Here is a 54,891-nt window from a genome sequence, read left to right as displayed (position 1 = left end):
CGGCGCGGAAATAGTCCCAGCCGGTGTAAAGGGTGACCAGAGCTGCCACCCACAACAGGGCAATGCCGAATTGCGTGGTGTAGGGCAGGATCTTATCACCGGCCGGCCCTGCCAGAAGAATGGCGACGGCAAACATCTGGATGGTCGTCTTCCATTTCGCCAGCTGGCTGACCGGTACGCTGACCTTCAGTTCGGCCAGATATTCGCGCAAGCCCGAGACGAGAATTTCGCGGCAAAGAATGATGATGGCGGCCCAGAGTGTCCAGCCGGCAATGGTTCCATCGGCGGCCAGAAGCAGCAGGCAGGCCGATACAAGCAGCTTGTCGGCAATCGGGTCCAGCATACGGCCGATGGTCGATGTCTGTTTCCAGATTCGCGCGAGATAGCCGTCAAAGAAATCGGTGATACTGGCAATGGCGAAAATCACCAACGCACCCCAGCGCGCCGCATCGCTGGATTGCAGGCTGCCTTCCAGAAAGAAACAGAGGACGACCAGCGGCACCGCGAGAATGCGTCCGTAGGTCAACAGGTTCGGCAAGGAGTAGGCGTTGTTCTTGGGCATATTTCCAACCAATCAAATCAGTGCCGATCAAACGGGCTTGTCCGTCAAACGTCAAGCTCATCGTCGTGGACTCGGGCGCAATTATGTCCCGTTTTCAAGATGTAAACAAAACTAAGAACGAAAATGATCGCGAATGGTAATGGCCATTGCTTCCGATATCCCGTCTACCTTCATCAAATCTTCGACAGCAGCCTGTGATATCGCCTTTGCCGTACCAAATTGATGAAGCAGTGCACGTTTGCGTGATGGGCCTATGCCGGCAATTTCATCCAGCGGATTCTTGATCATTTCCTTCTTGCGCTTGGCCCGGTGCGTGCCGATGGCAAAGCGGTGCGCCTCGTCGCGCAGGCGCTGCAGGAAGTAGAGAACCGGATCGCGTGGTGGCAAAGTGAAGGACTGCTTGCCCTCCATGAAAAAACGCTCGCGCCCGGCATCGCGGTCCACGCCCTTGGCAACGCCGATGGCGGTTACCTTGTCGGAAATGCCCATTTCCTGGAGAATGCCGCGTACGGCGCTCATCTGGCCCTGACCACCGTCGATCAGGATAATGTCCGGCCATGCGGGAAACGCATCGGAATCGTCGTCGAACTCGTCGATTTCCACATCTGCCGATGTGTCGGGCATATCCTTGTTCTCGGGCGTGCCATGTTCCTTGACGAGACGGCTGAACCGACGCTCGATTACTTCCCGCATCATGCCGAAATCGTCGCCCGGCGTGATATCGGTCGAACGGATATTGAACTTGCGGTACTGGTTTTTGACGAAGCCCTCCGGTCCCGCAACGATCATGCCGCCAATGGCGTTCGTGCCCATGATGTGGGAGTTGTCGTATACCTCGATGCGGCGCGGCGTCTTTTCCAGACCAAACGTTTCGGCCACACCTTTGAGCAGGCGCGATTGCGACGAGGTTTCGGCAAGCTGGCGGCCAAGCGCTTCGCGCGCATTGCTGAGCGCGTGTTCGACAAGTTCTTTCTTTTCGCCGCGTTGGGGTACCGTGATCGTCACCTTGCGGTCTGATTTCGCCGTCAGGGCAACGCCGAGCAGTTCCTGATCCTCCACCGTTTCCGATAGCATGATCAGCGAGGGGCAGGGCTTGTCATCATAGAACTGCGCCAGAAAGGCACCCAGAACTTCGGCGCTTGAAAGCGATGAATCGGCCTTGGGATAATAGGCGCGGTTGCCCCAGTTCTGGCCTGTGCGGAAGAAAAACACCTGAATGCAGGTCGTGCCGCCGTCCTGATAGATGGCAAAGACGTCTGCTTCTTCCACCGATTGCGGGTTGATTCCTGAATGGGACTGAACGTGGGACAGAGCAGACAAGCGGTCGCGATAGATCGCGGCGCGTTCGAAATCGAGCGCGGCCGAGGCTTCGCGCATGGCATCGGACAGATGGGTCTTGACCGCTTGGCTCTTGCCGGACAAAAACGCCTTGGTCTCGGTGACCAGCTCGTTATAATCCGCTTCGCTGACTTCATTGGTGCACGGGCCGGAGCAGCGCTTGATCTGGTAGAGCAGGCAGGGACGCGTGCGGTTTTCGTAGAAGGAATCCGTGCAGGTCCGCAGCAGGAAGGCCCGCTGCAGCGCATTGATCGTGCGCCCCACGGCACCCGCCGAGGCAAAGGGGCCGAAATAATCGCCTTTCGACGATCGGGCGCCGCGATGCTTGAAAATACCCGGCGCGAGCCGCCGGTCTGTCTGCTTGGGGGCTGTCAGCAGGATATAGGGAAATGACTTGTCGTCCCGCATCAGAACATTAAAGCGCGGGCGCAAGCGTTTGATGAGATTCGCTTCCAGAAGCAGCGCTTCAGTCTCGGTGCGCGTAACGACGAATTCCATTTTCATGGTTTCGCGGATCATGCGCGCAATGCGGTTGTTGTGACCCTGACCCCGGGCATAGTTTGAAACGCGCTTCTTCAGGTTGCGCGCCTTGCCCACATAGAGCACATCGCCGCCCTGATTGAACATGCGGTAAACACCGGGTTTGTTAGGCAGCCGCTTGACCAGTTCGCCAATGACATCGGCGCCGCTGCTTCCATCGCTTTCGATGCTGGAATCCCATTCGATCGCATTGATCAGCGCCGCAACATCGCGAATCGGTTCACTGTTCTCTTCGGCAAGCGGGCCTTCATCATCCAGCATCACGCCGATATCCTCCTCGTTCTCCTCAGGGGAAAGAGGTGGTGCCGGATCGATTGCTGGGTGATTTCGTGCGTTGGTCATTCTGCCATTCCTGTAACATCCGGCGTTTCCCACGCCAGATGCTGCCCGCCATCAAGAGCTATCATTTGCCCGGTGATGGAGCGCGTCTGCCAGAGATAGCGGATCGTGTTACCGAATTCTGCCAGATCGGGCCCGCGTTTCAACAGCAGGCCATCAACTTGTTGTTCAAAATCGATTCTCTCCTGACGTTCTCCCTGCATGGTCGGTCCCGGACCAATGGCATTGACCCGGATATGCGGGGCAAGTGCCTGCGCCATGGTCTGCGTTGCTGTCCACAGGGCAGCCTTCGACAGCGTATAGGAGATGAATTTCGGGTTGAGCTTCCACACGCGCTGATCGATAATATTGACAATAAGACCATTCTCTCCGTCGGGAAGAGCGGATTTCATGGCATCGGCCAGCAATACCGGGGCCCTCACGTGCACGGCAAAGTGTCTGTCCCAGCGTTCATCATCGAAATTGCCAAAGCCGTCCTCCTGAAAGACCGAGGCATTGTTGACAAGGATTTCCACGGGACCAAGCGCATCTTCAACGCTGCCAATCAGTCCCCGCACCGCATCACTGTCTGTCAGGTCTGCCTGAACCACGGCCGCAGTTCCACCCGCTGCCTGGACGGATTCCAGCAGCACGTGACCTTCTTCGCGTGAATGATTGCAATGGATAGCCACTGCAAAGCCGTTGGCGGCCAGATTCTCGACAATTGCCTTGCCAACACGCTTTGCCCCACCTGTAACAAGGACAACGGTCTTATCTGTCTGCAAGTGGCTCTCCCGATGCTGCGATTCATGCCTGAATATAGGGAGGATATAGCGAAAGCGCGAGTGTTTGCCTGCCTTGGCGGATACGAATGAAATATTGAAGTCATTCGCAGAGGTCACTGCGTTTGTGATCCGCTGAAGTACGTATAACGGCATAAACGCAATGGCAGGATGAAGAGTAGCGATGAGATTAAGTATCCATTAAGTATACTATATTGAAGAAGCGCATTTTCAGACTTTACAATAAATTTTAATCAAATATTTCACGCATTCTATTTTGTCGGTGTATTTTTATCCGCTTGAAATCATTCGGTAATTCCAGCTGTTGCATAATAAACACATCGCATTTCTGCCATTTTCTCGACAGTTTCTTTTCACAGTCCGGCGCAAGTGCCGCCACAATGCGGAGCGAATGTCCATCTCGTTCAGCGGACGCAAGTTTTGGTTTATCCCCCCGACCAAGTGCCCGCTCCGTGTAAAAGAGTTCAAATAAGGAGATTGCCATGCGCACTCTTAAGACAATGATCCTCGCTTCGGCGGCTGTGCTGACGCTCTCCGCCCCAGTTCTCGCTGCTGACATCATCACTGAACAGGCTCCTGCACCTGAAGCTGCATACCAGGCACCACAGGCCGATTGGTCTGGCGCTTACCTCGGTGTTTATGGCGGCTACGGCTGGAACAAGAACAAGACCAGCGAAGGCAAACTTGATGCCGACGGCCTCAAGGGTGGCGCTTACGGCGGCTACAACCTGCAGAACGGTCAGTTCGTATACGGTGCTGAAGGTGACATCGGTTATTCCGGTGCCAAGGAAAACAACTTCGGCTACAAGGCCAAGCAGGGCGTAGAAGGTTCTATCCGTGCCCGTGCCGGTATCGCTCTTGATCCGGTCCTGCTCTACGGTACAGGCGGTGTTGCCATCACTGAAGGCAAGCTGTCCAACGATATCGGCAGCGACAGCAAGACTCACATCGGCTGGACAGCCGGTGCCGGTGCAGAAGCCAAGATCACCCAGAACATCGTTGGTCGCGTTGAGTATCGCTACACCGACTTTGGCAAGAAGGACTATGATCTCGGCGGTCTCGACAGCGTATCGAACAAGATCACCACGAACGAAGTTCGTGTTGGTGTCGGTTACAAGTTCTAATCACAGTACTTGACCTCCAGAAGAGCCGGACAGGAAACTGTCCGGCTTTTTTTTGGCTCGCGTTTATTTCGGCAGAAGTGCAGCAAGCTCCGGATGCAGTTCTTCGAACCGCTTCTGCCAGCGCTTGAGTTTTGAACGGCCCTTTTCCCACTTGCCTTCGAAGCGCAGCGACGCATAGGCAAGGGCTGCCGCCAGCGCGATGTGGCCGCCATGAAGCTTTTTGCCCAGACGTGGTGGTGCTGCATTGAGGTAATCAAGAACACGGATCGCTTTGGCCCATTGCCAGTCGAGCCATGGCTGGTGGATTTTCTCTTCCGGATGGAAGCGCCGCTCATAGACATGGGTGAGCAGAACGTCACAAAGACCATCCGCAACGGATTCAAGCTGTTCCGCCTCCAGCCGTTTTTCGGCATTGCGCGGGAAAATCTTGTTGCCGGACACGCGGTTTAAATACTGGGTGATGACGCGACTGTCGTAGAGGGCCTTGCCATCATCGAGAATCAGCGTCGGAATTTTGCCCAATGGATTGGCATTGATCAGTTCAGCTGGGGCTGCATTGGTGTCTACAAGGACACTTTCCATCGGTATGCCGGCATAATGGGCAGCCATGCGCACCTTGGTGCTGTAGGGCGAGGCAGGAGAATAAAGCACTTTCGTCACGATGACGCTCCACGGTTGGCGATTCGATGGTGAACGGTAAACGCGCGGTGGTTTTTAGCAAGGCGCTCAGGGGATTTGATGAATTTGCTTGGGGGATGACAAGACACCCCCCTCTGGGCTGTCGCCCATCTCCCCCACAAGGGGGGAGATCAGCCTTCATTACCGTTTCAGCCAACCGTACAGTGCCGAAAATTGAGTGAGATGGCTGATGTCAATGTGATCTCCCCCCTTGTGGGGGAGATGCCCGACAGGGCAGAGGGGGTGTCGGCTTTACCGTGCGCCCGGCATGTCGACCGACCGTTTGCGGCAGGATGAGCGGTCGACCTCAGGGCAGCTGCGGAACTGGAGATCCTTTGTCAGGCAGACACGCACTTCGCGCAGGAAATCGCGGTCGCATGTGACCGAAACGGCATCTCCATTCATCCCGGGATTGGCCGCAACAAACGCCTGTTCGACCACCTGTGGATTGACCGGGCCGCGCTGGGTAGGCTGGCTGTAGGCGGACGGGATCGACACGCGCGATACTGCCTGCCGCATCACCGAAAAGTAGTCCTTCTGCGTCAGGCCGGTGCAACTGCCGTGCTTGCGCCACTCATAGGTGACGAGCCCTGTGGATGGCATGATGTCGGAGAGTTGCTTCGCCTGGCTGAACGGCACATCACGCTGCGATGTGTCGCAATCCTGCGGATAGCCCTGTTCATACTGCGGCCACAGCCCATGGACGACAAAACCATAGGGGCGGCTGGTCGAGCATTGCTGCCGGTTGGCATTTGATCCTTCAGCCGCGCAATAGCTCGGCGACCAGGACAGGGCGAGAACATAGAAATCAAAACCGGTGCCTGCAGGCACGCCGGATGATTGGCGTTCGCCTGATGCAATCGCCCCGGGTGATACAATCACCCCGGGTGTCTGTTGGGGAACAATACTTTCCCGAGGCTGCTGTTCACGCAGATAAGTCAGTACGGAGACAGCAATCAGCGCCGCAAACAGGACGAAGCGGGCCAGTCTGCCGATCTGCATCAGCGGTCACGGATCATTTCAGGCTGCGGCAGCTGCCATTGTAAACGTTCCAGCGGTCGAAACCGGCAACGCAGAACTCGACATTGTTGCCAATCGAGGCGTAACCCATGCCTTCTTCAACCACGTACCAGACCGGACGCTGGTTGCCATCGGAGAGATGAGCGGTTGCCTGACAATAATAGCGTGAGACGGCGGACATTTCCGGATCACGGCTTGGCTCGTAGCGCTGCTGGTGAACGTCGCTGAAATCCTGGATTGCCACCTGCTGCAGGCCCGGAACGTGATGCACCTGATAGGAGAATCGATGAACGATGCGGTTCAGAACGCCTGACTTGCCGCAGGTGTCGTCATAGGTCTGGCTGGGCGCGCGTTCGAGATAGTCGGCGGAAAAAGCCGGAACAGCGGAGGAAATTGCCAGAACAGCGCCAAGAGTTGTGGCGATAAGGGTGGAAACGCGTGCCATAGGGTCACTCTCCATGAGGTATCAATTTAAGACCAATGTCGAACAGCCGATGCGCGCGGTCAAGCACCAACTTGCTCACCCCGGATCCAATCGAGGGTGAAACCTGCATTCTGTCCGTCACTGAGGACTTTCGACAACGCTGGTAAAACACTTCGCAGCTCGTCATCAAGTGTGAAAGGCGGATTGACGATGATCATGCCCGTGCCATCCAGCCGCGGTTCGGGCGATGGCGCTCGAATCATCAGTTCCGTCCGCAGAATTTTCGGAATGCCGGTATCGTGCAGAAGAGAGGTAAAACGCTTGATCTCCTGCCTGTCCTTCACAGGATACCAGAAAGCATAGGTTCCGCCGGCAAAGCGCCGATGTGCCTTGACCAGCCCCGCGACCAGACGGTCGAATTCGCCGCCCACTTCGAAAGGCGGGTCAACGAGAATGAGCCCACGCTTTTCCTTGGGCGGCAGGTGGGCACCCAGCGCCAGCCAGCCGTCAAGCGGTGTCACGCGCACCTGCACATCACCCTCGAACAGATCGGCAAGGGTCTGTGCATCGTCCGGATGCAGTTCCAGGGCCGAAAGGCGATCCTGCTTGCGTAGCAAGTGCCGCACAATCAGCGGCGATCCAGGATAGTGGCGGATGGTGCCATCGGTATTTTCCGCGCGGACAATATCGAGATAGGGCTTGATGAGATCGGCGACCGATGCATCGAGCTTGGCATCGAGCAGGCGGCCGATACCGCTTTGCCATTCGCCTGTCTTGCCCGCTTCGGTTCCCTTGAGATCGTAGCGGCCGATGCCCGCATGGGTGTCAATGACACGAAATGCATGGTCCTTGCGCTGCATGTAGAGCACAATCCGCGTCAGGATAATATGTTTGACGACATCGGCAAAATTGCCGGCGTGATAGGCGTGGCGGTAGTTCATGGCTCAGCTTGTTTCATGATGTTGGTGCTATCGCAAGCATCTCGGCTATGCTCATGGTTCAAATTGATTCCCACTGCAAGGCCTTCCCATGACAAAGCTTCTCGCTCTTTCCGGTAGCCTGCGCGCCGTTTCCATGAACAAGACCGTTCTGGAGGCCTGCATAAAACTGGCTCCGGCTGAAGTAGATATTACGCTGTACAATGGGCTGGCGGGCCTGCCGCCCTTCAATCCCGATCTCGATGGCGATAATCCGCCCAAAAAGATCGTCACCCTGCGAAAGCAGATCGGCGCAGCGGACGGGCTGGTCATTTCCTGCCCGGAATATGCCCATGGCATTCCCGGCAGTTTCAAGAATATGCTGGACTGGCTGGTTTCCTGTGTGGAATTTCCGGAAAAGCCGGTGCTCTTGATCAATACGTCACCGCAGTCGGAACGTATCATTCCGCTTCTGATGGAAGTTTTGATGACGATGTCTGCCCGGGTGGTCAGCAATGCGTCGCTCACCCTTCCGCTCAAAGGCAGAAAACTGGATGCAGATGGCATTGCCAGGAATGCTGAATTCGGCGGGCAGTTGCGCGATAGCCTCGCCAGCTTTGTCGACGCTATCAACGCAGTTTAGAACTTCTGATGTTAAACATGAGATTATCGAATTTGCCTTATGATCCGGATGTGTCATTGAGCGCATGGAACACGCACACATCAGGCGTGTCAGGGTCTTATCATGTCCGGAACAGTTGTGCTCGTCGTCCTCTTTGCTGCATTGCTGCACGCAAGCTGGAATGCTGTCGTCAAATCCGAGGGTGACAAGTTTCTCAACACTGTCGTTGTCGTAACGTCCGCAGGGGTAATTGCTCTTGCCTGCCTGCCTTTTCTGCCGGCACCGGCACGTGAAAGCTGGCCGTTTCTTGCGGCATCCGCCGTGGTCCAGCTGGTTTATCTCGCGCTTGTTGCGGCTGCCTATCGCAGCGGTGACATGAGCCAGGCCTATCCGATCATGCGCGGGACGGCGCCCCTGTTTGTCGCCATTGCCAGTGGTCCGCTGGTCGGGGAATTTCTGTCAGCACAAAAGTGGTCCGGTATTGCCCTGATCTGCTGCGGCGTGCTTGTTCTGGCGCTGGAAGCAAGGCGGCGGGCCGGTGCCAGTCGCGCCACGACAATCTTTGCCCTGATCAATGCCTTGGTCATTGCCACCTACACGCTCATTGATGGAATCGGCGTTCGGCACTCAGGCGCACCGGCGGCCTACACAATGTGGGTTTTTACTCTGAATGCCATTCCCTTGTTTCTCTGGACCATCGTCACCCGGAAGGGTCAACTCTGGCCGCATTTTGTCAGGCGGACGCGGCTGGCAACGGTCGGCGGTGTGGGGACACTCGGTTCCTATGGTCTTGCATTGTGGGCAATGACCATGGCCCCGGTTGCCGCCGTCGCCGCATTGCGCGAAACGTCAATCCTGTTTGCGGTGGCCATATCTGCACTGGTTCTGAAGGAAAATGTTGGGGTAAAGCGGCTGATCGCTGTCGCTTTGATCGCTGCCGGGGCCGCAGTCATGCGGCTTGCCTGATACCGCGGGTCTCTCCACTCGCGACATTTTGCGCCTGCGGACTGCATGGATGCCATTTCAGCGGCGCTGAAACTGCGCTATGGATAGGCACATGAACAAAGCTGTCATCCTCCGCACAGGCCATTCGGCCTGTCCCCATGATTGTCCTTCCACCTGTGCATTGGATGTCGAGGTGCTCGATTCCGGCCAGATCGGCCGCGTGCGCGGTGCCAAGGACAACACCTATACGGCGGGTGTCATCTGCGCCAAGGTTGCCCGCTATGCCGAGCGTATCCACCATCCTGACCGGTTGCTGAAGCCTCTTGTTCGCGGCGGCTCGAAGGGTGAGGGTGTCTGGAAAGAAGCAAGCTGGGATGCGGCGCTTGATCTCGTTGCCGAGCGCTTTCTCAAGGCCGAAGCGGAATATGGTTCGCAAAGCATCTGGCCCTATATCTATGCCGGTACAATGGGGCTGGTGCAGCGCGATTCCATGCACCGTCTGCGCCACGCCAAGAAATATTCCAACCAGTTCGACAGTTTTTGCACCAACATGGCCTGGACCGGGTTTTTCGCCGGAACCGGCAAGCTGGGCGGTGTCGATCCGCGCGAAATGGCCAAGTCCGATTGCGTGGTGATCTGGGGCACCAATGCTGCGGCAACGCAGGTCAATGTAATGACCCATGCCGTGCGCGCCCGCAAGGATCGCGGCGCCAAGATCGTTGCTATCGATATCTACGAAAACGCGACCGTGCGGCAGGCGGATCTTGGCCTCGTGCTGAAGCCGGGGACTGACGGGGCGCTGGCTTGCGCCGTCATGCATGTGCTGTTCCGCGATGGCCTTGCCGATTGGGATTATCTCAACGCTTACACGGATGATCCGAAAGGGCTGGAAGCGCACCTTAGCGATCGCACGCCGGAATGGGCAGCGGCGCTGACCGGCCTGACCGTTGCAGAGATCGAAGAATTCGCCCGTCTGGTCGGTACGACGAAGAAGACGTTCTTCCGGCTTGGCTACGGCTTCACGCGCCAGCGAAACGGCGCGGTGAACATGCATGCCGCGCTGTCCATTGCGGCCGTCACCGGCGCCTGGAAACATGAAGGCGGCGGGGCATTTCACTCCAACTCCGGCATTTTCCGTATGGATAAGCGGGAAATCGAAGGGCAGGCCTTCAAGGATTCGTCCGTTCGCCATATCGATCAATCGAAAATCGGTCTGGCACTGAATGGCGACAAGGAAACGCTGTATGGCGGTCCGCCTGTCATGGCGATGCTGATCCAGAACACCAATCCGGCCAATGTCGCGCCGCAGCAGCGCCTGATCAAGCAAGGCATGCTGCGTGAAGACCTGTTCATGGTCGTGCACGAACAATTCATGACCGATACGGCAAAGTTGGCCGATGTGGTGCTGCCGGCCACCATGTTTATGGAACATGACGACATCTATCGCGGCGGTGGCCAGCAGCACATTGTACTCGGTCCCAAGCTGATCGACGGTCCGGGCGAAACACGGCCCAACCTCTATGTCATCAACGAATTGGCAAAACGCCTCGGTGTCGGCGATCTGCCGGGTTTTGATCTCGACGCCCGGACGCTGATTGACCATATGATGGCGGCGAGCAATCTGCCGGGCTATGACGTGCTGAAGGAAGTCCGCTGGCTCGATGTGCAACCGGATTACGAGACCGCGCATTACGAACAGGGCTTCAACTGGCCCGACGGCAAATTCCGCTTCAAGCCGGATTGGACCGGTAGCCCGTCGCCGAACCGCCCGCCGCAGTCCATGGGCACGCAGGGCCCGTTCGAAACCCTGCCGCAATGGCCCGACTATTGGGAAGCGATCGAGGTGGCGGATGAAAAGCATCCATTCCGGCTCGGCACGTCACCGGCGCACAACTTCCTCAACTCGACCTTTGCCGAAACCCCGACATCGGTGCTGAAGGAAGGACGCCCTGAACTCCTGATCCACCCGGATGATGCAACTGGTCTCGGCATCGAGGAAGGCGCCCGCGTCGAAGTGGGTAATGAGCGCGGCGAGGTCGTGGTGCATGCCCGCCTGCACGCCGGTATCAGGCGCGGCGTAGTGATTTCCGAAGGTCTGTTCCGCAATTCGGCATTTGAACGCGGTGAGGGCATCAACGTCCTTACAGGTTCGGATTCATCCGCGCCCTATGGCGGCGCAGCCTTCCATGACAGCAAGGTTTGGGTTCGCCCGGCAATTAATTGATTTTATTGATATTTTTTACTGTCTTTTGAATCTTCAATTTTGAGCATCTGTACATTTTGACAACTATGGTTTACATTTATGAAGTGGTTGATTGAAAAGACCGACACGTTTTTAGACTGGTTTGATGGCCTGCGAGATCAGCGAGCCAGAGCGAGAATTGCCAAACGGCTTGATCGATTGATTGAAGGCAATCCGGGTGATGTCAAAGCTGTCGGCGACGGCGTCAGTGAACTTCGTATTGATTATGGTCCGGGCTATCGCATCTATTACATTGAGCGAAAGAGCATCTTGATTATCCTGTTGTGCGGCGGTGACAAGAGTACGCAGGACCGCGATATCAAGAGAGCACAGACAATGGCCATTATCTTGAGGAAAGCCAAATCATGATAAAGTTAAGTCCATATGACACCGCGCATCATCTCGATTCCGAAGAAATGATCAAAGAATATCTGCTCGCCACTTGCGAAGACGGTACTCCATCAGAGATAGCACGTGCGTTGGGGACAATCGCGCGGGCACGCAGCATTACGGAGCTTGCTCGCAAAACCGGGCTCACCCGCCAGGCGCTGTACAAAGCTTTGAGCGGCGAGGGTAATCCGGAACTCGCAACGATTACCAAAGTCGCCGACGCGCTTGGTCTTCAACTGACCATTGTGCCTGCGACGAAAAACAAGAAAGACGCTGCCTAAGAAGGGCGATCAATCGCAGAAAACAGTCCGCCCGTCTTTCATGACAGCCTTGCCGGATGCCACCTGTGCGAGCGCGCGGGCATAGGTCTCGTGCTCCACAGAAAGCACGCGCAATGCGAGGCTGTCTGCCGTATCGCCATTGAGAACCGGCACGGCGGTCTGCGCGATGATCGGACCTTCATCCATGCCAGCGGTGACAAAATGCACGGTGCAGCCATGGACGCGAACACCGGCTTCCAGCGCCTGTTCATGCGTGTGCAGCCCTTTGAACAGCGGCAAGAGCGACGGGTGGATATTGATCATCCGGCCTTCCCAGGCCTGAACGAATTCCGCCGACATCAGCCGCATGTAACCGGCAAGGCAGACGATTTCAGCTCCCGCTGCATGGAGCGCATCCGATACAGCAGCCTCATGGGTCTGCTTCGTCGGATAATCGCGGTGCGCGATGGCATGGGCCGCAATACCATGCGCCTTCGCCGTTTCCAGTCCGCCGGCATCAGGCTTGTTGGCGATAACGGCCACGATCTCGGCCGGATAGTCAGCCGCCTTGGCTGCTTCAATGAGAGCGGTCATGTTGGAGCCGCGGCCTGAAATGAGGACCGCGACGCGCTTCTTTTGGGCTGGGCTGCTCACAGCGCCAGATTGCCCTGATAGACAACGCCGCTGTCGGCGCGGGCAACCATGGTGCCAAGACGCACCGCATCCTCGCCCTGTGCCTTCAGCGCGGCAAGCACTGCATCGGCATTCTCGGGTGCAACCACGGCAATCATGCCGATACCGCAATTGAACGTGCGCAGCATTTCATCGCGCTCGACGCCGCCGACCTTTGCCAGCCATGAAAATACCGGTGGTACTGTTATCGCGGAAAGATCGATGCTGGCCGTCAGGTCCTTTGGCAGCACACGGGGAATATTGTCGGGGAAGCCGCCGCCGGTGATGTGCGCAAGGGCCTTGATCGCATTGGTTTCGCGGATCGCTGCCAGCAGTGGCTTCACATAGATGCGGGTCGGCGTCAGCAGCGCCTGTCCGAGTGTTGTACCCGGCTTGAAGGGCGCATCGGCATCCCAGCCGAGACCGGACAGTTCGACAATGCGCCGGACCAGCGAAAAGCCATTGGAATGAACACCTGATGAGGAAAGGCCAAGAATGACATCGCCTTCGGCAATATCACCCGATGGCAGCAACTGGTTGCGCTCGGCGGCGCCAACGGCAAAACCGGCCAGATCGTAATCGCCATCACGGTACATGCCCGGCATTTCAGCGGTTTCACCACCGATCAGCGCGCATCCGGCCTGCAGGCAGCCCTCGGCAATACCGCTGACAATGGCTGCTCCCTGATCCGGGTCGAGCTTGCCCGTGGCAAAGTAGTCGAGAAAGAAGAGCGGTTCGGCGCCTTGAACCACCAAATCGTTGACGCACATGGCAACCAGATCGATACCGACCGTGTCATGCACGCCCGCATCAATGGCGATCTTCAGCTTTGTGCCCACGCCATCATTGGCCGCAACGAGGACCGGGTCGGTAAAACCGGCCGCTTTCAGGTCAAACAAACCGCCAAAGCCGCCAATCTCGCCATCGGCACCGGGACGGCGCGTCGAGCGCACGATCGGCTTGATCTTTTCGACAAGCAGATTGCCGGCATCGATATCGACGCCTGCCTGCGCATAGGTGAGGCCATTTTTGATCGTCATTGTCAGCTCCGGATTGTTGCTGGCGAAATGGCACGACTCCGCCGTCGCTGCAAGCTCTGAGTGCCTCAAGTCAGGCGAAAACACCAGATATCGACAGTTTGGCCGCCCGAAAGGGGTTGAGCAATGCCGCTATTCTGTCCATGTATGCCATGAACCGACTACGGGGTGGCGCATTATTTCGAGACGCAAAAGGGTTTTGATAATGCGTTCGGCGAATATTGTGCAAGCGGACGATAATATGAGGAAGCGGAGGAAGCCGACAGAGTGACAATTCCCAACTATATCACCATCTTTCGCTTCATCCTCGTGCCGTTCATCGTCATGGCCCTGCTGTCCGATTCTGTTGGTACGGCGCTTATCGGCTTTGTCATCGCCGGCGTTTCCGATGGCGTTGATGGCTATATTGCCCGTCGCTACAACCAGCGGTCGGAGCTGGGCGCCTATCTCGACCCGATTGCCGACAAGCTGTTGCTGGTCACCCTGTTCGTCGTTCTCGGATTTTTGAACGAACTGCCTGTCTGGCTGGTTGTCATCGTTGTTTCGCGCGATATCCTCATTATAGGGGCCGTCTTGCTGTCGACGGTGATGGCCAATCCGGTGGAGATGCGCCCGCTCTTCGTCTCCAAGGCGAATACAGCCCTGCAGATCATACTGGTGGCCTTCACGCTGGCGGATATGACATTTGAATTTTCATTCGGTGCAGGACGGATGATTCTGGTATGGGTGGTTGCACTCTTGACCGCAGCGTCCTCGACTGCCTATCTCGTGGCGTGGACAAAACATATGGCAGGCTATGAGCAAATCCGTAAGTAAGACGAAGACGATCACACCGGCCGAGCACGACATCCATGTTGATGTGCAGGTGAATACGCTCGCCACCAGTGTGCGCCGTCAGGCGGTGTTCTGGACCGGTGCCGTGGTTTTCCTGGCGCTGTTCCTCTATATTTTCTCGTCGATCCTGCTGCCATTCGTAGCCGGGCTTGTCCTTGCCTACTTCCTGGATCCCGTTGCAGACCGACTGGAGCGTCTTGGGCTGTCGCGCCTGCTGGCAACCATCGTTATTCTCATCCTGTTTGTGGTGACCTTTGCCCTGCTGCTGATGATCCTCGTGCCTATCCTTGCCTCGCAGATGACCGATTTCATCGCCCGCTTGCCGAGCTACGTGGCGCGTCTGCAGGAACTGATTGCCAATCGCGATTCCCAGTGGCTGAAGGATTTCATCGGCGTCGACGCCTCTGTCATCCGCAACAGCCTCGATTCACTCCTGCAGCAGGGCGCTGGCTTCCTTTCCACCTTGCTGCAGTCGATCTGGAGTTCGGGCAAGACGCTGATTGATGTTGCCGCGCTCTTCGTGGTGACCCCCGTCGTGGCATTCTACATGCTGCTCGACTGGGACCGCATGGTGCAAAGCATCGACAATCTGACGCCGCGCGACCACGTTCAGACCGTGCGTGACATCGCCAATGATATGAACAAGGCGATTGCCGGGTTCGTGCGCGGGCAGGGCACGGTGTGTCTGCTTCTCGGCATGATCTACGCTGTGGGCCTGACCATCGTCGGTCTGAATTTCGGATTGCTGATCGGGCTGTTCGCCGGTCTCATCAGCTTCATTCCCTATGTCGGCTCGCTGGTCGGGCTGGTCCTGGCAATCGGCGTCGCACTGGTGCAGTTCTGGCCGGATTATTTTTATGTGGGCGCGGTCGCTGTGGTGTTCTTCATTGGCCAGTTCTTTGAAGGCAATATCCTTCAACCGAAACTGGTGGGATCTTCGGTCGGCCTGCATCCGGTCTGGCTGATGTTTGCGCTGTTTGCTTTCGGTTCGCTTCTCGGCTTCACCGGCATGCTGATTGCCGTGCCGACGGCCGCCGCCATGGGTGTTCTCGTGCGGTTTGTCATCAGCCGTTACCGGCAATCCCCGCTCTACACAGGCGACCCGCGCAAAATTGAGCAATCAAAAGAAATCCGATGACATCCGGGCGGCATTGACTGTATTTCACTCGACATGACCGATGCACCGCGACAACTGCCGCTCGATCTTGGCCATGAGCCGGGTTATTCGCGCGACGACCTGATCGTCACCGCCTCCAATATGGCGGCGGTGGATATCGTTGATCGCTGGCCGGGCTGGATTTCGCCTGTCGTCATTCTGGCCGGGCCGATTGGGTCGGGCAAGACGCATCTGGCAGCTGTCTGGAAAGCCGAATCAGACGCAATCGTTATCGATGCGGCCAGTATCGGCACCGCGTCAGGTGCCAGTGGGCCATTTCTCATCGATGACATAGGCGATGGTCCGATTGACGAGGCAGGCCTGTTTCATCTGATCAACAATGTGCGCCAGAGCGGTTCAAGCCTGTTGATGACCTCGCGCCGCTGGCCTGCCAGCTGGCCTGTAACACTGCCGGACCTCGCCTCGCGCCTGAAGGCAGCGACGACGGTCGAGATCGGCGAACCAGATGATATCCTGCTGTCAGGTGTGCTTTACAAACTCTTTTCCGATCGGCAAATCGCCGTTGACCCCAACGTTATCAGCTTTCTGGTCAGCCATATCGAGCGCTCACTCTCCACGGCCAACCGCATTGTCGAGCGTCTCGACCGTGCGGCTCTGGAGAAGAAGTCGAAGATCACGCGCGCTTTGGCAGCCAGTGTTGTCACGGCAATCGATGAAGGACAGGCGACTTTCGACCTGTAGAATGGCTGCTTCTGATTGGAGCCGTGACCGGACGGTCTGGATCCGCATCTTAACTTGCAATGGCTGATGTGCGAATAACCTGCATGAACGCAACGGCCCCGGGCGATAGAGTTCGGCCAGCTCGTGTCAGGAAACCGATGGATCTGGACGCAACGGGCTGATCGAGCGTGCACGTCGCCAAAGCCGATTGATCCATGGTCGAAAGTGCAAGTTGGGGAAGGGCAGTTACGCCGAGCCCTGCCGCCACAAGCGCGCCTGCTGTTGCCAAATGAGACACCTCATATGCAGGTGACACAATTTGGTCTGCCTGGAGAAATGCCGCGTCGGTGAGCCGTCGCACGCTTGTGGTGCTCGACATTGCAATGAACGGATATTCCGCCAATGTCGCCCAGTTCGAATGAACGGGCGGACCGGCAGCGCTGTTCCTTGAAAAGACACCTACCAGGGGTTCTCTGAGAAGCTCATTGAAAGCAATCATCTCGTTATCTGATGTTGGGGCGACTGCGATGCCAAAGTCGACTTCGCCGCGCCCTACGATCGAGGTGACCTCTTCGAGGAGGGTATCGACCACGCGTACCACGATGCCGGGATTTGTTTTTCTAAAGAGAGCAAGCGCCGCGGGCAGGATGGAAACTGCCACTGACGGCAGTGCCGCTACGGCAATCTTCCCTCTTTCAGCCCCCAAAAATGCGCCCAGTTCATCCAGTGAAGTTTCGAGATCATTAATCAGGCGTGTGGCGAGCGGAACAAACACACGGCCTTGAGGAGTGAGCTGGACATTGCGGCTGTCCCGGTCAAGCAGCCGGGTACCCACTCTCTCCTCAATGCGGGAGATAGCGCGGCTTATTGCCGGTTGCGACAGGCCGAAAGTATCAGCGGCTGCACGAAAGCTGCCGGATTCCTGGACCTTTAAGAATATTTGAAGTTCAAAGGGTGATAGATCGATGCGTTTCATGCATTGAACGATAGCTATTAGTCATTTTTTGTAAATGCCATTTTATGCTCTCTGAGTAGCCAGTCGCACAAATGCGAATTGCTTTGGGAGGAGCAGCAATGTTGGCGTTACTCGGTTTTCTCACGATATTTGTGTTTTTGGTTTGCACGTTCTCAGGCCGCGTATCCGTTCTTGTAGCTTTGGTCATTGTTCCCCTGATTGCGGGCCTGGCAGGAGGTTTTGGCGCGGATCTTGGTAAGATGATGCTCGACGGTATTCTGAAAGTTACCCCAACCGGGGTCATGATCATGTTTGCCGTTCTCTACTTTGGCCTGATGCTTGGCGTTGGCATATTCGATCCGCTCATTCGGGGCCTGGTTTCTTTGGTAAGAGGTGATCCGGTCAGGCTCTGTCTGGTTACAGCCGCCCTCTCGATGCTGGTGGCCCTTGACGGTGACGGAGCGACGACATTTCTCATTACGATAACCGCGCTTTTGCCCGTTCATCGTCGCATGGGCATGAATCCCCTGGTATTGCCCGGGGTTGTCGCACTGGGCGCTGGTGTCATGAATATCCTGCCGTGGGGCGGGCCGACTGCCAGGACCATGGCGGTATTGCACGCCGATGCATCACAGATTTTCACACCCATCGTTCCCGCCCTATGCGTCGGAATTCTATGGGTATTTCTTGCGTCCGCCATCATTGGCCTCAGGGAACGCAGGCGCATTGGGGTAAGCAATGTCGACATATCCGTCGAAATAACATTGACGAAGGAAGAACAGGAGATCCGGCGGCCAAAACTATTCTGGTTCAACGTCGCACTGACGCTTGCCGTCCTCGCCGCATTGTTCACCCACATTGCACCGCTGGCCATAATATTTGTGGTTGGATTTGCCATCGCGCTGATCGTGAACTATCCGGCTTGGGAGGACCAAAGAGAGCGGCTGATCGACCATGCTGGCAGTGTGGTTACGGTAACGTCCATGATCTTTGCGGCCGGTATTTTTACCGGAATTCTCGGCGGCACAAAAATGATCGAGGCGATGTCTCAGCAGATTGTCGATCTGATGCCAGATTTTTTGACGCCGTATCTTTCCAAGATTGTTGCTGTTGTCAGTATGCCGTTCAGTCTGATTTTTACGCCCGACGCATTCTACTTCGGCGTGCTTCCGGTGTTCGCGGGGGCCGCGGGAGCATTGGGTCAGGATCCCCTGACGATAGGGCGGGCAGCCATCCTTGGACAGATGACCACAGGATTTCCGTTGAGTCCGTTAACCGCCTCCACCTTCATCTTGATTGGACTTTCCGGCGTCTCTCTTGGAGCCCACCAGCGGTTTATTTTCGTCTGGGCTTTTGCCACGACCATCATCATGGCCGCAGTGGCATGGATCGGCGGTGTCATTTGAGCGTTGACTGTCGTTTTGGTCCGGAAAACTTGGAGTCTGTGTATTGAAGACCATCAGAATTGGCTCCGGAGCGGGATATTCGGGCGATCGCATTGAACCGGCGATCGAACTTGTGGAAAAGGGGGACATTCAATACCTTGGATTTGAGTGTCTTGCCGAGCGCACGATCGCCCTTGCCCAACATCAAAAGATGATGGACCCGTCAGCCGGATATGATCCCTTTTTGGAACAACGCATGCATGCCGTCCTCGCAATCTGCAAGGCTCGCGGCATCAAGATCATTACCAATATGGGCGCAGCGAATCCCGTTGCTGCAGCGGAGAAGACGGCAGATGTAGCCAAACAACTGGGGATCAAGGGTTTGCGGATAGCAGCCGTTACCGGTGATGACGTGCTGGACGTCTGCAGACGCGGGGATTTCCCGTTTCTGGAAATCGATGGCCGTGTCCAGGATCTTGGTGCACGCGTAATATCGGCAAATGCCTATCTTGGTGCAGGACCCATTGTGCAAGCATTGGCCGGGGGTGCCGATGTCGTCATCACGGGTCGTGTAGGCGACCCCGCACTTTTCATGGCGCCACTCATCCATGAGTTCGGCTGGGCAATGGATGACTGGGAGCGGCTGGGGAAAGCTGCGCTTGTTGGACACTTACTCGAGTGCGCTGGTCAGATTACGGGAGGCTACTTTGCTGATCCTGGTTACAAGAATATCAAAAATCTGGCTCGCTTGGGATTTCCGATTGGCGAGGTAAGCGAGGATGGCAATGTCGTTATCACCAAGGTAGCTGGTTCGGGAGGCGCTGTTACTGAAGCGACATGCAAAGAGCAGTTGCTCTATGAAGTTCACGATCCGGCCGAATACATTCAACCCGATGTGGTTGCGGATTTTTCGCAAGTAACGGTCACGCAGGCTGGTCCTGATCGTGTTCGTATGCAGGGCGGTGGTGGAAAGCCAAAGACCGGGAAGTTGAAGGTCTCGATCGGATATTTGGACAGCTATATCGGTGAAGGTCAGATTTCCTACGCTGGGCCCGGTGCTTTGGAACGTGCAAGTCTCGCCCTGGAGATCGTCCGGGAGCGTTTGGAAATAACGGGGGCCAAGACAAGCGAAGTTCGGTTTGACTTGATCGGAGTAAATTCATTGCATGGGGCGGCATCGCCGATTGGCGGCGGTCCGTACGAAGTTCGCGCCCGTGTGGCCGGGCGCACCGAAAGCCTTGATGAAGCAGTGCGGATCAGCAACGAAGTTGAGAGTCTCTATACAAACGGACCGGCTGGCGGCGGCGGCGCATTTAAGTCGGCAAGAGAAGTGATTGCCGTGGCCTCCGTACTGCTCCCTCAGGAGCTGGCTAATTCTGCAATTCAATTCCTTGAAGTGTGAGAGCAACAATGAGATTGCGCGAGATCGCACATTCGCGGACCGGAGATAAGGGCAACACATCCAACATCTCGGTCATCGCTTACGATCCGAAACATTATGGCCTGTTGTTGCAACATGTGACGTCCGATGCGGTGCGGAAACATTTCGCAGGAATAGTGGAGGGAAAGGTCACTCGCTTTGAACTGCCCAAGATAAGCGCGCTTAATTTCGTCTTGGAGCAGGCGTTGGGAGGAGGCGTTACCCGGTCGCTCGCACTTGACGCACACGGTAAAAGCCTGAGTTCAGCGCTGCTTGATCTCGAGATTCTGATCCCCCTGTCCGACGGGTCGGCGCAACACTCCGAACAGTGAGGGTGTTTACTCCACTGCGCGTTTTGGCCATCCGCCAGATAGGACAAACAACACGGCGATAGTAATGGCTTCGTTGTATTGCGGGCGCAGACTTGTCGCACCAGTATCGTGTGGAAATATCGCGGCTCACTGTACGGCAAAGGCCGTGAATCCTGAGAGCCGTAAATATGGGGACAGTGCGATTGACCGCTTCCTCATGTTGTGGCGCCAGCACCTGACATTGTTTCACTCCAAGAAAATCCTTGAAATAAACCATTGACAAGAAAGGCGATAAAAATGCTAATGCGTATAACTGCTAATGCGTATTAGCAGAATCCTTGGGGAATGATGATTTGCCGAAGCGTTTGACACAAAAACACATTGCCCAGCTTGCAGGCGTCAGTCAGGCCACGGTTTCGCTCGTGCTTAATGATGCGCATGCGGCGCTCAATCGTATTCCTGATGATACGCGCGCGCGTATCTTGAAAATTATCCATGATACCGGGTATGTCGCCGACCCCATCGCCCGGAGTATGGCAAAGGGCCTGAACCGCATTCTTGGCGTCTTCACTTACGAGCCGGCTTTCCCGAGCGCTCAAGCGGACTTTTTTGCTCCGTTCCTTCTGGGTATCGAGGAGGAGGCGCAGCGGCAAAACTATGACCTGCTGCTCCTTACGAGTGCCGGCATTGGTGAGAAGCGCAAGATCTTCAATGATGGCAATCGGCTGCGGCTTGCCGACGGCTGCCTTGTTCTCGGCCGTCAGTTCAATCGTGCCGAACTGAAACGGCTCGTCGGCGGCGATTATCCGTTTGTCGCCATTGGCCGGCGTGAAAATGCCGGAGGAAAGGTACCTTATGTCGGCGGTGACTACGCCGGTGGGACGAAGGCTCTGGTGGAAAAAGCTCTGTCGCTGGGTCACAGTCGTTTGGCCTACGTGGGCCCTGAAGGTCCGGCAGAGTCAGTTTCCGACCGCTGGAAAGGCTTTTCGCAATCGCTTGGCGGTGATGCGCAGCTCGCGCTGCATATTTCTGCGGTTGGCCAGCCGCCTGCCGATACATTGGACGCGTTGCTCGCCAGTGGCAGCACGGCCGTATTCTTCAACGAGCTTGCCGATGCCATCAAGGTTGAAGCAGTAGCGCGCCAGCGTGGTTTGGCGATCCCGGCGGATTTGTCTTTTGTTGTTCTCGGTCGGCACATTCGCCCGCAAGAGACCGCGATCCAGTTCGCCTCTTTCAATATTCCTCGGGAAGAAATGGGCCGGCAGGCAACTGCAATGCTCATTCGCCGGATCGAGGCTTCCGAACCCGTGCAGCAGATATTGCTGCCGTGCGAACCTGTCGAGGGTGAAACCCTTGGCCCTGTAAAATGAGACGGAATTGATGAGCATGAGAGAATTGCAAGCGGATATATTGGTTGTCGGTGGCGGGGTGGGCGGCGTTGCTGCGGCACTTGGTGCTTTGAGGGCCGGGCGTACCGTGGTCATGAGCGAGGAGTTTGACTGGATCGGCGGGCAGCTTACCAGTCAGGCGGTACCTCCGGATGAGCACAGTTGGGTGGAGCAGTTCGGAACCACGCGATCCTACAGACAGTTGCGCAACGGCATCCGCCAGTATTATCGTCATCACTATCCCCTTACCGACGCCAGCCGAGCATGGCACGATCTCAATCCGGGGGCCGGCTGGGTCAGTCGTTTGTGCGCCGAGCCCCGTGTTGGGCTCGCGGTTCTCGAAGCCATGCTTCTGCCCTATCGGGGCGGCGGAAAGCTGACGGTTTTGCAGCCCTATCGGCCAGTCCTTGCCAGCATGGATGGGGACATTGTTCGCTCGGTTACGCTACGGCATCGCGACAGCGGCGTGGATCTGACTGTATCCGCTGATTATATCATCGATGCCACCGAGCTAGGCGATGTCTTGCCATTGGCAGGAACCGAATATGTCACCGGTTTTGAAAGCCAGGACGATACGGGTGAACCCAGTGCGTCCAGCCAGGTTCAGCCCGACAATGTTCAGGCGGTGTCGATTTGCTTTGCCATCGATCACGTCGATGGTGATCACACGATAGACAAGCCGGAGAATTATGAATTCTGGCGAGCCTATCAGCCGGACTTCTGGGGTGCGCCTTTGCTCGGGTTCAAGGCACCGCATCCGCGTACACTGGAAATCACCGAACGCAGTTTCACGCCCAATCCTGACGACGATCCTCTCCTTGTCGACGCGGACCAGCGCAAAGGCGGGGGGGATGAAAATCTCTGGACTTTCCGTCGGATTGCCGCCCGCCGTAATTTTCTACCGGGCAGCTATCAGTCGGACATATGTCTCGTGAACTGGCCGATGATCGATTATCTGGAAGGCTCGATCATTGATGTGTCAGAAGAGGAAAAGGCGCGTCACCTGAAGGCCGCCGTCGAGCTGTCCTATTCGGTTTTCTATTGGCTTCAGACGGAAGCGCCGCGCGCTGACGGCGGCACGGGTTTCCCCGGCCTTCGCCTGCGCGGCGACGTCACGGGCACCGACCATGGGCTTGCCATGGCTCCCTACATCAGGGAAAGCCGCCGGATCAAACCTGTGACGCGGATCGTCGAGCAGGATCTCTCTTTTTCCGTGCGCGGTGATAAGGGAGCTGTCCATTATCGCGACAGCATCGGCATTGGAATGTACCGCATTGACCTTCACCCTTCGACCGGTGGCGACAATTACATTGATGTGCCGTCCTGCCCATTTGAAATTCCGCTGGGGGCGCTCCTCCCGCAACGCATGAAAAACATTCTGCCCGCGGGAAAGAACATCGGAACAACCCATATCACCAATGGCTGCTACCGCTTGCATCCGGTCGAATGGAATATCGGCGAAGTGGCCGGAATGCTTGCGGCTCACTGCCTGAATCGCAACCTGACACCACATCAGGTGCAGGGAGACGACGGACATCTTGCCGACTTTCAGTCACTGCTATCCCGGGAGGGGGTCGAAATACGCTGGCCGGACATACGCGCATACTAACAAAAAACGGAGGAGGGAAACATGTCGAACCGTATCAATCTCAAGGCATTCGCAGCCGCGCTCGCGGTTGGTCTTTCGCTTGCCGCTATCGGAACCGCGTCGGCGCAGGAGGCCGTCAATCTGCGCATGACAATCTGGAGCGCCAATGAAGCGCATCTGAAGCTTTTCAACGATATGGCTGCAGGTTTCAAACAGAGCCATCCAAACGTAACAGTCACCTATGAATCGCTGCCGTTCGACACCTATACCACGGCCTTAACGACGCAGATTGCCGGTGGCAACGCACCTGATATGGCGTGGATTTTCGAAACGACGGCCTATGATTTCGTCAATTCAGGTGCGCTTTACCCTCTGGGAGATAAGCTCAACGCCATTCAGGGTTACAATCTTGCAGAGGTTAGTCCTGGGGCTACTGAACGTTGGTCTAAAGGCGGAACCCTCTATGCCTATCCGTTTTCGACATCGCCCTTTGCAGTGTTCGCCAACAACGATCTGATCCGCAAGGCCGGGGCAAAAACGCCTGACGAATTGATCAAGGCGGGCGAGTGGACGTGGGATAAGGCTATTGAGACAGCTTCGACTGTTGGTCGGACCGGGAAGGGCGGCCTGATAATCCGGGATTTCAACTACCAGAATTGGCAAAACCTGGCGGCGATATGGAATGGCTTTGGCGCTTCGCCGTGGAGCGAGGACGGAAAAAACTGTACCATTGGCGATAAGCCGATGACGGATGCATTGTCTTTCATTCATGACGCCATCTTCAAGAACAAAGCCATGCCGGGGCCCGGTGAAAATGTTGACTTCTTTGCCGGAAATGCGGCGATGACGATCACGCAGATCAGCCGGGCATCGCTGCTGCCGAAACAAAATGGTTTCGAATGGGATCTGGTGCCTTTGCCCAAAGGGCCCGCCGGGGAATATGCCTTGATCGGGCAGGCGGGTATCGGCGTCATGCAGTCAAGCCCTCATGCCGATGTAGCGGCGGAATTCGTCGGCTACATGACGAATCCCGAAAACTCCGCGAAGCTGGCGCAATTCTTTCCCTCCGCACGCAAATCCTTGCTCAATGCCGAGACGCTGAAGAAAACCAACCCGCTTCTCTCACAGGAGCAATTGGAAAAGGTGGTCATCGCAGGAATATCCAATGGAAAGGTAATTCCTGGGCACACTGGTTTCGCACAGATCCAGCAAATGGTTCGGGCCGGGCTGGATGCCGTTTGGACGCCGAACGCTGACATCGCAAATGCAACACAGAAAATTTGCGGGCAGATAAGTCCGCTTCTCAAGCGTTAGGCCACTGCCATGAGCGCCGGGCATAAAACTCAGTTTTGGACGATAGCCCGCCGGGACAGCGCGGCCGGATATCTGTTCATCGCACCTCAACTCGCCGGCATCGTCACATTTGTACTTTTGCCGCTTTGCCTCGTGTTTTGGTACTCGCTGCATGAATGGAATGTGCTTGCCAATACATTTAATTATACCGGTGCGCAGAACTACAGGATGCTTTTGGAAGATCCTTCGCTGCCAGCTGTTCTGGGTTCCACAGCACTCTTCTCGCTTGGGCTGGTCGTCCTCAACATGAGCCTTGCGCTTCTGCTTGCCGTACTTCTCAACCAGAAGCTAAGAGGGATTGCGGTTTTCCGCACGCTGTTCTTCTCACCGGTTGTCGTCTCTCTGGTGGCCTGGACGATCGTCTGGGGATTCCTGCTGCAGAAAAATGGAGGCATCAACGGAATGCTTCTGTTCCTTGGAATAGAGGGCCCAAACTGGCTGCGGGAACCCGTTACAGCAATGATCTCGGTCATTGTTGTTCAGGTCTTCAAGAATGTCGGGCTCAACATGATCCTTTTTCTTGCGGCATTGCAGAGCGTACCCAACGAACTCTACGAAGCTGCGCGCATTGATGGCGCGCCGCCTTTCAAGCAGTTTCGCCGCATCACGCTGCCGATGATCAGCCCGACCATACTGCTGACCTCAATCATTACAATCGTAGGTTCCTTACAGGTGTTCGCGCAAATCGCGGTTCTTACCCAAGGCGGGCCCGGCGTCTCGACGACAGTATTGGTCTATTATCTCTATCAACAGGCATTCCAGTTTCACTTTTTCGGTTACGGCTCGACATTGTCGATTTTGCTTTTCGTTATCGTGGCATGTCTCACTTTCGCCCAATGGCAATTGCGCAAGAGGATCGTTTTCTATGAAAACTGAGTTGTCTCCCCGCGCGAAGGTTCTGGTTTATGGGACGATGTGCGTCCTGCTGATCCCCTTTGTATTTCCCACTTGGTGGATGGTGACCTCATCATTCAAACCCGTGAGTGATATCTTTGCTTTTCCACCGCAGCTGATACCGCGTTCATTTGATTTCACCACCTATGGCCAGGTCTTCACACTTCAGCCATTTGCAAAGCAATATTGGAATTCAGCCTACATTGCTGCGGTCGTCACCGCCGGGACGATGGGCATATCATCCATGGCTGGTTACGCCTTCGCCCGGATCCGCTTTCCCTTTGCCAATGCCATTTTCATGGTTGTGCTGCTGGGTCTTTTGATTCCGTCGGAAGTGACGATTGTGCCGTTGTTTCAGCTGTTCCTGAAGCTGGGTATGGTCAATACGCATTGGCCACTGATCCTGGTGCCCATTTTCGGCGCGCCGAGCGTATTCGCCACCTTCGTAATGCGTCAGTTCTTTATCTCGCTTCCGGTGGAATTGGAGGAGGCGGCCCGCGTTGATGGCCTGAGCCGTTTCAAGATATTCACCCGCATTGCATTGCCGCTCGCCCGTCCTGCACTCGCGTCGGTTGCGATATTTACGTTCCTGCACAGTTGGAACCTCTATCTGGAGCCCATTGTGTTTTTGTCCAGCGCCGACAAGTTCACGCTGCCTCAGGCACTCACGCAATTTACCGATGCCTATGGCGGGCCAATGTGGAACATCCAGCTGGCAGCGGCAACATTGACTGCACTTCCCGTCCTCATTGTTTTCATCATCGCGCAGAAGCACTTTGTTGAAGGCCTCGCGCATACCGGCCTCAAGGGCTGAAAACGGATCAAATTCTTATGGCTGAAGTTACTCTCACAAACACCCGCAAGGCGTATGGCAACGTCAATGTGATCCATGGAGTCGACCTTGACATAGAGGATGGTCAATTCGTCGTTCTTGTGGGCCCATCCGGCTGCGGGAAATCGACCCTCTTGCGCATGGTGGCTGGGCTGGAAACCATCACGGGCGGTGAAATCTCCATAGGCGGGAAGGTGGTCAACAACCTCGACCCGAAGGACAGGGACATCGCCATGGTTTTCCAGAACTACGCGCTTTATCCGCATATGACCGTTGCGACCAACATGGGTTTTTCGTTGGAGCATCGGGGCGGCAGTAAATCCGAAATAGCGGAACGCGTTCATTGGGCGGCAGGTATACTCGGTCTCACACCGTTGCTTGACCGGTATCCGCGCCAGCTTTCCGGCGGCCAACGCCAGCGTGTTGCCATGGGACGGGCGATTGTTCGCAGCCCGCAGGTCTTCCTTTTTGACGAACCACTCTCGAACCTCGATGCGAAATTGAGAGTTGTCATGCGGGGGGAGATCAAGGCACTGCACGAGAAGCTCAAGACGACGATGATCTATGTCACGCATGACCAGATTGAGGCCATGACAATGGCAGACAAGATCGTCGTGCTGAACGGCGGGCGCATCGAGCAGGCGGGTACGCCGCTTGAACTATACGATCGGCCGGCCAACCAGTTCGTCGCGGGCTTCATCGGATCACCGGCAATGAATTTCATTCCGGGTAAAATACGTGCGGAAGGTCTGGTAACGTCGGACGTGGTAATACCTCTTCCCCGCTCTGCGCAGGAACACGTCGGGCAGGATGTGGTTCTTGGAGTCAGGCCGGAACATCTTGTGGCGGAAGAAAGCGGCATTGCAACACTGGTCACCCTTGTGGAGCCAATGGGACATGAAACCCAGATTTCCATGATGCTTGGCCAGACGTTGATTCATGGTCTTTTTAGAGAGCGGTTGCCTCTACGACCCGGGTCAATTTTTCACGTCCGGCTAACAACAGATAAACTCCATATCTTTTCAGCAGCTGACGGCCACCGCCTCATGTGAATGAAGTAAACAGTTCACATGTAGCGTTCGGGTCCAGCGCTTACTGCGCCAGATTCCCGCGCACGCTTGTAACGTCACCTGAACTGACGGCCGCTGCGTTATTACCCCAGGCACTGCGTACATATGTCAGCACATCAGCGATCTGCTCATCATTGAGACGCCATGCCAACGATGGCATGGCAGGTGTTGTAGGCGCTCCTTTGGTATGAACTGCCTGGCTGCCTTCAAGGACGAGTCGCACGAGTGTTTCTACGCTGTCCTGCGCGACAAGGGAGTTTCCGGCGAGGGCAGGGAACAGAGGACCAGCTCCGCCACCGCTCCCGCCATGGCAAGCCGAACAATTGTCGCGATAAACTGCTTCTCCAGCCGCCATCCGCTTCTCGTCGGGTTTGACCGATTGCACGGCAGCAGTATCAGACGCAAAGCTCTTGAGATAAACCGCCACGGCCTTCAGATCGGGGTCTGTCATTTGCGATGTCGAGTTTTCGATTGCCTCTGCCATTGGACCTGAGGCAATGGAATGCTTGTTCACACCGGTCTTCAGATAGGCAATCAGTTCATCCTCTGTCCATCGCCCGATACCACTCGTCATACTGCCGGTGATGTCGGGGGCAAACCAGCCCTGCAGTGATGCGCCTTTCAGAAACGCACTGTTCTTGTCCGCGCCAAGAAACGACTTGGGCGTGTGGCAGGTGCCGCAATGGCCTGCGCCCTGAACAATATAAGCCCCGCGATTCCATTCGGTTGATTTGGAGCTGTCTTGTTCGAATGGTGTCGCGTCGAAATTGAGGAGATTCCAGCCGGACATGGCAAGGCGGATGTTCAGCGGAAACGGCAGCTGATTGGCTTCGACTTTATTTGAGACCGGTTCGACGGTTGTGAGATACGCCCACAGGTCGGAAATATCCTGATCGTTCATTTTGGTATAGGCGGGATAAGGCATGGCCGGGTAAAGCCGGACGCCGTCGTGGCCAATGCCCGTCTTCATCATATTGTGAAAATCGGTCGCGTTCCACTTGCCGACGCCTGTTTCAGCGTCGGGGGTAATGTTCGGCGGAATAAGGACACCAAAGGGTGTCTGCAATGGCAAGCCCCCCGCAAGAGGCTTGCCGCCCGGCCGGGTATGGCAACCGCTGCAATCGCCGAGCACGGACTGATATTGACCGCGAATGATGGTGTCCGCCTGATCGGCTGCAATTGCCGGTGCGGCAATACCTGCTGAAACAACAGCAATTGTCAGAAGCAGCGCTCTCATGCCGACACCAAGGGAGCGCCGGGGTTGCGAAGATACTGGTCGCGAATGGCATCGGCGGCAAGAAAGGCGAGTGCACCAACCGTCCCGGTGGGGTTCTTGCCGGCATTTTGAGGAAAGGCCGAGGCACCGATGACAAAGACGTTGGGAACATCCCAACTCTGGAGGTAGCGATTGACCGCGCTTTTTGCAGGATTGGTGCCCATGATGGCGCCGCCAGTATTATGGGTGCTCTGGTAGGGGACGCTGTCCCATCCTTTCTTGCGCCTGCTGATGACATGCTGCTTGCCGCCGAGAGTTTTGGCGATTTCCTCCATGCGATCGCAGACATAATTGGACATTCGGATATCATTATCGGGAAAGTCGAACGTCATGCGCATGAGTGGCCGTCCGAAACGATCTTTGTAGGTCGGATCAAGATCGAGATAGTTGTTCCGGCTGGCGTAACTGCTGCCCTGCGATGAAAAGGCCAGGGTGCTTTTGTAGCTCTCGACCGTCGCCTTTTTCCATGCGCTGCCCCATTTCGGCGTGCCCGGCAGGGTAGGTCGCGTCGCAATCGGGCGCCCATTGGTCGGGATGCAGTTGATACCGGCACCCCCGACAAAATCGAGGCCGCCATGGTCAAAGGCGTCCCCATTGAAATCATCGATGGTCTGGCCAAGTGCCCCCGCCGCGATAAACGGATTGAAGTTCTTGTCGTCGAAGAACACCTGCGCCCCGGAGTTCGTCTGATAGCAATAGTTGCGTCCGACCACGCCTTCACCGCTGACGGGATCATAAATCTTGCCGATGCCGGACAGCATCATCAGCCTGACATTGTGCAATCCATAGGCGCACAGGATGACCAGATCGGCGGGCTGGAAAAATTCCTGCCCCGATGTGTCGATATAGGTCACGCCGCGTGCCGATTTGCCGGATGCATCAAGATTGACGTGGAGAACTTCGCTGTCTGTCCGAACCTCGAAATTGGCCTTCTTCATGAGAACGGGCAGAACGGTCGTTTGGGCGCTTGCCTTGGAATAGTTGGCACAACCAAAGCGCTCGCAAAACCCGCAATAGGTGCATTGTCCCATAGCGATGCCCAATGGGTTCACGTAGTTCTGGGACAGATTGGCCGATGGTGTAGGGAATGGATGGAATCCGAGCGACCGTCCCGCCTCAGCAAACAGGGTTGGAGCGTAGGTCATCTGCATGGGAGGAAGCGGATAATCACGGGAGCGCGCATCCTCAAAGGGGTTGCCACCGTCCTGTAATTCGCCTTTGATGTTGCCGGCCTTGCCTGAAATGCCCGCCAGATATTCGAACCGGTCATAGTACGGCTCCAGTTCGGCACCGGTGATGCCCCAATCGGCGACTTCAAGGTCTGCGATCTTCGCCGCGCCGTATCGTTCGGTCAAATGGGTTCGAATGTTCAAATCTGAATCCCAAAAACGCCATGTATGCCCATTCCAGTGAACGCCGGCACCACCCACGCCATTGCCGGGTAAGAACGATCCGAAATCACGCAACGGTAACGCAGTTTCAGAGGGGGAATTGCGTATGGTGAACGTTTCAACGGTAGGCTGCAGGAACAAGTCGCGTCTGATGCCGTATCGCAACTCGTCCTGTGCGTAGCCGATATTGAAATCGGTTGCCGTATCGCGCCAGGGGCCGCGCTCAATCGCAAGCACATCCAGACCCTGATCCGTGAGTTCGTTGGCAAGGATTGCGCCGCTCCAGCCCAGGCCAACAATCACGACATCTTTGCGAGGAAGAATATTCGTCATTGTCAGATTCCTTTCCCGAGCCATTCCGGCCGGCCGCTGATGGATACCGGTGACTGGGGGTATGGTTCATTGTGTTTGGTCACGTGATCCCGGTAGTCGTATCGCGCCCCGGGAAACCCGATCATCCGCCAGGACACCATGTCCTTGTTGCCGCCGTAGATCGGATCGGCAAAAAAGCCTTCCATGGTGTTCTGCAGGACCAGACCGAAAAATCCGGCGCTCTTGATACCATTGGGAAGCGCGATTTTCCCCGCCTCCATCTCGGTAAGGAAAGCGTCTTGCTCTGCAGGTTGAAGCTCGACAAAGCTTTTACCGTCACGCTGCTTCAGAAAGGCATCCATTGCTGCAAGTCCAGCGCGGTAGCGCTGGGCCGGGTTTGCCTCACCCTGATAGCCCTGGGTGGGTAATCCGGGCAGGAACGGTCCTTTCGTATAAAGCCGGCTCGAAGACCCGAAGGGCCCGGTGAGTTGCCGGTCGATATAAACGGCGCAGCCAGCTTCCTTGCCGCCGATGCTCAGCTCATCGGCAGGAATGATGCGATCAACGATTGCTTCAACGGTGGCCGCCTCCTGCGGTGTAAAGAAATACCAGCCTCCAGGAACGACCTGAATTGGCGGATCCGAGGCGAGGGCCTGCCATGGCAATGAACCGGATATAGATCGCGCGAAACTTGCCGATGTGCCTGCTGCCAGGAATATTGCAACCGAAGAGAGGAAATGACGCCGATTCAATCGAACCGAACTGCGATAGCTCATCGTAGCCTCCGTGATGCGAGGTAAGATGCGCGGAAAATGCGCAGAGAAAAGATGACAAAAACGGTAAAGTTTAAGTCATTACAGATACTTAGTATCTACGCGTTTGAGTTGTCTGACAAGTGATTACAGAAATTTCTCCGGGGGAATGAACTGTTGCCAAGTGCTTCAAGATTCTTTGTGTTTGAAGTCGTTTTCGATGTCACTGCGGTTTCAGTTCTGCGATTTCCAGATTCTGATCTCGGGCTGATCCGCTGTTTCAGAACCGGCAGGGGCCGGTGATCGATCTGGTGATTCTCGGTCGCGATTGATTTGATTCCTGTCCGCGCGGCATCCTGTTCAAACGATTTTTCTCTACAAGGGGATTTCCCGCAAAACGGCTGTGGTCATTTCCGTAGGACTTTGTGTGCCGCAGGCTGTCATTGTGCGGCTATTATTCCGTTTGTCCATTTTTCTTTGTTTTCGCTATTGCGTTCCGGAATCAAAAACTCTAGGGAAACCAACGTTGAACATGATACGGAGCGTAGCGCAGCCTGGTAGCGCATCTGGTTTGGGACCAGAGGGTCGGGAGTTCGAATCTCTCCGCTCCGACCATTTCAACGGATGATGCTGCTGGTACTGAACCGAAGCCTGTACTATATCGGGATTTCAGACAAAGGGATTTCTTCTAATGGCAGCACGTATTTACAGCCCCGCAAAAACAGCTATGCAGTCCGGCAAGGCCAAGACCGAAAGCTGGACGCTTGAATTCGAGCCGGAACAGCCACGCAAGGTTGAACCGCTGATGGGCTATACGTCATCGGGCGATATGAAAAGCCAGATCCGCCTGTCCTTCGAAACGAAGGAGGAGGCAATCGCCTATGCACAGAAGAACGGCATTGCCTATTCGGTGCAGGAGCCAAAGGAAACGAGACGGCGTGTTGTTTCCTATTCGGAAAACTTCCGCTTTGATCGTAAACAGCCCTGGACGCACTGACTGTTTGCAATTTGTTCGGATTTCCCGGTGATACTAGGATCACCGGTTTAAAAGCTGGTCCCGTAGCTCAGCTGGATAGAGCACCGGCCTTCTAAGCCGACGGTCGCTGGTTCGAATCCAGCCGGGATCGCCATTTACCCACATATCTTATTGCATCGCTTTACAGTATCGCGCGGATCGGCTGGAAGCATCGCATGGGCAACTGCCCATAAAAATGCTGCCGATTGGAAAACGATCAAAGCGGTTCCCATTGTAAAATGAAACCATCGGATATTCCTTCGGTCAGCACAGGCGGCTACCAGAAAATCACCGCTGGGGAATGGCCGTATTTTCCATATCCAGATTGACGATGACATTGAATCTCTATTGTTTCTGGAATTATTGGGGAAGATAGGATGGCTACCGATTTGGATATTGGAACGGCTGCACAGGGCGATCTTTCAGAGTTGTTGGAGTTATATCGCCAACTGCATCCACGTGATCCCCACCTCTCGATTGAATCAGCCTCAGAGATTCTGCAGCGGTTCGCAGGATATCGAGGGAGCGCCATTTTTATTGGCCGGGTCGGTGGCAAGTTGATCACGACATGCGCGATAATCGTTGTACCAAACCTGACAAGGGGAGGTTTGCCTTACGCCGTGATTGAGAATGTCGTAACAGATGAACATCACCGGCAGCAGGGATTTGGCCATCTGTTGCTACAAGCCGCGGTGACGCATGCATGGACGTTCGATTGCTACAAGGTCATGTTGATGAGTGGTTCAAAGAACCCCGGCACTCTCAGATTTTATAATCAAGCAGGCTTCGAGCAGAGCAAAACAGGTTTTCAGATTCGACGGCCTGAGACATGAGAATCTTTCAAGATCGGGCTCATTATTTCCCTGCCACTTGAGACGTGCGGCGATTCTGGCTAAATCGCCAGCAATTGCCCAGCGCGAAATCGTCAACCAATTCTCTGTCAATGTCTGTTGAGGTGTACTCGATGAGTCAGTCATCTGCTGTAACGATAGCGCCGGTAAGGCCTGAGAACATCATCAGTTTTCACGAGGCGCTTGATACGGTGTCCCGGGAGCGCAAATACCTGACATTCCTCGAGGCTCCGCCTCTGGACGGGTTTCGCGACTTCGTGACAGCCATGATCGCCGACGGCAATTCCCAGTTCGTTGCACTGGCCGGGCAAAGAGTGGTGGGCTGGTGTGATATCCGCCGGCACATGCGTGCGGCGCACGCGCACCGGGGCACGCTCGGCATGGGGATCATTCCGTCGTACCGCGGTCAGGGTCTTGGCTTGAAGCTCATCAATACAACCATGGAACACGCGCGAAAGGCCAGGCTTGTGCGCATCGAGCTCGACGTGCATGCGGATAACGAACGCGCGATTGCACTTTATGAAAAGGTTGGCTTTGTCAGGGAAGGCGTGGCGCGCGACGCTGTCTGTATTGACGGACGGTATGTAGACACCGTCAATATGGCAGTTGTCTATCGGTAGTCGGGCCGCTCTACCGATGCTTCGAACTGCTCATTCGGCGTGAAACGTCAGCTCGACATTGCTCCAGAGATCATATTTTTCCGGTGGCAGTTTGAACGGCTGGGAACGGAGCACAGCTTGCAATGCCCGTTCCTTGGCTTTCGCCACGATGTCGGCATTACGGCCCTGTCCTGATACAGCAGGGGTCCCCTCGATGGTACCTTCGCGGGTCAACTTGAATCTGACGATGACGATCACATCGCGATTGTCGCTGAGTTCCTCATCGGTGACGATGCGGACTTTGGTTCGTTCCATCGGGGACGCATCCGTGGCGCTTGATGCGTCTTCGGCAAAGGAGGGCAGTGATGACAGACCAAGGAATAGTGCAACGGTGAATACGATACCCGGATGCTTCAACGATCTGATGTGCATGGATGTCCCCCAATTTGCCCGATATCAGATAAGCAAAACGGCAAGCAGGAGTCGATGGCTTCCTTGCGGTACCCATGGGTCTATTCTCCTGCGCTCAGAGACCGACAAGGTCTTTGATCACCGCACGCATATCCACTGTTCCCTGCAGGATTTCACTTTCTGAGTTTTCAAACCTGATCCATCCTTCGTTGAAACCATCCAGCATCTGGATGCGCGGCATCGGATCGCGCATGCCCTGTGAGCGGAACATGGCTCCCCACGTCTCACGCGGCACGATCTCGACCCGCACGGGATGCGACAATATCCCGGAAAAGGCATCAGCAATGTCGTTCGGCGAGACGCGGGCCGGTCCTTCGATTTCAATGATGCGTCGTCCCGTCCAGGTGTCCTGCATGCATTGGGCGGCGAAGCGCCCGACATCGGCCGTCGCTATCATCGGTATCCTGCGATCGGCCGGCTGGAGGAATGAGTGGATGATGCCGTCTTCGCTTGCCGAAGCGACGTCCCAGGCGAGATTGTCGAGAAACCACGCTGGCCGCAGGATCGTCAGCGGGATCGTGAGAGTGCCGAGCGTCTGTTCGAGAATGGTGCGCTGGCTCAAAAGGTTGGTCTGCGTCGCCTGACCCCCGATAGTCGACAGGCAGACGATTTTGCCGGGCTGGGCGGCTTGTAGAGCATCGCGAATAATGGTTGCTTCAGCACGGGCTTCGGGAAACCCGGGCAAGGGATCGAAATTCGACGGCGGAAGGATGAACACACCCTCGGCCCCTCTGAAAGCCCTTGTCAGGGCTGCCTCATCGCCCATATCCGCGATGGCGATCTCGCAGCCGAGAGCCTGCCATTCCCCGGCTTTCCCAAGGTTTCTGACGATGGCCCGCACGGATTTTCCAGATGCAAGGAGTTCGCGGGCCATTGCCCCGCCAACTTTGCCGGTGATTCCAGTGATTGCGTACATGATATCGGTCCTTTGCATTGAAATCGTATGCCGCGAAGATAAAGGGCGACATCAGTTGACTGAAGTGCAAATAGATCACATCATTAATGACTAAAAATCATTGGTGACGCAGATGGCATTTGACGGAAGACTGATTTCGAATGTGGGGGTTCTCGCGGCTATCATCGAGGGCGGCAGCTTTGCGCGCGCGGCCGATGCGCTGGGACTGTCACCCTCCGGCGTCAGCCGGGCACTATCACGTCTGGAAGGGCGGATCGGTGTTCGTCTGCTCGATAGAAACACCCGCACCGTAGCACTGACGGACGAGGGGCGCAGGCTCTACGCCAATATTGGGCCGCTGCTTTCAGGCATCGAGGATGCGCTACGGGTAACGTCCGGAGCAGCCGAAACGGTGCGTGGACGGTTGCGCGTCAACGTCGATGCCTTTTTTGCGCGTTTCATGTTTTCGTCCCACGTCGGACGCTTTCTCGATCTGCATCCGGAGGTGTCGCTGGAACTTGTCACCAAAGACCAACTCGGCGACCTGCTGGGCGACGGTTTCGATATCGCGGTCCGTTTTGGCGAGCCGCCGGAATCCGGCATGATCGCCCGAAAGCTTCTCGACACACGAACCATCACGGTTGCATCTCCCGATTATATCGAGAAGCACGGCGCGCCTGATGTTCCCGGCGATCTGGCAAAGCACCGCTGCATCCATGTGCGCAATTCCCAGACGGGACAGATCATCGAGGATTGGCAGTTTTGGGAAGACGGCGCGATGGTCAGCGTTCCGACCCAGGCACGGCTGATCGTCAACGAAGTGGGTACGCTTCTGGGAGCCTGCCTGAGCGGCGTTGGAGTTGCGCGCATCAAGTCGATTGGCGTGCAGGACCTGCTCGACAGGGGAGAACTGGTGGAAGTGCTCGCCGATTGGCCAACGGATTCCTATCCGCTTTATGCAATCTTTCCCTCAAGGCACCTGCCAGCGGCAAAGGTACGGGCATTCATCGATTTCGTGCAGGAGACAGTCAATCGACCTGAGGTCCGATGAGAAAGCTGTATCTGACGAAGTATTGGAGATCCGATCTAAACGATCCGCTTCACCTCAACCCAATCGTTCATGTCGTTGATCTTCAACTTGCCGATGCCATCGGCCGTCTCAAGCAGTACCTCGGGCATAAACTGGTGGACATATTCGTCGTCCACGCTGGTCTGCTCCCACACCTGACCATTGGTCAGCTCGAATTTTGTCCCGAGCGAGTAGCCATCGGTCGAGCCCTTGATCGTCTCCTTGTCGTACTCCATCGGCCATCCCTTTCGCAGTGAAAGATCTACTCTCAGCCAAGCCGAAGAGTTCGTCAATCAATGGGCCCATCTATTCAGCCCGTTCCATTTCGCGCGCCGATTGATCGGATAGCTTGCGTTCATGGTGAGCCATGACAATGGCGATGACCAGCATGCTCAGGGAAACCGGCAGCAGGAGGACGATCATCAACGCCCTCCTTTGGAACTGAGGGTCTCTTTTTGAGATTCCCCGCTCATCGTGACAAGAAAATTGACGGCAGATATGATGTCCAGCAAGGACCAGCCGGAAGCAATGGCCTCCATGTAGAGACGATGGATGTCCTGCGAATAGGCCAGTTCGTTGAAGCGTTCTTTCAACGCGTTCAGGCAATCCTGTTCGCGGCCGTCATAGGCGCGGCGTGTCCAGGGCGGCGGGATCTTGTTCTTGTAGGTTCGACTGATGCGCACGATAGTTTCCAATAGAGCGCCCGCGGACGCCGCCTGATCATTTCCTGCGGACTATGTGCGCTCACACCGGCAAACTGAATACCCATTTTTGTTACGAATTGTTGCTGGGCGTGCCGCGTTTTGAGCTGCAATTCGGCATGCGCCTTCCCCCTCCCGTTTTGTTGATGCGCGTGGTGGAACCACTTTCTCCGTCACGCATTTCAATTTCATGGACATAAATTCCTTTACCCATGTGACCATCAAGTCACCCCGCACCGGACGGATGCTCATGGTTCGGAATGTTCGGGATGCTTTGACCGTGCTGACTCAATTCTGGTCGAGGCGCCAGGGTGAAAAACATGCTCACGCCTGTCAGGCGTGCCGCGATGCGCTGGATAAAACCGGCTCGGTAGAGGAGGCACGGGCATCGTTCGTCGAAGCATCGCGCGAAGCTGGCATTTACGTAACCGAGCGCACCGGATCACTGATGGGGACCGCTCCGAGCGTGCCCGCAGACGTTCCCGAAAAGCCCGCTGACGCTCCATAGCATCAAATGTCGCGATAGTTTTCACTCGTCGGATGCCCGTCAAGTTCCGTAACCTTCGAATTCAATTTTAATCGTTTGTGATCGAACCATTGAGGCTGTTCAAACGTAATTGTTCACGCAAGGGGCCTGGACAATATGAACATCACGTTTTTCCGACTGGAACCATCCGCCGATTTTACCGGACACGCGATCTGGGAGAGATCGAAAATACGGGAGACGTGTTGGGTACGCGCGTCGAATGAACAAGACGCCCGGTTGATCGCATCCATCAAACTCAGGACCGCTGCCCCATCGGGTGACGATGGTTCAAACAGCCCTTGGTTGAATGGCCTGCTGGTACAATGCAATCAGGACGTACCACCGCTGGATTTTGGCAATCGTAGCCTGATAACAGTGAGTGGCAAGATCTATTTGTGAATTCCGGCGATACACCGCGTTCTCAAAAGAACGGTCAAGTGATTGAAACGTGGAAGCGGCGGGGACGAGATGTACAAAAGAAAGCGTGGTAACCGATCAAGCCATAGATGAACACAGCTGGCTGATCAGCACTGCGAGGGCGAGCGCAAAGCCAAACACAAGCAAATGACACCACGCGGGTGTGGTGTAGTGCAGGTGCTGTTCTTCCTCATCATCTTCATACATTCGAATGTTCCCTAATTCGTCTGCAGGTGCCTATTCCATCAACATGAAAGTAAAATGTCAAAGCATGTGCACGAAAATAATTCAGAAAATGCACTGAAAAGGCACGGGAAGGGCCAATAAGGCCAGAAAACAAGGTATTCGAAGCTCAGGATAACATTTCAAGAGCAGTGTTTGCCGCAAGAATCGCGGCGCAGACAGGCAAATAGTCTCTCTTACGGCCAGCGCGATGCGCGCGCTGGATCGAAGATCATGGGTTGAAATGAAATTTACTCAACCTGAGGTTGTTATGCGAATGCGCGCCCAAGCATCCATATGGCAGCCAGAACAATGAGCATGATAATGGCGAGCCGCCACGAACCTGCGAAGACGCCGGGTTGTTTATTATCGTCAGACATTGAAAATTCCAGAGCGGATATTTGTTTTGCAAAATAATTACAACTATTGCGCGAATAAGCAACGAGAACTTCTGTAATAATGGAAGGTTAAATGTTGCATGGCGCATTGGATAACAAGCGGTCAAACCCGGCCATCATGCTGAATTTGTTGAAAAAATAGGAAAATAAGGGCGCCAGATCGTGCGTCGAACTGCGTGCGTATCCATCATCTGAAATTAGTTGACGGGTAGCTTGCGGACCACTCCTTGCCCCGGAGGGAGTGGCTCATGAATGCGTGCAAACGAAATACCTCTATCTGGCCAGCATTTTAACCTTGAGCTTTCGGGCGATGTGACGGGACTTCAGTTTTTTTATGAGTCTGTCTTCGAGCTTGACGCTGCGGGTGATGAGTTCATCCCAATTCGTCGTCGCAACAGTTTTAACCGGTTTGGCGTTCTTGGTCTTCTTGTTTGCTTTTGGATTTTCTGGGCGATGTGTCGCCATTTCGATCTCGTGATTTGAATGGCCCGGATTACGATAGTCTTCCAAAAAGTACAGAGTGAGCACTCAGGTGACCCCTTTCCAAATATCACCTGCCAACGCGTTCGCAGGTTCATTGTCAGCAAATTGGAGGAGGGGGGCAAACACAAGACGATAACCGCCAGAAAAAGCCGAACAGCGACATCTCATGGAACTTTTGTCATAATTCCACTGGGCGGTAACCCGTTGCAGAACGATGACCGGCGTGGAATGCCACAAAACCACATAAAATCTGATAGATAAGCCGTTTCATGACAGCGCGAGAGTGAAGCTTTTGCTGATCGCATTCCCTGTGGTTCGTGGTTCGACAAGCTCGCCATGAGGAAGAGTGGAGCTGCAAGGCTAATCGCCGCCATTGCGGAACACGATAATCATCCGCGCTTCAGAACTTGACTCCCTGCGATCCACCACTCTTCCTCATGGTGAGCTTGTCGAACCACGCACAAAGGTTCCTGCGACAGCCCCATAAACCGATGCAATGGCTGCGCTGTTGCAATTGTCGGGTAAATAATTTCTACTTATCAGGGAAATATTGGGAGTTTGTTCTACGAACTTGCTGCCGCCGGTTGCTAGCATGCGAAATGAATAACGAAACCAGTAGGATGCTCAAAATCCTACGTCAGCTCGCAGGGTAAATCATGATTTTCAGAAATGTAGCCTCCATGGGGCTGGGGGTAATATTGGCATTGGCTGCTGCAACGCCGGGCTTTGCCCAGGTTGTCAAGATTGGCAGCAAGAACTTTACCGAACAATTCGTGGTGGCAGAGATTTATGCGCAGGCTCTGGAAAAGGCTGGCGTGCAGGTTGAGCGGCGAACCAATCTTGGCGCGACATTGATCGCCCATTCGGCGCTGGTGAATGGCGAAATCGATCTTTATCCCGAGTATACGGGTACTGCCTTGGCAGCGGTGGTGAAGGGCGACCTCTCCGGATCGGCCGAAAAAATCTATGCGGAAGTCAAGGATTACTACGAGAAGAACCTGCAGCTGACCCTGCTCCAGCCAACCAACATCAACAATGGCTATGCTATCATCACGCTTCCGGAAACCGCGGAAAAATACAAGCTCAAGACGCTGACGGATCTTGGCCCTGTCTCCAAGGATCTGAGCTTCGGTGCTGAGGGCGGGTTTGGCGAGCGCAAGGACGGCTTGCCGGGTCTCAAGCAGACCTACGGAATCGTTTTCAAGGATTTCCGTATTTTTGCCAAGCTCGGCATCCGTTACAGTGCGTTGACCAGCAAGAACATCGATGTTTCCTATGGTTTTGCCACCGATTGGCAGATCGCGGACAACAAGCTTGTTGTTCTCGCCGACGACAAGAACCTGTTTCCGCCCTATTACCTCGTGCCCGTCGTGCGGCAGGACACCTTGGCCAAAAACCCCAAGATAGCTGAAGTCCTGAACAAGATCAGCCCACTCCTGAACAATGAGAACATGCGGGAACTGAATGCCGCGGTCGAGCGTGACAAGAAGGAACCCAAGGAAGTAGCGGAAGCCTTCCTGAAGGAAAAAGGCATCTGAGATTTTTCTGACGGGGTTAACTGCCCCGTGGCGGATTATCTGCCACGTACATACCCGGGAAACAGCGGAGATAAAATTGTCTCCGCTGTTTCAATTCTGACCGATATGGAATGATGCAATTGAACTGGGCTCCCAAAAACATACCGGAAATTCTGGCCGCAACCTGGCAGCACCTCGTGTTGTCGGTTTCATCCGTTCTGATCGGGCTGGTCATCGCGCTGGTGCTCGGAATTATTTGTGCTCGGCGTCCCCGGTTCTATGCGGTTGTCCTGACGATCACCGGCATCATCTTCGTCATTCCCAGCCTTGCGCTGTTCGCGCTGCTGATCCCATGGCTTGGCCTTGGCACCAAACCGGCGCTGGTCGGCCTGTCCTCCTATTGCCTGCTTATTCTTCTGCGCAATGTGGTGACCGGGCTGCGCGGCGTTCCTGCCGATGTGCTCGATGCGGCCGATGGTATGGGGTACAGTGGCTGGCAGCGGCTGGTGCGTATCGAACTGCCTTTGGCCCTGCCGCTCATCGTTTCCGGTATCCGCATCGCGCTGGTAACGGTCATCGGCATTGCCACCGTTGCGGCCTTCATCGACGGCGGCGGGCTGGGAACCATCATCCTCATGGGCATCGACCAGAGCTATACGGAGAAAATCCTCGTCGGCGGTATATTGACGGCGCTGATGGCGACGTTCTTTGACCTTGTTCTGAGCCAGGCTGAAAAAGCCCTGGTTCGCTGGCGTTGAGGGGCGACCATGCTGATCACCGCCTTCAACTGGATCGTCAACAACCAGCCTGAATTCCTGCGGGCGCTCGGCCAGCATCTGGTCATGTCCGGCGTCTCGCTGGCGTTTGCACTGGCCATTGGCTTGCCGCTTGCCGTTCTCATCATCAATCGCGGCGGGCTGGCCTTTACGGTCATCAATTCCATCAATGCGCTGCGCACGATCCCCAGCCTTGCCATTCTCGCCATCATGATGCCGCTGCTCGGTATCGGCCTGTGGCCGTCCATTGTCGCGCTGACGGTGCTCGCGTTGCCGCCCATCCTGCTCAATGCGTTTATCGGCCTGCGCGATGTGGACCCCGACGCGGTGGAAGCCGCGATCGGCATGGGCATGAGCCGGGGACAGGTGCTGCGCAAGATTCGTATTCCGCTGGCTGCACCGGCCATGTTCGCCGGTGCACGCACTGCCGCCGTGCAGGTGCTCGCCGGTGCAACGCTTGCTCCCTTCATCGGTGGCGGCGGCCTTGGCGATTTCATCGCTGTCGGCATCAGCATGATGGATATGTCGCGCCTTCTGGTTGGTGCAGTTCCCATCGCCATTCTGGCGCTTGCCACGGAGTTCACGCTCGGGCTCGTTGAAAAAGTATTCTTCGCAGAAAGAACATCCGCATGATCAATATGGAACACGTCACCAAGCGCTATGGGGAAGGCAGCGTTGCTTCGGTGGACGATCTCAGCCTGATCGTTCCCGAGGGTTCGACAGTTGCGCTGATCGGGCCATCGGGCTGCGGCAAGACCACGACGATGCGGATGATCAATCGGCTGATCGATCCGACCGAAGGCAAGATTATTGTCAATGGCGAAGACGTTACCAAGGTTGATCCGGTGATCCTGCGTCGCCATATCGGTTATGTGATCCAGCAGGTAGGCCTGTTTCCCCACATGACCATCGCCCAGAATATCGCCGCCGTTCCCAAGCTGCTTGGCTGGGATGAGGCGCGCATCAGGAGCCGGACCGACGAGCTTCTGCATCTCGTTGGTCTTGATCCGGCCGAAATGCTCAAGCGCTATCCCCGGCAGCTGTCCGGTGGCCAGCGGCAGCGTATCGGCGTGGCGCGGGCACTTGCGGCCGACCCGCCCGTGCTGCTGATGGATGAGCCGTTCGGCGCCATTGATCCGATTGCCCGAACCCGGTTGCAGGACGAGTTCCGCCAGATATTGCAGCGTGTGCGCAAGACGGTCGTGCTCGTGACCCATGATCTCGACGAAGCCATCCGTCTGGGTGACCGTATCGCCATCATGAAGAGCGGCAGGATTGTCCAGTATGACACGCCCGACGCGATTCTTTCTCACCCCGCTGACGCATTTGTCGAAAACTTCGTCGGCATAGACCGGGCGATCAAGCGCCTGAGCCTGTTTACTGTCAGCAATGCCATGACGACGGACAAGCCGCGGGACGGGGCACATCCCGTCGCTGCCACCAGCAACCTGCGCGATGCGCTGGCGCTGATGGTCGCTGCGAACAGCGATGTCCTTGCTGTGGTGGATACGGCCGGAGCTGTTACCGGCCGGTTGACCCGCGACGCGATTTTTTCGGTTTGATCGCACCATATTTGATCAGGCCAGCCGATAGAAACTCACCTTTGGAGAGTGATTATGTCCATCGCCTATCGTTCCCGGGAAGTGCCCGCCGTCCTGATTGAACCGACCTATCGCCGTATCCGCCTGAAGCTTGGCGAAGAGGTGATCGCCGACAGTACGCAGGCCATCGTCATCTACGAAAATGGCGGTCACCCCGTCTATTACCTGCCAAAATCTGACTTCTCCGATGGTGTACTTGAACCATCGGAAAAGACTGGGGCGTCCCCGGTGCTCGGGTCGCGGCGCTACTGGTCGCTCAAAGGCGCTGAAGACAGTGCCTGGAGTTACGAACATGTACCGCAGGGCGTGCCTGAACTCACGGATTACGTGACTGTCGCGTGGAGCGCCGTGCGCTGGTTCGAGGAAGACGAGGAAATCTTTGGCCACCCGCGCAATGTTCACTGGCGGGTCGACACGATCGACAGCAAGCGCCGTGTCGAGGTCTTTGTCGATGGCAAGCTGGTGGCGCGCACAAACCGCGCGGTTTTCCTGTTCGAGACCAGCCTGATCCCGCGCTATTACTTTCCCGTGGAGGATCTGATCGCCGGAACGCTGGTGGACAGTCCGCTTCACACATACTGCCCCTACAAGGGCAGGGCGTCCTACTACCATTTCGATCTTGATGGAAAACGCCACGAGAACATCGTCTGGTATTATCCGGAGCCCCTCTATGAAAGCGGGCGGATCAAGGGATTGATCTCGTTCTACAACGAGAAGATTGACGAGATTCGTGTCAGCGCCGGAGATGCGGAATAATGCATATCGGCCTGTCGTTGACGCCGTTCGGACATCATCCCTCCGCGTGGCGCAGAAAGAGCGGCGAACGGGCCGCTCTCGATTTCGGCCGCATGGCCGCGCAGGTGAAGAAGGCCGAAGCGGGGGCGCTGGATTTTGTCCTGCTGCCGGACCAGTTTGGTCAACGGCCGCATGATGATCTTTCGCCGCTCGCCGTTCCCTTCGAACCAACCATGCTGGTATCGGCGCTTGCAACGGCAACCAGCAGGATCGGATTGATTGCCGCCGCTGCAATGCATCAGCATGAACCCTATAATCTCGGCCGGCGTTTCGCGTCCCTCGATCTGATCGGCGAGGGCCGTACCGGGTGGAATGTCATTGGCTCCGATGATCCAGATCGCGATCAGGAATATCTTGACGTCGTATCGGGGCTTTGGGACAGTTTCGAGGCTGATGCCTTCACCTATGACAAGGCGCGGGGCCGGTTCTTCGACCCCGACAAAATGCATGTTCTCAACCATAAGGGTACGCATTTCACCGTTCGCGGCCCGCTCAATGTCAATCCTTCGCCGCAGGGCAGACCGGTCATCAGCCATGTCCTGACTCCGGACACGCTCGACATTGCCGCACTGGCGGATGTGGTTTTCCTGCCGGGCGCAACGCCGGATGCTCTGAAAGCGCTTGCCGCCAGTCTGGTTGAACGCCTTGCAACACGTGGACGGCGGCGCGAGGATGTCAGGTTTTTTGCAAACATTATTCCCTCTTTTGGCACATCACAGTCCGACGTGCCGCATGGTTTCGCGGTGATTGGCACGGCTTCCAACATTGCAGACCAGATGCAGGAGCAGGCAGCTGCGGCCGGTCTCGATGGATTTGTTGTCCTGTCGCCCATCGAGCCCGAGGGCGTTATCAGCTTCGTTGATGAGGTCATTCCGGAACTTCGGCGGCGCGGCGTGTTCCGCCGTGCCTATGACACCACGACCCTGCACGGACACCTCGGCCTTGCGCGTCCGGTTCGTCTGGAGCGCGCATCATGAGTGCGGATCAGATGAAGCTCGGTGCCTTTCTCATGGCGGGCGGCCATCATATCGCCGCCTGGCGCCATCCCGATGCCCATGCCAATGCCGGGGCGGATATCAGCCATTTCATTCAACTGGCGCAGATGGCCGAACGAGCCAAGTTCGACATGGTGTTCATCGAAGACGCCGCTGCCATTCGCGAACGCAATCCGGAGATTGCCAGTCAGGCGGCGCGCTCGACCAGTTTTGAACCGCTCAGCCTTCTGGCGGCACTGGCGGTCAATACCTCCCATATCGGTCTCGTCGCCACGGCTTCCACCACCTATAACGAGCCCTATGGTCTGGCGCGGACATTCGCCGCGCTTGATCAGCTCAGCGGCGGCCGGGCAGGATGGAATCTGGTAACGTCAGCCAGTGATCTCGAAGCGGAGAATTTCGTCTCGAGCGGCTTGCGACCGCATGGCCAGCGTTATGAACGGGCAGAGGAGTTCGCCCAAGCCGCAACCACAGTCTGGGACAGCGTGGATGAGGGCGCCTATGTCCTCGATGCGGAGCAGGGCGTCTATGCCGATCCGGCAAAACTTCACCCGGTCGATCATCGGGGTACGCATTTCACTGTTACGGGCGTGCTGGACAGCCAGAGGTCGCCACAGGGCAGGCCGCTGATGGTGCAGGCCGGCGCCTCCGATGTCGGCAAGGACCTTGCCGCCCGCACCGCCGATGTGGTCTTTTCCGCCGCCCAGACCATGGGAGAGGCGCAGGCCTTCTATGCGGACGTGAAGGCCCGGCTTGCGAAATTCGGACGGCAGGCGGATGACCTGAAGATCATGCCGGGTGTGTCACCCATCGTGGGCGAAACGGAAAGCGAAGCACGGGCAAAATATGATGCGTTGCAGGAACTGATCCCGGATCAGGTCGGTGTGGCGCTGCTTGCGAGCTATCTCAGCCTCAAGGATCTGTCGAACCATCCGCTCGATGGGCCTCTGCCGGATATGCCGCAAACTGATGGCATTCAGAGCAGGCAGCAGCTCATCATCGATCTCGGTCGCCGGGAAAACCTGTCCATCCGGCAGTTGGCACGGCATTTTGCCGGCGCGCGCGGCCATTGGCAGCTGATCGGCACGCCGGTCCAGATTGCCGATGCGCTGGAAGAGCGGTTTCGCGGCAAGGCGGCCGACGGGTTCAATGTCATGCCGCCGCTCTTTCCCAGTGGGCTCGACGATTTTGCCAGATTTGTCGTGCCGGAATTGCAGCGCCGTGGCCTTTTCCGTCAGGAGTATGAAGGTCGTACCCTGCGGGAAAATCTGGGTGTCAGAACACCGGCCCGTTCGTCATGAGCAGAGAGAACAGCATGAAACCGATCTATATCGACTATCTGAATGCCCTCGACATCGAGGCGCTTGCCCTAACCGATGCGGAAATTCTGGCCGCAATCGAGACTTCGCTCGCCGCGCAGGGCAACGGCCAGACTGTCATCGAGCCGCGTGTGCATCTGGAGCCCGATGAATCGTTTCATGGCCACTTCAATGTGCTGCGTGGCTACGTGGCGCCGCTCAATCTGGCAGGCGTCAAGATCGTTGGTGACTTCGTTGACAATTACAAACTGAACTATCCCTCGGAATTCGGCGTGCTCAATCTGTTCGATCCGCGCACAGGCGCACCAAAGGCCATTCTGGATGCCACTGTCATCACGGATATGCGGACCGGCGCGATCACCGCTCTTGGTGCAAAGCATCTGGCGCGCAAGAATTCAAAGGTGCTCGGCCATATCGGCGCACGCGGCACGGCCTACTGGAATGTGCGACTGCTCGATCACCTCTATGATTTCGATGAAATCCGCGTGCATTCGCGCCGCCCGGAAAGCCGCGATGCCTTTGCGAAAAAACTCTCGGATGACCTTGGCAAGCCGATAACCATTACCGACAACTGGCAGGCCTGTGTCGAGGGTGCTGATATCGTGGTCGAGGCATCGCGCCTGCCTGAACCGCAGCCCATGCTGAAGACCGAATGGATCAAGCCCGGTGCCTTCGTGGTGCCCTATGGCACGATGAGCGCGGTTGAGCTGTCCCTCACCGATATCATGGACAAGTTGGTGGTTGATGACTGGGGGCAGTGCAAGGGCGGAAAATTCGGCTCGCTGCGTGCCCATGTCGAGGCAGGCAAGTTGTCCGAGCAGACGCTGCATGCGGAACTTGGCCAGATCGTTGCCGGGCACAGGACAGGACGTGAGAACGACGGCGAAACCATCCTGTTCTGGCACAGGGGCTTGTCGCTCAGTGATATCGCGCTTGGCTACGCCATGCTTGAGAAAGCCAAGGCGAACAATATTGGACAAAGGTTGCGGTTCGCATGAACGTGCTGGTTCTCACGGGATCGGGTGTCACCATCGCCGATATTGCCGCCATCGCGCGCAAGGATTTTACTGTCACGGCGACGCCCGATGTATCGGCCAGATTGACCAGTGCAAGAGCCGTGCTCGATGCGGCAGCGGCTTCCGGGCAGCAGATTTACGGTCTGAATACAGGCCTTGGAGCCAATCTGAAAACGGCGGTTGTCGATGAGGCGGGCCAGTTCCAGCAGCAACTGGTGCGCGGGCGTGGTGTCGGCGTCGGTACCTCGCTGCTGCGCGACGAGACCCGCGCTGTCATGGCGGCGCGTCTGTCCATGCTGGCGGTGGGGGGCTCCGGCATATCGCCTGAAGTTTTTGCCGATCTGCTTGCGCTCATCAATCATAAGGTGCATCCGCTTGTTCCATCCATCGGTTCGATCGGTGCGGGTGATCTTGTTCTGCTGTCTGCCATTGCCCAGACCCTGATCGGCGAAGGGCAGGCCGAATATGATGGTGCGGTGCTCACCTCCGCAGAAGCCCTGTCTCAGGCCGGTCTTCGACCCTCGCTGCTTGGTCCGAAGGATGGGTTGTCGCTTCTCAACGCTTCAGCCGTGTCAGCCGGTAAGGGCGCGCTTGCCCTAACCGATGCCACGGTTTTGCTCGAGTATCAGCGGCAGGCGGCTGCGCTCGGTTTTGAGGGGCTTGGCGGTAACCCGCTGATCCTCGCGCCAGCGATCCAGCAGGCGCGACCGGCTGCCGGACAAGCAGAGGAAGCGGGAAAGCTCCTCGACTATCTCGAAGGTTCGTCTCTCCACGAAGCGCGTGTGGCCATTCAGGACCCGCTCAGCCTGCGCTGTGTCGCATCGATCCACGGAGCGCTCGCGCATGCGCTGGCAACGACTGTGAAGGCTGTGGAGATCGAGCTCAATGCAGCGGCCGACAATCCGCTGGTGCTTGTCGACGAGAACAGAGTGCTTTCGACGGGTAATTTCCACACGCCATCCCTGGCACTGGCCTTTGAAACCCTTGGACTTGCCATCGCCCAGACAGCGCTTGCCAGTGCTGCCCGGTTCATTCAACTGACCGGATCGAGCCGCAATGGCCTGCCGCGTTACCTTTCATCCGCAGGTGGTGCATCCGCCGGTTTTGTCCCGTTGCAAAAGACGGTTGCGGCGCTTGTCGGTGCGATCCGCCACAAGGCGAACCCGGTGTTGCTGGATTTCCTGCCGGTTTCTGAAGGGGTTGAAGATCACGCCACCCAGACACTTCTGGCGGTTGCAAAATGTGCTGACATGCTCGATCTCTGGCGGCATCTCGTTGCCTGTGAAATGCTCGCGGCGGCGCAGGCCGTTGACTTGCGTGCAGGCCATCGTTGCGGCCGCGGCACGCAAGAGACCCATGATCTGGTTCGATCCGTTGCGGAGCCTCTCACGGAAGATCGCCCGCTCGGACATGACGTGTCCCGCCTCGTGGAGCGCCTGCACGATATCGGAAACTGATGGCGGTGAAACGGTTCACCGGCCGAACTTGCGGCCGAGAATGAGGACGATAGGCACGATAATCAGAAAAAGAGTGAGATAGCCCCATATGGATGTCATATAGGGCGCATAATCATCTTCCTTCTCTTTGTGGTCGTCGTCCTCCTCATCCATTGCTTTCTCCTGCATGGGCTTGGCCAGGCAGCGGTTAACGGATTTTGAGCCTGCAATCGGTGTGAGGGTCAATTCACGTGCGACCGGCGTGGCAGCTCCAGAACAATCAGCACGCTTATATTAACACTGACCCGCACAGTTCGGGAGAGCTTATATTTCAGTTGGCTGAATGGAGTAGTCCGGCACAGCCGGAAGTTGATGATCGGAACGAGGAGCGGCACCAGAACAATCCGGCGCCCGTGCGATCAGTCTGATTCGACTTCGACTTCGATGTAGTCTTCGTAGATGTCGACATGGATCAGTGGTGTGCCGTTGACAATGGCGCTCCTGGCTCCGGATGAGAATCTGCCGCGATTGAGCATGCTCTCAAGCCGTGCCCGGTTGTCCTTGTCGCTGAAGAAACTGTCAGCCCGGTCTTCCCGGTCGCGGTTGCCATACACGTAATAGTTCGCCCGGTCCTGACGGATGATCGCTGCTGCACTGTCCAGTCGCTGGCCATTGGAATTGAAATGGTCGCCGGAGCTGAGCCGCGCCGTATAGCTGTCGATGGGCTGGGCAACGCCGGCAGTTTGCATGGCAAGCAGGAATGCTGCCGAAAGATAGACCGATTTCATCATGAATTCCCCCGAACTTTGACCGAGATGTAAATCGTCTTCATGCCGGTGTCGAGTGTCCGGGGGAGATTTGCACCGGAGCATTTCTCCGCCACGTGGGCCGGGAAGTGCTCTATTGTATCAGGGGGTGGAAGCGCCGCAGAGAGAGGAAGCCAGCAATGATGAACAGGATGAGTACGATGCCCTGAGCAATGGCAAAAGGTGGCTCCGTTCCGGCCGGTGCGAGGGTGTGGAGTGCCGGTATCTTCAGGAACGATTGGACGACCAGAACAAAAACGTTGAGATAGAGCGAGACGAGAGCGCTGATCACATAAATCCATCGCCACGAACCGGAGAGGTGAAACGGATACCGCGCAGCGATGGCGATGATCAGAAAGATCATGGAAATGATCCCGACGCCGATGGCAGGCGTGAAACCGCCGTAGGGAAATCCAAATCCTGTCAGGCTGGTTGCGACGGTTGTGATGAGAAAGACCAGTGTCCAGCCGTCTTTCCTGTCGGAATTCAACAGGCCGGCGAGAACAATCAGTCCGGATACAATGCCGATAAGGCTGATGAGTACGTGGAAGAAGGTATAGTATGTCATGCCAAAGATCATGATAACGTCCCCCGTGTATTGTTGATCAGAACTGTTCCGGATCAAACTGGGGTGACGAAACAACGTTTACGAGACGTTGTAAATAATTCTGTTTATTGAATAAATATGAATATCAATATCAAGTATTGATGCGCCATAGGCGCTGGATGTATTCGAAAAATCAGACAAGGGAAAGGCTGCGCATTTCTGCGCAGCCACATTGAATTAGTTCGTTTTGGTAGCAGCAGTGGTCATCTTGGCACCAAGATTGGTGAAGATCGTGCTCAGGCTTGTGCCCAGCGTTGTTGCACCGGCAACGATGCCGACGGAGATGAGGGCAGCAATCAGACCGTATTCGATAGCTGTTGCGCCGGACTCATCCTTAAGAAAGCGTGTGAAAAGAGTTGTCATGTTGTGTATCCCTGTTGTGGCGTTGCGTTTGACGCGGTTTCGTTGAACCGTCGTGAACTTAGGCCTTCAACAATTGCGCCTGACTTAAAGAAACTGGTTAGCAAATAGTCACCGGATTTCTTGCTTAATTGCCGGTTACATTGTCTTGACGATTTTAATAAAAACAGAGGCTTTACCTGAAAATCTCGTTCCTGTTGTTGGGCGCTATTTAGAATTGCTGTTCCGGAAGCAAACAAACAGGTTCCTGCATGCTTCGCGGCACACGAGATCAGATGGGCCGAAACAAGAATGGCCCCGCGAGGGGCCATTTTATAACAGGACCGACGCTGCGGCCTTCAGCCTGCGCATTTCCTTCTGGCGATGGAACGATTCATGGAATCAACCTGTCCCTGCAATGCACCGGCCTTTTTCTGGTTGTCGGTGCGATAGTCCGGCAGGACTGGACCAAATCCTGTTATGACATCAGGATCCTGATAGCCCTTGCCACTGGTCAACTGATTGATTTGTGCCACCGCCGCATTTTTCTGCGAAACCAGAGCAGGGCACTCGGTTGTATCGTAGTGCAACGACGAAATCTTTTCGCGGTCGAGTTGCCCCTGTATGTTGCCGCAGCCGGCAAGCAATACCGCCAGAATAATCACCGGGAGGTGTTTTGTCGTCATGTGCCAATATCCTCGATCACGAACAGCGGGACATGAATGGGCCAATGAGGCGCTTTTGGCAAGATGGCAGCGAGAATCTGTTGTTGTCGAACTGTCGCAAGGCGCATTACCATCTCTGCGGTTGGGAAAGCGGGAGCGCGTTTTTCGCAGTCTGGATCGGTTTTGCTCATAATCAAATATTATCAATGATTTATAACGATTTTCATAATACATACATCAGCATTGATACTTAAAACTGTAGTGAAAACTCGATTTAATCAGAAATCTCTAGTTAATCGGTCTTGTATCGAAGTTTTATCTTGCTGATCGTGTCCACTCGCCTTTATGATTCTGTATCCGGGAGCCCCCGGGCAGTGCAACACAAGAGTGAGGAGACAGGAATGCCTGGTTTGCTGCACCCACTTCATGACGGCCACGCGCCCATCATATTGCATAGTGCCTTTCAGGACGCCATTGATGCTTTGGAGGACTGGGAGCTCGGGAATGATGAGCCTCAGATTGAGGTCAATGACAGGCAGGTTCTGATTAGCGCTGTGTTCCGGCGACTTTGGACCTGTACAGACATTCTTCCGGCCAGAACACTGGCTGTGGTGGAAGATTTGCTGCCATTGCGCTCAGCGGAATTCAGAGCTGGCACGTCAACCTATGCAGATGCCGCCCATAGTCTATGGGAACTCAGCCTGCAGAAACGCGCTGCATCCTATGAGATGCAGCATCACAACGCCTCCTGAAACAGCTGGAAGCTTTTGAACCACCCGTCGGGATGACCCGGCGGGTGATTTATTTCGTATCTGCGCTAGCGGCTAGCCGCCATGCTTGGCAAGCCAGGCTTTCATCTGTTTGATCTCGCCTTCCTGCGCGGCAATGATATCCGTCGCAAGTTTGCGGATGTCTTCATCCTTGCCGTATTTCAATTCCACCTTGGCCATATCGATCGCGCCCTGGTGATGAGCAATCATGCCGCGAACGAAATCCTTATCGGCGTCTCCGCTGAATTTGATGGTCATGTCCTTGTGCATCTTGGCATTCGCTTCGGCAAAAGCTTTGGATGAAGCGCCCTGATCGCCAGCGGGTTTCATCGCCATGGCATCGTGGTTCATCATCTTGTGCTCCTGCGCCATTGCGGGGGAGGCCAGAGCCAGAAGCCCGGCAATGACAACTGCAGAGAAATAGGTGATTTTCATTGGAATGATCTTTCCTTGGGTCAGGTGTACAGCACAGGTTATGACCTGTTCACCTGTGCTTTAAATGGAATAGGAAGCGATCAGTTCCGGTTTGGGAGGCGGCGACAAGGGCGCGCTGACCTGGGCCACGAGCGGCAATTCCGCGCCGCGCGGAACAATCATCCGCGTGGACGGCGTGGTTATCGTGCTCAGCGCTATGGCGGGAATGGCGATACAAGCGGAACAAAGTGCCGGGTGCGGCGCTTTTCCCATGCCGGCGCAATGTTTCTGAACGCCGGCACAGGGATGGCCATGCGCATGATAGGCCATCGCAGGTTCTGCCTTGCCATCGGAATACTGCGCTGACATTTCTTGCGTCAGCCGGGCGGGCGCCGCAAAGACGGGCACCCAGCCGACGGAAAAAGCCGTGAGGAATGTCAGAAGAATGGCAAGCCTGCTCATGCCGATGTCATAGCAAGAACAGGGGCAGATGCGAAATCACCTTCTGTTTATTGCACGGCTTTGGCGGCGCTGAGCGCCTTTTCGAGATCCGCAATGAGATCCTTGGTATCTTCGAGCCCGATCTGCAACCGGATGAGCGCGCCCGCATATTTCTTGCCGGTCAGGACGCGATCCGACAGGTTGACCTGCAGCGCAAGACTTGCATATCCGCCCCAGGAATAGCCGAGGCCAAAAATATCAAGGGCGTTGAGAAAAGCCCGGGCCTGCGGTGTGCCGCCGTCGATGACAATGGAGAACACACCCGCAGCGCCGGTGAAATCGCGCTTCCAAAGGGCATGGCCTGCGTGGCTTTCCAGCGCGGGGTGCAGGACCTCGAGCACGCCGGGCTGTTTCTCGATCCAGCGCGCCACTTCAAGCGCATTCTCGCCGTGGCGATCAAGACGCAGTTTCATCGTGCGCAGGCCGCGCAGAACGTCATAGGCGTCGTCACCGGCGACACACAGGCCGATGGCCGTATAGGCGTCATCCAGCCGTTTGAAGCATTTTTCATTGGCGGAAATCGTGCCCATGAGAATATCGGAATGGCCGGACGGATATTTCGTCGCTGCGTGAATCGAAATGTCGACGCCGAAATCCAGCGGTTTCAGATAAAGCGGCGTTGCCCATGTATTGTCCATCATGACGATCGCACCCGCCGCATGGGCTTTTTCGACAATGGCCGGAATGTCCTGAATTTCGAACGTGTTGGAACCGGGCGATTCGGTAAACACGACAGTCGTGTTGGGACGAATAAGCTTTTCGATGTCGGCACCGATAAGTGGATCGTAATATTCAACCTCGATGCCGAGCCGTTTGAGCATCGTGTTGCAGAAGTACCGCGTATTGCCATAGACACTGTCGACCATCAGCAGATGGTCGCCCGGTGACAGGAATGCCAGGAGGGGAATCGTGACTGCGGCAAGGCCGGATGGAACAAGCAGCGTTCCGAACGAACCCTCCAGTTCGTCAATGGCCTGGCAAAGCGCGTCGGTCGTGGGAGTTCCGTGAGTGGCATAGCCGTATTTTTGCTTGTGGCTCGCCATGGTTTCCGCATCAGGAAAAAGGACGGTCGACGCATGCACGATGGGCGGGTTGACGAAACCATGATAGTCACGGGGATCATAGCCTCCATGGGCCAGGCGGGTGTTGATCCCGAATTTTGCCATTTTGTCCAATTCTTTGCCCATGGATATTCTCCGCATTGCGATGCATGACAATTGTAAGTGCTGCGAGAAGTCGATAATGCCACGGCGTCCCCGTTGCAACAGGTGAACCTGCGCGATGCAACTGCCGGTCAAGGCAAATTGGAGAAACGATGACGGATGCCCCGAATCCACAGTCCCTGTCAGGCCTTGGGCGCGCGCGCCGGTCAATCGTCAATTTTCTTCGGCGGATGCGGGCTCCGGCCTATCCGAACAGTCCGGCAGCCTGGACCGGCGGCATGTCGATGGCAGCCGTTCTGATCTTTTTCTTCATTCTCCTGCTGCACCCTTTTGACGAGTTGCTTTCGCGCGACCTGTCATCTCACGATGGTCCGTTGAGTTCCATGCGGGTGCTGACGGATATCGGTCTGTCCCAATGGTACCTGATCCCGGCTTTCTTCATTGCCGTCTGTCTGATCGGTATTGACTGGCGCAACCTGCCCCATTCAAGACGTGTCCGTCTGGGGGTGATTTATGCGCAGGCGACATTCGCTTTCTGGTCCGTGGCCCTGTCAGGAATTCTGACGAACATTGCCAAATTCTGCATCGGCCGTGCCCGGCCAAAATTTATCGATACCCTTGGTGCCAATGGATTTTCACCATTTGATGCAGGTTATGATTTTGCAAGTTTTCCATCCGGTCATTCAACCACGATGGGTGCTGTCGGGGCGGTTCTCGCGCTATGGTTTCCGCGTTGGCGGGTGCCGATTATTCTTGCAACCCTGTTTATTGCTTTCACGCGCATAGTCGCCAGGGCCCATTATCCAACGGATGTGGTCGCAGGTTACAGCGTTGGCTTCCTCTTTACCCTCGCGCTTGCCCGATTCCTGGCGGGGCGCAGGGCAGCCTTTTTGTTCGACGGCAGTCGATTCTTCCCGGTTTTGCGTTTTCGCGATCAGTTTTGGCGCTGACTGGCATTTTTGAACAAGAAATAATCGAAAATTTCAACAAAGAGCACCACTTCAGCCCTTTCTGCTAAATTATTGAGCAAAGAT

Annotated in this window: 62 protein-coding genes and 2 tRNA genes (1 of these 64 cut by a window edge); 36 read left to right on the top strand and 28 right to left on the bottom strand. The window is 55.9% G+C overall.

Annotated elements, in window-relative coordinates; genetic code table 11:
- The 4 genes from pgsA (FHW16_RS00880) to FHW16_RS00865 all read right to left on the bottom strand — a co-directional run.
- Nucleotides 1-562, bottom strand: partial view of a CDP-diacylglycerol--glycerol-3-phosphate 3-phosphatidyltransferase gene (gene pgsA / locus FHW16_RS00880; protein WP_091880307.1) — the 5' portion only. Its footprint begins 23 nt before the window's first position; only the first 562 of its 585 coding nucleotides appear in the window; it begins with the start codon at nt 560-562; the stop codon falls past the left edge of the window.
- 111 nt (nt 563-673) lie between these two features.
- Entirely contained in the window at nt 674-2,656 is a 1,983-nt protein-coding gene (gene uvrC / locus FHW16_RS00875; protein WP_432652001.1) for an excinuclease ABC subunit UvrC, read from the bottom strand.
- Between the two features lie 122 nt (nt 2,657-2,778).
- Nucleotides 2,779-3,543, bottom strand: a complete 765-nt coding sequence (locus tag FHW16_RS00870; protein WP_246711595.1) for an SDR family oxidoreductase — start codon at nt 3,541-3,543, stop codon at nt 2,779-2,781.
- A 247-nt stretch (nt 3,544-3,790) separates the two neighbouring features.
- Nucleotides 3,791-4,045 carry a hypothetical protein gene (locus tag FHW16_RS00865; RefSeq protein ID WP_182547293.1) on the bottom strand — a complete coding sequence of 85 codons (255 nt, stop codon included), beginning with the start codon at nt 4,043-4,045 and terminating at the stop codon, nt 3,791-3,793.
- On the opposite strand from FHW16_RS00865, the gene FHW16_RS00860 reads away from it, so the two are divergent.
- Nucleotides 4,044-4,685 carry an outer membrane protein gene (locus FHW16_RS00860; RefSeq protein ID WP_182547292.1) on the top strand — a complete coding sequence of 214 codons (642 nt, stop codon included), beginning with the start codon at nt 4,044-4,046 and terminating at the stop codon, nt 4,683-4,685. The two genes, FHW16_RS00865 and FHW16_RS00860, sit on opposite strands and share 2 nt — an antisense overlap.
- A 63-nt stretch (nt 4,686-4,748) precedes the next feature.
- Here FHW16_RS00860 and FHW16_RS00855 read toward each other — a convergent pair whose 3' ends face one another.
- The 4 genes from FHW16_RS00855 to FHW16_RS00840 form a co-directional block, all read right to left on the bottom strand.
- Nucleotides 4,749-5,345 carry a glutathione S-transferase N-terminal domain-containing protein gene (locus tag FHW16_RS00855; RefSeq protein WP_182547291.1) on the bottom strand — a complete coding sequence of 199 codons (597 nt, stop codon included), beginning with the start codon at nt 5,343-5,345 and terminating at the stop codon, nt 4,749-4,751.
- 270 nt (nt 5,346-5,615) lie between these two features.
- Entirely contained in the window at nt 5,616-6,365 is a 750-nt protein-coding gene (locus FHW16_RS00850) for a ribonuclease T2 family protein (RefSeq protein WP_182547290.1), read from the bottom strand.
- Between the two features lie 13 nt (nt 6,366-6,378).
- Nucleotides 6,379-6,828 (bottom strand): hypothetical protein, encoded by a 450-nt coding sequence (locus FHW16_RS00845; RefSeq protein WP_182547289.1) that lies wholly within the window; start codon nt 6,826-6,828, stop codon nt 6,379-6,381.
- A 59-nt stretch (nt 6,829-6,887) separates the two neighbouring features.
- Nucleotides 6,888-7,748 (bottom strand): 23S rRNA (adenine(2030)-N(6))-methyltransferase RlmJ, encoded by an 861-nt coding sequence (locus tag FHW16_RS00840; RefSeq protein ID WP_182547288.1) that lies wholly within the window; start codon nt 7,746-7,748, stop codon nt 6,888-6,890.
- Nucleotides 7,749-7,836: 88 nt separating this feature from the next.
- Here FHW16_RS00840 and FHW16_RS00835 point away from each other — a divergent pair, with 88 nt between their 5' ends.
- The 5 genes from FHW16_RS00835 to FHW16_RS00815 all read left to right on the top strand — a co-directional run bounded on the left by FHW16_RS00835 (nt 7,837) and on the right by FHW16_RS00815 (nt 12,204).
- Entirely contained in the window at nt 7,837-8,367 is a 531-nt protein-coding gene (locus FHW16_RS00835; RefSeq protein ID WP_182547287.1) for an NADPH-dependent FMN reductase, read from the top strand.
- A gap of 102 nt (nt 8,368-8,469) precedes the next feature.
- On the top strand, nt 8,470-9,312 hold the full coding sequence (locus tag FHW16_RS00830; protein WP_182547286.1) for an EamA family transporter: 843 nt from the start codon (nt 8,470-8,472) through the stop codon (nt 9,310-9,312).
- 91 nt (nt 9,313-9,403) lie between these two features.
- A complete protein-coding gene (locus FHW16_RS00825; protein WP_182547285.1) occupies nt 9,404-11,515 on the top strand; it encodes a molybdopterin oxidoreductase family protein in 2,112 nt (703 codons plus the stop codon).
- An 87-nt stretch (nt 11,516-11,602) separates the two neighbouring features.
- Nucleotides 11,603-11,902, top strand: a complete 300-nt coding sequence (locus FHW16_RS00820; protein ID WP_182547284.1) for a type II toxin-antitoxin system RelE/ParE family toxin — start codon at nt 11,603-11,605, stop codon at nt 11,900-11,902.
- Nucleotides 11,899-12,204 (top strand): addiction module antidote protein, encoded by a 306-nt coding sequence (locus FHW16_RS00815; RefSeq protein ID WP_182547283.1) that lies wholly within the window; start codon nt 11,899-11,901, stop codon nt 12,202-12,204. Before FHW16_RS00820 ends, FHW16_RS00815 begins: the two co-directional genes overlap by 4 nt.
- Nucleotides 12,205-12,213: 9 nt before the next feature.
- Here FHW16_RS00815 and purN read toward each other — a convergent pair whose 3' ends face one another.
- Nucleotides 12,214-12,837: a phosphoribosylglycinamide formyltransferase gene (gene purN / locus FHW16_RS00810; protein WP_182547282.1), complete on the bottom strand. Its 624-nt coding sequence runs from the start codon at nt 12,835-12,837 to the stop codon at nt 12,214-12,216.
- Nucleotides 12,834-13,895 carry a phosphoribosylformylglycinamidine cyclo-ligase gene (purM, locus tag FHW16_RS00805; RefSeq protein WP_432651983.1) on the bottom strand — a complete coding sequence of 354 codons (1,062 nt, stop codon included), beginning with the start codon at nt 13,893-13,895 and terminating at the stop codon, nt 12,834-12,836. The genes purN and purM overlap by 4 nt, the downstream gene beginning before the upstream one ends.
- Nucleotides 13,896-14,159: 264 nt before the next feature.
- Here purM and pgsA (FHW16_RS00800) point away from each other — a divergent pair, with 264 nt between their 5' ends.
- Genes pgsA (FHW16_RS00800) through hdaA form a run of 3 tightly spaced genes read left to right on the top strand, consistent with a single transcriptional unit; the run spans nt 14,160 to nt 16,584 of the window.
- On the top strand, nt 14,160-14,708 hold the full coding sequence (gene pgsA, locus FHW16_RS00800) for a CDP-diacylglycerol--glycerol-3-phosphate 3-phosphatidyltransferase (RefSeq protein WP_182547281.1): 549 nt from the start codon (nt 14,160-14,162) through the stop codon (nt 14,706-14,708).
- A gap of 43 nt (nt 14,709-14,751) precedes the next feature.
- Nucleotides 14,752-15,864, top strand: coding sequence for an AI-2E family transporter (locus FHW16_RS00795; protein ID WP_348643864.1), 1,113 nt, complete (start codon nt 14,752-14,754; stop codon nt 15,862-15,864).
- 21 nt (nt 15,865-15,885) lie between these two features.
- On the top strand, nt 15,886-16,584 hold the full coding sequence (gene hdaA, locus FHW16_RS00790; protein ID WP_432652000.1) for a DnaA regulatory inactivator HdaA: 699 nt from the start codon (nt 15,886-15,888) through the stop codon (nt 16,582-16,584).
- A gap of 49 nt (nt 16,585-16,633) precedes the next feature.
- Here the strand turns inward: hdaA and FHW16_RS00785 are convergent, their stop codons facing one another.
- Complete coding sequence (locus FHW16_RS00785) at nt 16,634-17,539, bottom strand: LysR family transcriptional regulator (RefSeq protein WP_182547278.1); 906 nt, start codon at nt 17,537-17,539, stop codon at nt 16,634-16,636.
- A gap of 71 nt (nt 17,540-17,610) precedes the next feature.
- Between FHW16_RS00785 and FHW16_RS00780 the strand changes: the two genes are divergently transcribed.
- From FHW16_RS00780 to FHW16_RS00740, 9 genes are all read left to right on the top strand, one after another.
- A complete protein-coding gene (locus FHW16_RS00780; RefSeq protein ID WP_348643835.1) occupies nt 17,611-18,924 on the top strand; it encodes a CitMHS family transporter in 1,314 nt (437 codons plus the stop codon).
- 43 nt (nt 18,925-18,967) lie between these two features.
- Nucleotides 18,968-20,305: an acyclic terpene utilization AtuA family protein gene (locus FHW16_RS00775; protein WP_182547276.1), complete on the top strand. Its 1,338-nt coding sequence runs from the start codon at nt 18,968-18,970 to the stop codon at nt 20,303-20,305.
- 8 nt (nt 20,306-20,313) lie between these two features.
- Complete coding sequence (locus FHW16_RS00770) at nt 20,314-20,655, top strand: AtuA-related protein (protein ID WP_182547275.1); 342 nt, start codon at nt 20,314-20,316, stop codon at nt 20,653-20,655.
- Nucleotides 20,656-20,987: 332 nt separating this feature from the next.
- Nucleotides 20,988-22,004 (top strand): LacI family DNA-binding transcriptional regulator, encoded by a 1,017-nt coding sequence (locus FHW16_RS00765; RefSeq protein WP_182547274.1) that lies wholly within the window; start codon nt 20,988-20,990, stop codon nt 22,002-22,004.
- Between the two features lie 16 nt (nt 22,005-22,020).
- Nucleotides 22,021-23,631: an FAD-dependent oxidoreductase gene (locus tag FHW16_RS00760; protein WP_182547273.1), complete on the top strand. Its 1,611-nt coding sequence runs from the start codon at nt 22,021-22,023 to the stop codon at nt 23,629-23,631.
- 21 nt (nt 23,632-23,652) lie between these two features.
- On the top strand, nt 23,653-24,924 hold the full coding sequence (locus FHW16_RS00755; RefSeq protein ID WP_182547272.1) for an ABC transporter substrate-binding protein: 1,272 nt from the start codon (nt 23,653-23,655) through the stop codon (nt 24,922-24,924).
- Nucleotides 24,925-24,933: 9 nt separating this feature from the next.
- Nucleotides 24,934-25,839: a carbohydrate ABC transporter permease gene (locus FHW16_RS00750; RefSeq protein WP_182547271.1), complete on the top strand. Its 906-nt coding sequence runs from the start codon at nt 24,934-24,936 to the stop codon at nt 25,837-25,839.
- Complete coding sequence (locus tag FHW16_RS00745; RefSeq protein ID WP_182547270.1) at nt 25,829-26,671, top strand: carbohydrate ABC transporter permease; 843 nt, start codon at nt 25,829-25,831, stop codon at nt 26,669-26,671. The genes FHW16_RS00750 and FHW16_RS00745 overlap by 11 nt, the downstream gene beginning before the upstream one ends.
- Nucleotides 26,672-26,688: 17 nt before the next feature.
- Nucleotides 26,689-27,741: an ABC transporter ATP-binding protein gene (locus FHW16_RS00740; protein ID WP_182547269.1), complete on the top strand. Its 1,053-nt coding sequence runs from the start codon at nt 26,689-26,691 to the stop codon at nt 27,739-27,741.
- Nucleotides 27,742-27,781: 40 nt separating this feature from the next.
- Here the strand turns inward: FHW16_RS00740 and FHW16_RS00735 are convergent, their stop codons facing one another.
- From FHW16_RS00735 to FHW16_RS00725, 3 genes are read right to left on the bottom strand one after another with little or no spacing between them, the layout of a single operon-like run.
- Nucleotides 27,782-28,996 carry a c-type cytochrome gene (locus FHW16_RS00735; RefSeq protein ID WP_182547268.1) on the bottom strand — a complete coding sequence of 405 codons (1,215 nt, stop codon included), beginning with the start codon at nt 28,994-28,996 and terminating at the stop codon, nt 27,782-27,784.
- Complete coding sequence (locus FHW16_RS00730; RefSeq protein WP_182547267.1) at nt 28,993-30,759, bottom strand: GMC family oxidoreductase; 1,767 nt, start codon at nt 30,757-30,759, stop codon at nt 28,993-28,995. Before FHW16_RS00730 ends, FHW16_RS00735 begins: the two co-directional genes overlap by 4 nt.
- A gap of 2 nt (nt 30,760-30,761) precedes the next feature.
- Nucleotides 30,762-31,514: a gluconate 2-dehydrogenase subunit 3 family protein gene (locus tag FHW16_RS00725; RefSeq protein ID WP_182547266.1), complete on the bottom strand. Its 753-nt coding sequence runs from the start codon at nt 31,512-31,514 to the stop codon at nt 30,762-30,764.
- A 514-nt stretch (nt 31,515-32,028) separates the two neighbouring features.
- On the opposite strand from FHW16_RS00725, the gene FHW16_RS00720 reads away from it, so the two are divergent.
- The 5 genes from FHW16_RS00720 (at nt 32,029) to FHW16_RS00700 (ending at nt 33,976) form a co-directional block, all read left to right on the top strand.
- Nucleotides 32,029-32,105: transfer RNA gene (locus FHW16_RS00720), tRNA-Pro, on the top strand.
- Between the two features lie 76 nt (nt 32,106-32,181).
- Nucleotides 32,182-32,487, top strand: a complete 306-nt coding sequence (locus FHW16_RS00715) for an ETC complex I subunit (RefSeq protein WP_182547265.1) — start codon at nt 32,182-32,184, stop codon at nt 32,485-32,487.
- A 56-nt stretch (nt 32,488-32,543) separates the two neighbouring features.
- Nucleotides 32,544-32,620, top strand: a tRNA-Arg gene (locus FHW16_RS00710).
- A gap of 262 nt (nt 32,621-32,882) precedes the next feature.
- The gene (locus tag FHW16_RS00705) at nt 32,883-33,338 is read left to right on the top strand and encodes a GNAT family N-acetyltransferase (RefSeq protein ID WP_182547264.1); all 456 of its coding nucleotides are present in this window, start codon (nt 32,883-32,885) and stop codon (nt 33,336-33,338) included.
- Between the two features lie 131 nt (nt 33,339-33,469).
- Complete coding sequence (locus FHW16_RS00700) at nt 33,470-33,976, top strand: GNAT family N-acetyltransferase (RefSeq protein WP_182547263.1); 507 nt, start codon at nt 33,470-33,472, stop codon at nt 33,974-33,976.
- A 30-nt stretch (nt 33,977-34,006) separates the two neighbouring features.
- Here the strand turns inward: FHW16_RS00700 and FHW16_RS00695 are convergent, their stop codons facing one another.
- Nucleotides 34,007-34,387 (bottom strand): hypothetical protein, encoded by a 381-nt coding sequence (locus FHW16_RS00695; RefSeq protein ID WP_182547262.1) that lies wholly within the window; start codon nt 34,385-34,387, stop codon nt 34,007-34,009.
- Nucleotides 34,388-34,481: 94 nt separating this feature from the next.
- On the bottom strand, nt 34,482-35,342 hold the full coding sequence (locus FHW16_RS00690) for an NmrA family NAD(P)-binding protein (RefSeq protein ID WP_182547261.1): 861 nt from the start codon (nt 35,340-35,342) through the stop codon (nt 34,482-34,484).
- A 112-nt stretch (nt 35,343-35,454) separates the two neighbouring features.
- Between FHW16_RS00690 and FHW16_RS00685 the strand changes: the two genes are divergently transcribed.
- Nucleotides 35,455-36,372: a LysR family transcriptional regulator gene (locus FHW16_RS00685; protein ID WP_182547260.1), complete on the top strand. Its 918-nt coding sequence runs from the start codon at nt 35,455-35,457 to the stop codon at nt 36,370-36,372.
- A 35-nt stretch (nt 36,373-36,407) separates the two neighbouring features.
- On the opposite strand, the gene FHW16_RS00680 is transcribed toward FHW16_RS00685, so the two are convergent.
- Nucleotides 36,408-36,626 carry a hypothetical protein gene (locus tag FHW16_RS00680; RefSeq protein WP_182547259.1) on the bottom strand — a complete coding sequence of 73 codons (219 nt, stop codon included), beginning with the start codon at nt 36,624-36,626 and terminating at the stop codon, nt 36,408-36,410.
- A 186-nt stretch (nt 36,627-36,812) separates the two neighbouring features.
- On the bottom strand, nt 36,813-37,073 hold the full coding sequence (locus FHW16_RS00675; protein ID WP_182547258.1) for a hypothetical protein: 261 nt from the start codon (nt 37,071-37,073) through the stop codon (nt 36,813-36,815).
- A 208-nt stretch (nt 37,074-37,281) separates the two neighbouring features.
- On the opposite strand from FHW16_RS00675, the gene FHW16_RS00670 reads away from it, so the two are divergent.
- Nucleotides 37,282-37,599 carry a DUF982 domain-containing protein gene (locus FHW16_RS00670; RefSeq protein ID WP_182547257.1) on the top strand — a complete coding sequence of 106 codons (318 nt, stop codon included), beginning with the start codon at nt 37,282-37,284 and terminating at the stop codon, nt 37,597-37,599.
- A 513-nt stretch (nt 37,600-38,112) separates the two neighbouring features.
- On the opposite strand, the gene FHW16_RS29050 is transcribed toward FHW16_RS00670, so the two are convergent.
- Both FHW16_RS29050 and FHW16_RS00665 read right to left on the bottom strand, forming a co-directional pair.
- Nucleotides 38,113-38,241 (bottom strand): hypothetical protein, encoded by a 129-nt coding sequence (locus FHW16_RS29050; protein WP_255784424.1) that lies wholly within the window; start codon nt 38,239-38,241, stop codon nt 38,113-38,115.
- Between the two features lie 686 nt (nt 38,242-38,927).
- Nucleotides 38,928-39,119, bottom strand: a complete 192-nt coding sequence (locus FHW16_RS00665) for a hypothetical protein (RefSeq protein WP_182547256.1) — start codon at nt 39,117-39,119, stop codon at nt 38,928-38,930.
- Between the two features lie 698 nt (nt 39,120-39,817).
- Between FHW16_RS00665 and FHW16_RS00660 the strand changes: the two genes are divergently transcribed.
- From FHW16_RS00660 to FHW16_RS00620, 9 genes are all read left to right on the top strand, one after another.
- Nucleotides 39,818-40,675: a glycine betaine ABC transporter substrate-binding protein gene (locus tag FHW16_RS00660; RefSeq protein WP_432651999.1), complete on the top strand. Its 858-nt coding sequence runs from the start codon at nt 39,818-39,820 to the stop codon at nt 40,673-40,675.
- Nucleotides 40,676-40,794: 119 nt separating this feature from the next.
- Nucleotides 40,795-41,412 (top strand): ABC transporter permease, encoded by a 618-nt coding sequence (locus FHW16_RS00655; RefSeq protein WP_182547254.1) that lies wholly within the window; start codon nt 40,795-40,797, stop codon nt 41,410-41,412.
- A 9-nt stretch (nt 41,413-41,421) separates the two neighbouring features.
- On the top strand, nt 41,422-42,063 hold the full coding sequence (locus FHW16_RS00650; protein ID WP_182547253.1) for an ABC transporter permease: 642 nt from the start codon (nt 41,422-41,424) through the stop codon (nt 42,061-42,063).
- A complete protein-coding gene (locus FHW16_RS00645) occupies nt 42,060-42,992 on the top strand; it encodes an ABC transporter ATP-binding protein (protein ID WP_182547252.1) in 933 nt (310 codons plus the stop codon). Before FHW16_RS00650 ends, FHW16_RS00645 begins: the two co-directional genes overlap by 4 nt.
- Before the next feature lie 54 nt (nt 42,993-43,046).
- On the top strand, nt 43,047-43,787 hold the full coding sequence (locus FHW16_RS00640; protein WP_182547251.1) for a DUF427 domain-containing protein: 741 nt from the start codon (nt 43,047-43,049) through the stop codon (nt 43,785-43,787).
- On the top strand, nt 43,787-44,803 hold the full coding sequence (locus FHW16_RS00635; RefSeq protein WP_182547250.1) for an LLM class flavin-dependent oxidoreductase: 1,017 nt from the start codon (nt 43,787-43,789) through the stop codon (nt 44,801-44,803). Before FHW16_RS00640 ends, FHW16_RS00635 begins: the two co-directional genes overlap by 1 nt.
- Nucleotides 44,800-46,122: an LLM class flavin-dependent oxidoreductase gene (locus FHW16_RS00630; protein WP_182547249.1), complete on the top strand. Its 1,323-nt coding sequence runs from the start codon at nt 44,800-44,802 to the stop codon at nt 46,120-46,122. Before FHW16_RS00635 ends, FHW16_RS00630 begins: the two co-directional genes overlap by 4 nt.
- 14 nt (nt 46,123-46,136) lie before the next feature.
- A complete protein-coding gene (locus FHW16_RS00625; protein WP_182547248.1) occupies nt 46,137-47,138 on the top strand; it encodes an ornithine cyclodeaminase family protein in 1,002 nt (333 codons plus the stop codon).
- Nucleotides 47,135-48,613, top strand: coding sequence for an HAL/PAL/TAL family ammonia-lyase (locus FHW16_RS00620; protein WP_182547247.1), 1,479 nt, complete (start codon nt 47,135-47,137; stop codon nt 48,611-48,613). Before FHW16_RS00625 ends, FHW16_RS00620 begins: the two co-directional genes overlap by 4 nt.
- Before the next feature lie 15 nt (nt 48,614-48,628).
- Here FHW16_RS00620 and FHW16_RS00615 read toward each other — a convergent pair whose 3' ends face one another.
- The 5 genes from FHW16_RS00615 to FHW16_RS00595 form a co-directional block, all read right to left on the bottom strand.
- Nucleotides 48,629-48,766: a hypothetical protein gene (locus FHW16_RS00615; protein ID WP_182547246.1), complete on the bottom strand. Its 138-nt coding sequence runs from the start codon at nt 48,764-48,766 to the stop codon at nt 48,629-48,631.
- A 245-nt stretch (nt 48,767-49,011) separates the two neighbouring features.
- The gene (locus FHW16_RS00610; RefSeq protein ID WP_182547245.1) at nt 49,012-49,383 is read right to left on the bottom strand and encodes a hypothetical protein; all 372 of its coding nucleotides are present in this window, start codon (nt 49,381-49,383) and stop codon (nt 49,012-49,014) included.
- Nucleotides 49,384-49,492: 109 nt separating this feature from the next.
- A complete protein-coding gene (locus tag FHW16_RS00605) occupies nt 49,493-49,966 on the bottom strand; it encodes a hypothetical protein (protein WP_246711593.1) in 474 nt (157 codons plus the stop codon).
- Between the two features lie 216 nt (nt 49,967-50,182).
- Complete coding sequence (locus tag FHW16_RS00600; protein ID WP_182547243.1) at nt 50,183-50,368, bottom strand: Flp family type IVb pilin; 186 nt, start codon at nt 50,366-50,368, stop codon at nt 50,183-50,185.
- A gap of 335 nt (nt 50,369-50,703) precedes the next feature.
- Nucleotides 50,704-51,030, bottom strand: a complete 327-nt coding sequence (locus tag FHW16_RS00595) for a hypothetical protein (RefSeq protein ID WP_182547242.1) — start codon at nt 51,028-51,030, stop codon at nt 50,704-50,706.
- A gap of 380 nt (nt 51,031-51,410) precedes the next feature.
- Here FHW16_RS00595 and FHW16_RS00590 point away from each other — a divergent pair, with 380 nt between their 5' ends.
- Nucleotides 51,411-51,761: a hypothetical protein gene (locus tag FHW16_RS00590; protein ID WP_182547241.1), complete on the top strand. Its 351-nt coding sequence runs from the start codon at nt 51,411-51,413 to the stop codon at nt 51,759-51,761.
- Between the two features lie 72 nt (nt 51,762-51,833).
- Here the strand turns inward: FHW16_RS00590 and copM are convergent, their stop codons facing one another.
- From copM to FHW16_RS00575, 3 genes are read right to left on the bottom strand one after another with little or no spacing between them, the layout of a single operon-like run.
- Nucleotides 51,834-52,214, bottom strand: coding sequence for a CopM family metallochaperone (gene copM, locus FHW16_RS00585; RefSeq protein WP_210277999.1), 381 nt, complete (start codon nt 52,212-52,214; stop codon nt 51,834-51,836).
- A 60-nt stretch (nt 52,215-52,274) separates the two neighbouring features.
- Nucleotides 52,275-52,655: a hypothetical protein gene (locus FHW16_RS00580; protein WP_182547240.1), complete on the bottom strand. Its 381-nt coding sequence runs from the start codon at nt 52,653-52,655 to the stop codon at nt 52,275-52,277.
- Between the two features lie 47 nt (nt 52,656-52,702).
- A complete protein-coding gene (locus FHW16_RS00575; protein ID WP_182547239.1) occupies nt 52,703-53,881 on the bottom strand; it encodes a cystathionine beta-lyase in 1,179 nt (392 codons plus the stop codon).
- Nucleotides 53,882-54,009: 128 nt separating this feature from the next.
- Between FHW16_RS00575 and FHW16_RS00570 the strand changes: the two genes are divergently transcribed.
- Complete coding sequence (locus FHW16_RS00570; protein ID WP_182547238.1) at nt 54,010-54,807, top strand: phosphatase PAP2 family protein; 798 nt, start codon at nt 54,010-54,012, stop codon at nt 54,805-54,807.
- Nucleotides 54,808-54,891: the final 84 nt, after the last annotated feature.

This window comes from Phyllobacterium myrsinacearum (genome assembly GCF_014138285.1).
Classification (GTDB): Bacteria; Pseudomonadota; Alphaproteobacteria; order Rhizobiales; family Rhizobiaceae; genus Phyllobacterium; species Phyllobacterium myrsinacearum_A.
Note: the sequence above shows the minus strand (reverse complement) of the source record. Positions and strands in the feature narration are given on the sequence as shown.

Bases quoted from the DNA above. Each gene is read 5' to 3' on its own strand.
- purM (WP_432651983.1), bottom strand. From the start codon at position 13,895: ATGACGATCAAAAATGGCCTCACCTATGCGCAGGCAGGCGTCGATATC.
- FHW16_RS00590 (WP_182547241.1), top strand. From the start codon at position 51,411: ATGCCTGGTTTGCTGCACCCACTTCATGACGGCCACGCGCCCATCATA.
- FHW16_RS00745 (WP_182547270.1), top strand. From the start codon at position 25,829: ATGAAAACTGAGTTGTCTCCCCGCGCGAAGGTTCTGGTTTATGGGACG.
- FHW16_RS00700 (WP_182547263.1), top strand. From the start codon at position 33,470: ATGAGTCAGTCATCTGCTGTAACGATAGCGCCGGTAAGGCCTGAGAAC.
- FHW16_RS00815 (WP_182547283.1), top strand. From the start codon at position 11,899: ATGATAAAGTTAAGTCCATATGACACCGCGCATCATCTCGATTCCGAA.
- FHW16_RS00645 (WP_182547252.1), top strand. From the start codon at position 42,060: ATGATCAATATGGAACACGTCACCAAGCGCTATGGGGAAGGCAGCGTT.
- copM (WP_210277999.1), bottom strand. From the start codon at position 52,214: ATGAAAATCACCTATTTCTCTGCAGTTGTCATTGCCGGGCTTCTGGCT.
- FHW16_RS00600 (WP_182547243.1), bottom strand. From the start codon at position 50,368: ATGACAACTCTTTTCACACGCTTTCTTAAGGATGAGTCCGGCGCAACA.
- FHW16_RS00780 (WP_348643835.1), top strand. From the start codon at position 17,611: ATGCGAATTGCTTTGGGAGGAGCAGCAATGTTGGCGTTACTCGGTTTT.
- FHW16_RS00730 (WP_182547267.1), bottom strand. From the start codon at position 30,759: ATGACGAATATTCTTCCTCGCAAAGATGTCGTGATTGTTGGCCTGGGC.
- FHW16_RS00760 (WP_182547273.1), top strand. From the start codon at position 22,021: ATGAGAGAATTGCAAGCGGATATATTGGTTGTCGGTGGCGGGGTGGGC.
- FHW16_RS00615 (WP_182547246.1), bottom strand. From the start codon at position 48,766: ATGGATGAGGAGGACGACGACCACAAAGAGAAGGAAGATGATTATGCG.
- FHW16_RS00665 (WP_182547256.1), bottom strand. From the start codon at position 39,119: ATGGCGACACATCGCCCAGAAAATCCAAAAGCAAACAAGAAGACCAAG.
- FHW16_RS00695 (WP_182547262.1), bottom strand. From the start codon at position 34,387: ATGCACATCAGATCGTTGAAGCATCCGGGTATCGTATTCACCGTTGCA.
- FHW16_RS00860 (WP_182547292.1), top strand. From the start codon at position 4,044: ATGCGCACTCTTAAGACAATGATCCTCGCTTCGGCGGCTGTGCTGACG.
- FHW16_RS00705 (WP_182547264.1), top strand. From the start codon at position 32,883: ATGGCTACCGATTTGGATATTGGAACGGCTGCACAGGGCGATCTTTCA.
- FHW16_RS00850 (WP_182547290.1), bottom strand. From the start codon at position 6,365: ATGCAGATCGGCAGACTGGCCCGCTTCGTCCTGTTTGCGGCGCTGATT.
- FHW16_RS00595 (WP_182547242.1), bottom strand. From the start codon at position 51,030: ATGACGACAAAACACCTCCCGGTGATTATTCTGGCGGTATTGCTTGCC.
- FHW16_RS00865 (WP_182547293.1), bottom strand. From the start codon at position 4,045: ATGGCAATCTCCTTATTTGAACTCTTTTACACGGAGCGGGCACTTGGT.
- FHW16_RS00610 (WP_182547245.1), bottom strand. From the start codon at position 49,383: ATGATGAAATCGGTCTATCTTTCGGCAGCATTCCTGCTTGCCATGCAA.
- FHW16_RS00725 (WP_182547266.1), bottom strand. From the start codon at position 31,514: ATGAGCTATCGCAGTTCGGTTCGATTGAATCGGCGTCATTTCCTCTCT.
- FHW16_RS00825 (WP_182547285.1), top strand. From the start codon at position 9,404: ATGAACAAAGCTGTCATCCTCCGCACAGGCCATTCGGCCTGTCCCCAT.
- FHW16_RS00640 (WP_182547251.1), top strand. From the start codon at position 43,047: ATGTCCATCGCCTATCGTTCCCGGGAAGTGCCCGCCGTCCTGATTGAA.
- FHW16_RS00685 (WP_182547260.1), top strand. From the start codon at position 35,455: ATGGCATTTGACGGAAGACTGATTTCGAATGTGGGGGTTCTCGCGGCT.
- FHW16_RS00755 (WP_182547272.1), top strand. From the start codon at position 23,653: ATGTCGAACCGTATCAATCTCAAGGCATTCGCAGCCGCGCTCGCGGTT.
- FHW16_RS00570 (WP_182547238.1), top strand. From the start codon at position 54,010: ATGACGGATGCCCCGAATCCACAGTCCCTGTCAGGCCTTGGGCGCGCG.
- FHW16_RS00680 (WP_182547259.1), bottom strand. From the start codon at position 36,626: ATGGAGTACGACAAGGAGACGATCAAGGGCTCGACCGATGGCTACTCG.
- FHW16_RS00750 (WP_182547271.1), top strand. From the start codon at position 24,934: ATGAGCGCCGGGCATAAAACTCAGTTTTGGACGATAGCCCGCCGGGAC.
- FHW16_RS00635 (WP_182547250.1), top strand. From the start codon at position 43,787: ATGCATATCGGCCTGTCGTTGACGCCGTTCGGACATCATCCCTCCGCG.
- FHW16_RS00690 (WP_182547261.1), bottom strand. From the start codon at position 35,342: ATGTACGCAATCACTGGAATCACCGGCAAAGTTGGCGGGGCAATGGCC.
- FHW16_RS00670 (WP_182547257.1), top strand. From the start codon at position 37,282: ATGGACATAAATTCCTTTACCCATGTGACCATCAAGTCACCCCGCACC.
- FHW16_RS00630 (WP_182547249.1), top strand. From the start codon at position 44,800: ATGAGTGCGGATCAGATGAAGCTCGGTGCCTTTCTCATGGCGGGCGGC.
- FHW16_RS00735 (WP_182547268.1), bottom strand. From the start codon at position 28,996: ATGAGAGCGCTGCTTCTGACAATTGCTGTTGTTTCAGCAGGTATTGCC.
- FHW16_RS00830 (WP_182547286.1), top strand. From the start codon at position 8,470: ATGTCCGGAACAGTTGTGCTCGTCGTCCTCTTTGCTGCATTGCTGCAC.
- FHW16_RS00770 (WP_182547275.1), top strand. From the start codon at position 20,314: ATGAGATTGCGCGAGATCGCACATTCGCGGACCGGAGATAAGGGCAAC.
- FHW16_RS00650 (WP_182547253.1), top strand. From the start codon at position 41,422: ATGCTGATCACCGCCTTCAACTGGATCGTCAACAACCAGCCTGAATTC.
- FHW16_RS00840 (WP_182547288.1), bottom strand. From the start codon at position 7,748: ATGAACTACCGCCACGCCTATCACGCCGGCAATTTTGCCGATGTCGTC.
- FHW16_RS00845 (WP_182547289.1), bottom strand. From the start codon at position 6,828: ATGGCACGCGTTTCCACCCTTATCGCCACAACTCTTGGCGCTGTTCTG.
- FHW16_RS00625 (WP_182547248.1), top strand. From the start codon at position 46,137: ATGAAACCGATCTATATCGACTATCTGAATGCCCTCGACATCGAGGCG.
- FHW16_RS29050 (WP_255784424.1), bottom strand. From the start codon at position 38,241: ATGTATGAAGATGATGAGGAAGAACAGCACCTGCACTACACCACACCC.
- FHW16_RS00785 (WP_182547278.1), bottom strand. From the start codon at position 17,539: ATGAAACGCATCGATCTATCACCCTTTGAACTTCAAATATTCTTAAAG.
- FHW16_RS00660 (WP_432651999.1), top strand. From the start codon at position 39,818: ATGGGGCTGGGGGTAATATTGGCATTGGCTGCTGCAACGCCGGGCTTT.
- FHW16_RS00715 (WP_182547265.1), top strand. From the start codon at position 32,182: ATGGCAGCACGTATTTACAGCCCCGCAAAAACAGCTATGCAGTCCGGC.
- FHW16_RS00835 (WP_182547287.1), top strand. From the start codon at position 7,837: ATGACAAAGCTTCTCGCTCTTTCCGGTAGCCTGCGCGCCGTTTCCATG.
- FHW16_RS00605 (WP_246711593.1), bottom strand. From the start codon at position 49,966: ATGACATACTATACCTTCTTCCACGTACTCATCAGCCTTATCGGCATT.
- FHW16_RS00740 (WP_182547269.1), top strand. From the start codon at position 26,689: ATGGCTGAAGTTACTCTCACAAACACCCGCAAGGCGTATGGCAACGTC.
- FHW16_RS00620 (WP_182547247.1), top strand. From the start codon at position 47,135: ATGAACGTGCTGGTTCTCACGGGATCGGGTGTCACCATCGCCGATATT.
- FHW16_RS00575 (WP_182547239.1), bottom strand. From the start codon at position 53,881: ATGGGCAAAGAATTGGACAAAATGGCAAAATTCGGGATCAACACCCGC.
- FHW16_RS00580 (WP_182547240.1), bottom strand. From the start codon at position 52,655: ATGAGCAGGCTTGCCATTCTTCTGACATTCCTCACGGCTTTTTCCGTC.